The sequence below is a fragment of the Microvirga terrestris genome (assembly GCF_015694425.1).
GTDB lineage: Bacteria > Pseudomonadota > Alphaproteobacteria > Rhizobiales > Beijerinckiaceae > Microvirga > Microvirga terrestris.
In genome coordinates, this window is sequence record NZ_JADQDN010000005.1 from 226,127 (window position 1) to 281,786 (window position 55,660).

The window sequence follows — 55,660 nt, forward strand, 5'->3', positions numbered from 1 at the left end:
CGGCCCTCGATGTCTCCGTTCAGGCCGAGATTTTGAAGCTGCTGAAAGGCCTGCAAGAAGAGTTCGGCCTTGCCATTCTGTTCATCACCCACGACTTGAGGGTTGCCGCCCAGATCTGCGACCGCGTGGCTGTCATGCAAAAAGGTCGGATTGTGGAAATGGCCGAAACCGCGCAACTCTTCGCGCATCCGCGGGATGCCTATACCCGCCAGCTCCTGGCCGCCGTGCCGGGCATGCATACGATGATTTAGGGAGACGAAACCCGTGAACGATCAGGTCAGCGCGACGGTTGCGCCCAACATGGTGTTCCAGAATTTCATCGGCGGGCGCGACCGTCCTGCCTCCGACGGCATGACGCTTGATGTGTTCTCGCCTGTCGACGGCACGCTCTTTGCCCGCATCGCTTCCGGCACGTCCCAGGACATCGACGAGGCCGTGAAGGCGGCTCGTGCGGCGTTCGAAGGCGCCTGGGGCAAGCTGACGGCAACCGAGCGCGGACGCCTGCTGATCAAGCTCGCCGCCGCCGTTGAAGCGCATGCGGACGAGCTTGCCGCCCTGGAAAGCCGTGATAACGGCAAGCCCCTGCGCCAGTCCCGCGCCGATGCGATTGCGCTCGCCCGCTACTTCGAATTCTACGGCAGCGCCGCCGACAAGCTGCACGGGGACGTGATTCCCTATCTCAACACCCACTTCATCGGCGTCGAGCGCGTGCCGCACGGGGTGACCGGGCATATCGTGCCCTGGAACTATCCGATGCAGATCTTCGGGCGCTCGGTGGGCGCAGCACTGGCTGCCGGCAACGCCACCGTGGTGAAGCCCGCCGAGGATGCCTCGCTGACGATCCTGCGCGTATCGGCACTCGCCCGCGAAGTCGGCTTCCCCGATGGCGCGCTCAATGTGGTGACGGGCCTCGGCCGCACGGCGGGCGCGGCGCTCGCCGGCCATCCCGGCATCGACTTCCTGTCCTTCACCGGCAGCCCCGAGACCGGCACAGCCGTTCAGGTTGCGGCGGCGCAAAACCATGTTGGCGTGACCCTCGAACTCGGCGGCAAGTCGGCCCAGGTGGTGTTCGACGATGCTGATCTCGAGCGCGCGTTGCCGACCCTTGTGAATGCCATCATCCAGAACGGCGGCCAGACATGCTCGGCCGGCAGCCGCCTGCTGATCCAGCGCGGCATCTTCCAAGATGTGGTCGATGCGGTTTCCGAGCGATTCCGCGCCCTGCGCGCCGGTCACCCGGAACACGAACCCGATCTCGGTCCGATGATCAACCAGGCGCAGCAGCGCCGTGTCCTCGGCTACCTGGAGCGCGGCCGCAACGAGGGCCTCACTGTCGTCGGCGAGGGCGTGGTAGCACTCGACGCTCCTCCCGGCGGTTATTACGTGGCCCCCACCTTCCTCGCCCCCGTTCCGCACGAGAGCATCCTGACCCAGGAAGAGGTGTTCGGACCGGTCCTGGTGGCGACGCCCTTCGAGGACGAGGCGGAGGCGATCCGGCTCGCGAACGGGACGCAATACGGCCTTGCGGCAGGAATCTGGAGCCGGGACGGAATGCGCTCCACCCGCGTCGGTCGCGCCATGCGCGCCGGCCAGGTTTTCGTGAACTGCTACGGGGCCGGAGGCGGCATCGAGCTGCCCTTCGGCGGCTTCGGCCGCTCGGGCCATGGCCGCGAGAAGGGTTTCGAGGGGCTGATCGAGTTTACGACGACGAGAACACTCGTCATCGCGCACGGATAATTCAACACGTCTGAAATCAGGGGAAGAACCATGAATCGCCTTGAAGGCAAGGTGGCGCTCGTCACGGGCGCCGGGTCCGGCTTCGGTCTGGGAATCGCCGAAACATTCGCCCGCGAGGGCGCCAAGGTCGCCATTATCGACATCAATGAAGCTGCAGCCAAAGGCGCGGCGGAGAAGATCGGTTCTTCCGCCATCGGATTGGCCGCAGACGTATCGAAGGCTGCTGATGTGAACGCGGCGGTCGAGAAGACGATCTCCGCCTTCGGCAAGCTGGACATCGTGGTCAACAATGCGGGCATCAGCCATCGCAACCGGCCCATGCTTGAGGTCGAGGAAGACGAGTTCGACCGGGTCTTCGCGGTGAACGTGAAGTCGATCTATCTCTTCGCCAAAGCGGCCGTGCCGCTGATGCAGAAGCAGGGCGGTGGCGCGATCATCAATGTGGGCTCGACGGCGGGCCTGCGCCCGCGCCCTGGCCTTACCTGGTACAACAGCACCAAGGGCGCCGTGCACACCATGACCAAATCCATGGCCGTCGAGCTCGCCCCCAGCAGGATCCGCGTCTGCGCCCTGGCCCCCGTTGCCGGCGAGACGCCGCTGCTCGCCACCTTCATGGGCGAGGACACGCCCCAGAAGCGCGAGCAATTCGTGAACTCGATCCCGCTCGGCCGTTTCTCGACGCCGCAGGACATCGCCAACGCGGCGCTTTTCCTTGCGTCGGACGAGGCCAGCATGATCACCGGCGTTGTGCTCGAGGTCGATGGCGGGCGTTGTATCTGACGGCGAGCTCTCTTCGACACCCTCACTGTCATTCCGGGGTGGCCATGGCCACCCCGGAATGACATGGAACCTTCGGTCAGCCCTTCTGCCACTCGAACGGCAGCGGAGCCTCCCGGAAGGCAAACCTGTCGAGGTGCGAAGCCACCACGCCCCTCATGCGCTGAAGCGTCTCGTCGTCCTCTGCCTCGACCCTCACCATGAGGGCCCCGGAATCCGCCGTCATCGTAGCGACGGCGGCTGGAAAACGGACGATACCTTTGTTCTCGGAAAGCTGGACATCCAGCTTGTGGCTCCAGTGCTTGCAGAGCTGCTGGAGATATTTGGCGCCGTTCTCGGTCGGCACCAGGGCCGTCTCAAAAGCCATTTCAAAGCCTTTCTTGCCGCCAAAGCCGTTCGGATGAGCCGGCTCTGCGGGGCATTCGACAAAGCTGCTTAAGCCTGTGATGAGTGGAAGTTAAGTGAACAATCCGTCATGACGGTCTTCCATCCGGCGCCATCCTGCGTAAGCTGACGTCACCGCGACCTGTCGCAGACCATACCGGATGGAGTTCCAGCCTGATGACGAAGCGCCTCCTGACTGCCGCCCTTCTCCTCTCCGTCAGCGCCATCCCGGCCTTTGCGGCCAAGGCCTCCCTGGTGGTGGGCATGCCCATCGAGCCGCCGGGCCTCGATCCGACCGTCGCCGCACCCGTGGCCATTCGCGAGGTTACCTGGGTCAACCTTTATGAGGGCCTGGTGCGCATCGACCGAACCGGCAAGGTGCAGCCGCTGCTCGCCAAGAGCTGGGAGATCGCGCCCGACGGCCTGACCTACACCTTCCGCCTGCAGGAGGGTGTTAAGTTTCACGATGGATCGACATTCGATTCGGCGGATGTGAAATTCGCTTTCGACCGGGCCCGTGATCCAAAGTCGACGAATGCGCAGAAGCAGATCTTTGCGCCCATTGCCTCTATCGAGACGCCCGATCCCGCCACCGTGGTGATCAAGCTGAAGGAGCCCTCGGGCAACTTCCTCTACTATCTCGGATGGGGCGATGCGGTGATCGTGGCACCGGAGACGGCGGCGACCAATGCGGCCAATCCCGTCGGCACCGGACCGTTCAAGTTCAAGTCTTGGAGCCGCGGCGACCGGGTGGAACTGACGAAGAATCCCGATTACTGGCAGAAGGACAAGGTGAAGCTGGAGAGCGTTACCTTCCGCTTCATCAGCGATGCGCAGGCGCAGGTGGCAGCGCTCAAGGCCGGTGACGTGGATGCCTTCCCGAATCTCGGCGCGCCCGAACTCTTCGCCGAGTTCCAGAAGGACAAACGCTTCAAGGCTGTGGCCGGAAACACCGAGGGCGAGACCGTGGCCGGCATGAACAATGCCAAGAAGCCTTTCGACGACGTGCGCGTGCGCCGTGCACTCATGCATGCGGTTGACCGCAAGGCGCTGATCGAGGGCGCCTATTCTGGCTTCGGCCAGCCCATCGGCAGCTTCTTCTCGCCGAACAACCCGGCGTTTGTCGATACGACAAACGTCATTCCTTACGACGTGGAGAAGGCCAAGGCGCTGCTGAAGGAGGCGGGCTACGGCAACGGCCTGTCGATCACCATCAAGTCACCGCAGATGGCCTATGCTAGCCGCTCGGCGGAACTACTCTCGGCCATGATGGCGGAAGTCGGCGTGGATCTGAAGATCATCCCGACCGAGTTCCCGGCCAAGTGGATCGAGGAGGTGTTCAAGAACAAGGATTACGACGTCACCATCGTGTCCCACACGGAGCCGCTCGACATCGATATCTTCGCCCGCGACAGCTACTACTTCAATTACAAGAACGACAAGTTCAAAGCCTTGATCGCCGATGCCGCCAAGACTACGGACGAGAAAGCGCGCTTTGCGAAATATACGGAAGCGCAGAAGATCCTGGCCGAGGACGTGCCGGCCCTGTTCCTGTTCCAGTTGCCGAAGCTTGGCGTGTGGAACGCGAAGGTGCAGGGCCTGTGGGAGAACTCGCCGATCCCTTCGAACGATGTGACGGAAGTGTCCTGGACGGAGTGATGTGAAGAGCACCTGCCTCTTCCCTCCCCCTTGTGGGGAGGGTTAGGGTGGGGGTGTGAGCGCCATCCTTGCAGAACGTGACGCTGACACCCCCACCTCCAACTCCTCCCCACAAGGGGGAGGAGTGTTACTGGCACAAAATGAATTGCTCTCTCGTCAGATGCATGACCAGCATGAGGTCCATCTAGCTCATGCTGCGTCTCGTCATCACCCGCCTCCTGTCACTCGCCGTGACACTCCTGTTCGTATCGCTGGCGATCTTCCTGATCCTGGAGGTGCTGCCCGGCGATCCGGCGGCCATCATGCTGGGTACCGCCGCGCGGGAGGATACCCTTGCCGCGCTGCGGCAGGAACTCGGGCTCGATCAGCCGGCGCTGCTGCGCTACCTGCAATGGATCGGCGGCATCCTCCAGGGCGATCTTGGGCAGTCGATCACCTACAAGATGCCGGTCTCGACGCTTGTGGCCGAGCGCATGAACGTGACGCTGCCGTTGAGCCTGCTCGCCATCGTGATCTCGACAGCGCTTGCACTGCCGCTCGGGGTCGCAGCCGCCGCGCAGCGCGATGGGATGGTCGACCGCGCCGTGCTGGTGTTCAGCCAGCTCGGCGTCGCGGTGCCCAATTTCTGGATCGGCCTTCTGTTCATCCTGTTCTTCTCGACATGGCTCGGCTGGTTCCCGGCCGGAGGTTTTCCGGGATGGAGCGCGGGCATTGGCCCTGCCCTGCAGGCATTGCTCCTGCCCGCCGTTGCGCTCGCTCTGCCCCAGGCTGCCGTGCTCACGCGTGTCACGCGTTCGGCCACTTTGGAGGTGATCGGCGCCGACTTCGTGCGCACCGCCCGCGCGAAGGGCGTCGACAAGGGCGCAACCCTGCGCCGCCACGTGGTGCCGAACGCGCTCATTCCCGTGACGACCATCTTAGGCCTGCAGCTCTCGTTCTTCTTCGGCGGCGCGATCCTGGTGGAGAACGTGTTCAACCTGCCGGGCCTTGGACGCCTCGCCTATCAGGCGCTCAACCAACGCGACCTCGTGGTGATCAAGGACATTGTGCTGATCTTCTCCGGCCTCGTGATCGTCGTGAACTTCCTTGTCGACATCGGTTACGCCATCCTCGATCCGCGCCTGAGGAGCCGGGCATGACGAAGCGTTCGCGCATTCCGCTGAATTCCGCCCTCGTGGTCGGCGGTATTCTCACGGCATTGCTGATCGTCACCGCCCTCGTGTCGCTGCTCTGGACCCCGGAGGTGCCGACCCGCGTGCGCGTCGCTCTGCGCCTCAAAGGCCCCGGGGAGGTCGGCCTTCTCGGCACCGATCATTTTGGCCGCGACGTCGCCTCGCTGCTGATGGTCGGCGCGTGGAACTCGCTCGCCATCGCATGGCCCGCGGTTCTTCTGGGCGCTGCCATCGGCACCGCCATCGGCTGCGCGGCGGCGGCCTGGAAAGGATTGGCTGACGAGATCGCCATGCGCGTGTCGGACGTGGTCTTCGCCTTTCCGGCGGTGCTCTCCGCCATCATGATCGGCGCGCTCCTGGGCTCCGGGCCGCTGGCGGCCATCCTGGCGATTGCCGTGTTCAACATCCCCGTCTTCGCCCGCGTCACCCGCGGCGTCGCGCTCCAGGTCTGGACCCTCGATTACATCGCGGCGGCGCGCGCCATCGGCAAGCATCCGCTGCGCATCACCTGGGAAGACGTGATGCCCAACATCGCGGGTGCCTTGATCGTGCAGGTCACGATCCAGCTCGCGCTCGCGATCCTGACGGAAGCGGGCCTGAGCTATCTAGGCCTGGGCGTGCGCCCGCCAAACCCGAGTTGGGGGCGGATGCTGAGCGATGCGCAGACTTATCTCTCGCAGGCGCCGCATCTTGCCATCGCGCCGGGTATCGCGATTGCGCTCTCAGTGTTGGGATTGAATCTTCTGGGCGATGGCCTACGCGATGCGCTCGATCCGACGTTGAAGGGACGTGGCGCGACCGCATAAGGCGGCTTTTAGCAACCACTTTCCTCATCCTGAGGAGCAGACGAAGTCTGCGTCTCAAAGGAGCCTCCAGAGAGCACTGGAGGCTCCTTTGAGACGGATTGCTCAAGCAATATCCTCGTCAGGATGAGGTCTGAGCTCTAGTAAGCGCATTGAGCCGCCTTGCTCATGTCCTTCTGCACATCGGCAAGGATCTCGTATGAGCGCACGCGCTTGCCGTGATCGTAGATGGCTGAGGCCGCGATGATTTCGTCTGCTCCGGTCTCGGCGATGAAATCCTTCAAACCCTCACGCACGGTCTTTCCCGAGCCGACGAAAGAGCAGGAGAGCATGCTCATGGCCTGCGCCTTCTCATGGGGCGTCCAGTAGCTCTCGATGTCGTCGATGGGCGGCTGGAGCTTGCCGCGTGTGCCGCGGAACATGTTGGTGAAGGCCTGTTGCGCGGAGGTGAAGAGGTGGTGGGCCTCCTCGTCCGTGTCGGCAGCGATCACGTTGACGCCCACCATGGCATAGGGCCGGTCGAGCTGCGCCGAAGGCTGGAAGCGTTCGCGATAAACGTGGAGCGCCTGCATCAGGGCGCCCGGCGCGAAATGGGACGCGAAGGCATAGGGCAGCCCGAGCATGGCAGCCAACTGCGCGCCGAAGAGGCTGGAGCCCAGGATCCAGATCGGGACGTTCGAACCTGCCCCCGGCACGGCCTGGATCGCCTGATCGGGCTGCACGGGCCCGAGCAGCGCCTGCAGCTCCAGTACATCCTGCGGGAAGGTATCGGCCGCAGCGGGATCGCGACGCAGTGCCCGCAGGGTCCTCTGGTCCGTGCCCGGCGCGCGCCCGACACCTAGATCGATGCGGCCCGGATAGAGGGCGTCGAGGGTGCCGAACTGCTCGGCGATCACCAGGGGTGAATGGTTCGGCAGCATGATGCCGCCCGCCCCGACCCGGATCGTCTTGGTGCCCCCGGCAACGTGGCCGATCGCCACGCTCGTCGCGGCGCTGGCGATGCCCACCATGTTGTGGTGCTCGGCCAGCCAGAACCGGGTGTACCCCCACTTTTCGGCATGCTGCGCCAGATCGAGGGAGTTGCGCAGGGCATCCGACGGCGTGAAGCCCTCGGGAATATGCGCGAGATCGAGAATGGAGAAAGGAGGCATGGACAATCTTTCTGGTGCGGTTCAAGGCCGAACAAGGGTGATCATGAGATCATCATTCAGAGCCTCGGTTGCAACCCGTAAAGCCCCTCGCCCGGGGCACACCAGCCCTGCGCGCAAAAAACCCGGCGCTTGAAACGCCGGGTTTTTCGATGACCTGAGGCCTTAAGACTTAGCCGCGTGTGCGGGCGCGGATCATGTAGGTGTCGAAGGCGTATTCCGCCACCTGGAACCAGAGATATTCCTCGTTGCGGAAGGCGCGGAGCGAGTCGATCAGCTTCTTGAAGTCCGCATTCTGGGCCGAAATCTCCGCATAGACCTCATTGGTCGCCTTGTAGGCGGCGTCCAGAATTTCCTGCGAGAACGGGCGCAGCTGCGCGCCGGCGCCCACGAGGCTGCGGAGCGCCGCCGGGTTCTTGGCGTCGTACTTGGCCAGCATGTCCTGGTTCGCTGCCATGGCGGCAGATTCTACGATGGCCTTGTAGTGCTTCGGCAGAGACTCCCACTTCTCCTTGTTGAACAGGAAGTGGAGCGTCAGACCACCCTCCCAGAAGCCAGGGTAGTAGTAGTACGGCGCGACCTTCTGGAAGCCGAGCTTCTCGTCGTCATAGGGGCCGATCCACTCGGCGGCATCGATGGTGCCGCGCTCGAGCGACGGATAGATGTCGCCGCCGGCCACCTGCTGCGGGATCACCCCGAGCTTCGCCATCACCTGGCCGGCGATGCCGGCGATGCGCATCTTCAGGCCTTGCAAATCCTGAACCGTCTTGATCTCCTTGCGAAACCAGCCGCCCATCTGGGTGCCCGTGTTGCCGCCCGGTAGCGCATAGAGATTATGCTTGGCCATGAAGTCGTTCACGAGGCCAATGCCGCCGCCGTGATACTGCCAGGCGTTGAGCTGGCGGGCGTTCAGCGTAAATGGCACGGCGGCAGCCGCCGCGAAGGTCGGATCCTTGCCCACATAGTAATAAGCCGCCGTGTGGGCCATTTCGACCGTGCCGGAGCTGACGGCGTCAGCGGCCTGGAAGGTGCCGACGATCTCGCCTGCGGAGAACGGCTGGATCTGGAACTTGCCCTCGGTCGCCTCGGACACGTACTTCGCCAGGAAATCGGCACCGCCATAGATCGTATCCAGGGATTTCGGGAAGCCGGAGGTCAGACGCCAGCGGATTTCCGGATTGGATTGGGCGATGGCCGGCTTGGCGACGGCGCCAGCGGCGAGGCCTGCACCGGCCGTTGCGAGAAAGTGACGGCGTTTCATGATTGCCTACTCCTGTTCGAGGGCATGTCGCGCTGTGAGGGAGGCCCGGTACAAGGGATCGCTGCCCTTGAGTAAAGTTAGACGAAAGACTCAGATTGCAATGGTCATTTCCGGCAACTGGATCGCCCTGCTCCCTGTTCCTCGGATTATTCGAGCGTCAAATCGTTGAAATGACGAGGATGTGGCCCCACACGGTGAATAACGTTTCGGTGGTACCTTGCCGGTGTGCGCTATCGACCATGATTCCAGCGCAGATGCCCCTTGCCGGGCTTGCATGAGGACTGAGAGAAAACGTTGGATTTGAGCCATTTTATGACGCCGCAAGCCCTTTATTACACTGATATAAAGTATATAAACTTAATCAATATAAAGTTACATAATCCTCATTAGTAATGAATGTGAATCTTGTAGCATTCAACGTGGAAACTGCCAGTATTAAGGAAGCATACCTCTTACGAGTCAGCGAGTTACTTATCATCAGCCACAGATTCGCCATAGTCAGCACATGAATTTTGCCTGAGCAAGGGGAAGAGCCAGCGTGCTCTTATAGGCCGATGAACAAGACGCTTATTTTGCTTGGAGCCACCATCCTTACGCATGGGATGATGTTCAGCGGGGCTGAGGCCCGGCTGGTACGGTACGAGATCAACGGAAAACAGTATTCTTACAGTACCAACAACCTGGCCCAGACAGCAGAAGCCAGGAAGCGAATTGCGGCCGCGAGGGCGGCGGAGGCTGCAAAAGGAATGACTGAGGGCGAGAAGGCCAAAGAAGCGGATGGACAGCTTCAGCAGATCCTGTCCGGACCGACTGAGTATATGGCAGTTTCCCAACCCGTCCGCGACCGCATCGCCGAACCTGCGAAGAAGTCTCAGGACAGACAAGCACGCCAAGCGTCGGTCGCCAAGCTTGCTCCACGGCCCATCACGGTCGTCCGGGCACCGGCCAAACCGATCCTCGCCTCTGCAGTGGCATCATCTCTCGTCGTTGCAGAGCCAGTCAGCTCGCAACAGCAGACGAAGGTGAAGTCCGTCTCTTTCGACATGCAGACCGGGATCAAGACGATCATCATGATTGACGGGACGATCGAGGAGGAGCCGTTCGACAGCAGCGCTCTGGCATCCCTAATTCCTGATTCCGGAAAGACGAACAGCCTGACGGCCTTTGTGAACCAGTTGCGGAAGATGGCGCCCGAGGAATCGACGGGCTCGATCAGAACCAGCGTAGCCGAACCGGAAGACGATTCTCTGATCCGGCATCGGTAGATTTCCGAGCGGCCTCAGCCAACCGCATTTGTAACGCCTGCATCCAGAATCGTGAGCCGGGCCCGGCGACTATCGATTACGGCCATGGCGCCAAAAGGCAATGTGGCGATCGGATCGGTGTGACCGAAATCGAGTTCAGCCAGAACGGGCAGATGCTGGAGTCCACTCTCATCGAGGGCGCGCAGAACCGCCCTCTCCTGTTCCCGACGATAGGCCCCGTCCGTCTGCCCACCCGGTCGCCCGAGAACGATGCCGGACAGGCGGTGCAGGATGCCCTGCGCTGCGAAGTTGCGCAGCCAGCGGAGAACCTGCGCGGCCGGCGGGGCTTCTTCGGACGTTTCGTATAACAGGATGGCGCCGTCCCAGTACTCCAGCGGCGGCCACCAGTCCGAACCTTTCAGCATCTCCAGCACTTCGGCGCACCCGCCGATCAGGTGTCCCTGCACGGTGCCCGTTCCCTGCAGGGTTCGCGGACCGGTCGAAGGCGTCAGCTTCCTAAGCCGATTCTGGTTCTCTGGATCCTTCCAGGGCAGGTGCTCGACGGTCCAACCTTCCCGGTTCGGCCCGATCTCGCCGATGGGTGTCGTCTCGAAAACAGCCTTGTACAGAGCGTTCTCGGCATAGGCATGCATGCCACCGTTCTCGGCAAAGCCCGCCATGATCGTCGGACCGTAGAAGGAGCAGAGACCGGCCTTGAGGCAGCCGAAGTGCAGAACTGTCGGATCCGAGTAGCCGAGGAACACCTTCGGATTGCGTGCGATCACGTCAAGGTCAATGTGCGGGATCAGGCGGATGGCGTCGTCGCCGCCGATGCTGACGATGACGCCGCGGATGGAAGAATCCGCGAAGGCGGTATTTATGTCCTCAGCCCGTGCCTGAGGGTTCCGGTCGAGCCACTCCGCATCGCGCAAAGCGTGGGGCATCTCGACGGGGATGAGCCCGAAGGCCTCCGCCAGATAGCGTTTGCCGGCCTCGTAACGATGCGGAAAAACCGCCGGCCCGCCCCAGCTCGTCGACACGATGGCGACGCGATCGCCCGGCTGTAGTGCCTGCGGTTTGACGAGAGGTCTCTGCCACCAGCGATCCCCCATGATGTCTCCTGCGAACAAACGTTTCTTCTTCGCAGATCATGCGCCTAAAGAAAACGGCGCCGCTATCACGGCGCCGTCCTGTTGGTCGGATGAAGGCTTAAGCCTTAGAGGTCCATGCCGCCGGCAGGCATGGCCGGAGCCGCCTCCTTCTTCGGCTTCTCGGCAATCATCGCCTCGGTGGTGATGAGCAGGCCTGCCACGGAAGCAGCGTCTTCGAGCGCGACACGCACGACCTTTGCCGGGTCGATGATGCCGAACTTGTAGAGATCACCGTACTCGCCGGTCTGAGCGTTCCAGCCGGCCGCGTAGTCACCCGCCTCGGCCACCTTGCCGACGATCACCGAGCCGTCCTCGCCCGCATTGATGGCGATCTGACGGGCCGGAGCTTGGAGGGCGCGGCGCACGATCTCGACACCGGTCTTCTGGTCGTCGTTCGCAGGCTTCACCCCATCGAGCGCCTTGAGAGCGCGCAGCAGGGCAACGCCGCCGCCAGGCAGGATGCCCTCCTCGACGGCCGCCTTGGTGGCGTGCATGGCGTCGTCAACGCGGTCCTTCTTCTCCTTCACCTCGACCTCGGTCGCGCCGCCGACGCGGATCACCGCGACGCCGCCTGCGAGCTTGGCGAGACGCTCCTGCAGCTTCTCGCGATCGTAGTCCGAGGTGGTCTCCTCGATCTGCGCCTTGATCTGGCCGACCCGGGCTTCGATGTCTCGCTTGTCGCCGGCGCCGTCCACGATGGTGGTATTCTCCTTCTCGATCACCACCTTCTTGGCGCGGCCGAGCATGTTCAGCGTGACATTCTCAAGCTTGATGCCGAGATCCTCGGAGATCGTCTGCCCCTTGGTGAGAACAGCGATGTCCTCAAGCATGGCCTTGCGGCGATCGCCGAAGCCTGGAGCCTTGACGGCGGCGATCTTCAGGCCGCCACGCAGCTTGTTGACCACGAGAGTTGCGAGTGCCTCGCCTTCCACGTCCTCGGCGATGATCAGCAGCGGCTTGCCGGTCTGCACCACGGCTTCAAGCACGGGCAGCATGGCCTGGAGGCCCGACAGCTTCTTCTCGTGGATGAGGATGTAGGGATCCTCAAGCTCCACGCGCATCTTCTCGGCATTGGTGATGAAGTACGGCGAGAGGTAGCCGCGGTCGAACTGCATGCCCTCGACGACCTCAAGCTCGGTCTCAAGCGACTTCGCTTCCTCGACCGTGATGACGCCTTCGTTGCCGACCTTCTGCATGGCTTCCGCCAGCATGCGGCCGACATCCGCATCGCCATTGGCCGAGATGGTGCCGACCTGGGCGATCTCGTCGTTGGACGTGACCTTCTTGGCGTTGTTCCTGAGGTCCGCCACGACAGCTTCAACAGCAAGATCGATGCCGCGCTTGAGATCCATCGGGTTCATGCCGGCGGCAACCGCCTTGGCGCCCTCGCGGACGATGGCCTGGGCGAGAACAGTGGCCGTCGTAGTGCCGTCGCCGGCGCGGTCGTTCTGTTTCGACGCGACCTCGCGCACCATCTGGGCGCCCATGTTCTCGAACTTGTCGGCAAGCTCGATTTCTTTCGCGACGGTGACGCCGTCCTTGGTGATGCGCGGCGCGCCGAAGGACTTCTCGATTACCACGTTGCGGCCCTTGGGGCCGAGGGTGACCTTCACCGCATCGGCCAGAATGTCGACGCCGCGCAGCATCTTGTCGCGAGCGTCCAGGGCAAATTTGACTTCCTTAGCAGCCATTGTTCGTCACTCCTGTGAGACGTAACGATGTGTGACTCTGAATTGACGGATTGGCCTTAGGCGGCCTTCTTGTGAGCGGCGGACTGCTCCAGCACGCCCATGATGTCGCTCTCCTTCATGATCAGGAGATCCTCGCCATCGATCTTGACCTCGGTGCCGGACCACTTGCCGAACAGCACGGTGTCGCCGGCTTTCACGTCGAGTGGCACGAGCTGACCCTGCTCGTTGCGAGCGCCGGGACCGACGGCGATGACCTCGCCCTGCTGGGGCTTTTCCTTCGCGGTGTCGGGGATGATGATCCCACCCGCTGACTTCTGTTCGGCCTCGATGCGGCGGACCACGATCCGGTCATGCAAAGGACGGAACTTCATGAAGCTTCCTCCAATGATATCAGTCTGTTAACTGCCTCAAGCGGAGCCGTTCGGGCCTCCGCGGTCGATGATTTGGTTGAAGGAGTTTCATCGTTCAAGAGGGGCGTGAAAATTTTTTTGGCAGTTGTGGGAACCGAGTGCCAGGAGCGAGGATAAAGGCGCCTTGTCGGCTAAGCCTGACAGCATCGAACAGCCAGCGCCGTGGGGCCCGCAGCCTAAGCTGCGAGCCTGACGGTGGGTCGAGGGTGGCGCTCAGGGCAGCCCGGCTCGCTGTGTGTTGGAAGATGTCAGAGCCGAACTGCTCTTCGCGCACGGTTTGTTTCAGCGGACCTGGATCTGAGCCAGGATCGGCCACCCGCGATCACAGGGGTGCGAGCCCTGCGGCGGGACCGTGCCTGCTCCCACACTGCGACGCCTCGCGAGCGCGCCCCTCACAGGAACAGATCTAAGCAGACTTATAGCCCAGCTTAGGAGAATTGTCAAGAACAAAATAAGAACATACTCGCCGCGATCCCACTGTCATTCCCGGCCGGAGATGGCGCAGCCATCGCAGGGGAAGGGAATCCATAGTGCCGCGTTTGATCTGGATCCCTTTCCCGGCCTGCAGCCGCCGGGGATGACACCGCGCCATCGGAGACTGCGCGCTCGCCGTCAATAATGCGGCGGCGGGGGTTCGGGCGAGCGGGGACCGGCGCTGTCCGCGACCTCCTGGACGCGGTCGAGCACCTCGTTGAGCTGCCGCCTGAGGACGTCGATCTTCTTCCACTGGTCGATGACGGTCTGGTTCAGATCCTCGATGACCTGATCCTGATAGGCGATGCGGATCTCCAGGGCTTCGATCCGGGCGTTGACGGAATCAGGCTCGGTCATCGGTCGACTCCCCTGCCTCCACCAAGCCATGGCTTAGGGCCACCCGCTCATCGAACACGAAGCACTCGCCCTTCCAACGGCTCTCGACCTCCGGTATGTCCTCCAGGTATTTGAGGATGCCGCCCTTCAGGTGGAAGACTTCCTCGAAGCCCTGGTTGAGCATGTAAGCGCTCGCCTTCTCGCAGCGGATGCCGCCCGTGCAGAACATGGCGACCTTCCGGTGCTTGGCCGGATCGAGTTCATTCGCCACGAAGTCCTTGAATTCGCTGAAGCGCTTGATCCGGGGATCGACCGCGCCCTCGAAGGTGCCCATCTCGACCTCGAAATCGTTGCGGGTATCGAGAAGGACGATGCCGGGCTCCTCCAGCAGCCGGTTCCACTCGGCCGGCGACACGTAGGTGCCAACCCGGCGCAGCGGATCCGTCTGCGGATCGCCGAGCGTCACGATCTCCTTCTTCAGCCGCACCTTCATGCGCTTGAAGGGCATCTCGGAGGCCGAGGAGAACTTCAGTTCCAGATTGTCGAGGCGGCCCTGGAACAGCAATCCGCTCCGCAACTCGACGATCAGGGCATCGATGCCCTCTTCCGTTCCCGCCACAGTGCCGTTAATGCCTTCATGGGCGAGCAGGAGCGTGCCCTTGATCCTGAGATCGAGGCAGAGCTTATGGAGCGGCTCCTTGATCTCGCGGAAATCCGGCAGCGGTACGAACTGATAGAGAGCGGCAACCTTGTACGTCATAGGGGCTGTTTATCAGGATGAGCGAGGGGGGAAAACCCGCTCACTTGGTTCCCAATGTCGCTCTGGATCTCCTTCCCGGTCCTGCGGACCGCCGGGGATGACATTGAGGGTGTCATTCCCGGCCGGAGCGTAAGCGGAGGGGAAGGGAATCCAGAACCGCGTAAGGACAGCTTTTCAGGCAGCTAAACCTTCGGCCAGGGGCGCTTGTCCGGGCACATCTCCTCCCAGGCCTGAGAGAGCCGCAGCACGCCGACATCGTCAAAACGACGGCCGATGATCTGGAGGCCGATGGGGAGACCCGCTTTCGTGAAGCCGGCATTCACGGAGGACGCTGGCTGGTCCGACATGTTGAAGGCGACAGTGTAGCCAATATGCTCGAACGGCTCTTCAGGGTTGTGGATGGGCGACGCCAGTTCGGCCGGATAGGCTACGCAAGGAGCCACGGGGGAGATCACGAAATCGAAGCTTTGCGTGGCGGTCACCGCCGCGTGGCGCATGACCATCATCTGGTTCATGCCGCTATACACCTCGGCGCCGGTCAGATCCCTGCCTCCTTCGGCCCATTGGCGGATATAGGGCAGGATTTTGCCGCGCTCCTCTTCGCCCAAGGGAGCCATGTCCGTCCAGGCGCGCTGGCGCCAGAAATCGTCGAGACCGTCGAGCATCTCTCGGGTGATGAAGGCGGGGACGTCCTCGATGATGGCGCCGGCGTTAGTCAGAAGTCTCGCGGCCCGCTCGACCGTCGCGCGGATCTCCGGATCGAGCGGCATGCCGATGCCGGCCTGCATCATGACGCCGATTCTCAGGCCCTTGAGATCGATGTTCAGATCGAGCCAGGGGAGGTCCTGGTACGGCAGGCTCATGGGATCACGAACGTCTGGCCGCGTGAGGCTCGTCATCATGAGCGCGGCATCGCGGACCGTTCGGGTCATGGGCCCCGCCACTCGGCCGTAATACGTCGGGTCGATGGGGATGCGGCCGAAGCTCGGTTTGAGGCCGAACACCCCGCACCATGACGCCGGCAGGCGGATCGAGCCTCCGATATCGGTGCCGATGTGGAACGGCCCGTAGCCCGCCGCCGCTGCAGCTCCCGCGCCCGCCGAGCTGCCGCCAGGATTTTTCGAGAGGTCCCACGGATTGCGGGTGAGTGGGTGAAAACTGGAGAGGCCGGAGGAGAGCATGCCGTAATCCGGCATGGTGGTCTTGGCCAGGATGACCACACCATCCTCCCGCAGCCGTGCTGCCGCAGGCGCATCGTCGGCGGCAGGGACGAGCGGGCGTGCGGCCGTGCCGAGCGGCACAGGCGTTCCCTTGGTAGCGATGTTTTCCTTGATCGTTGCGGGAATTCCGTCGAGCGCCCTCGCCTCACCCCGCATCCAGCGCTGCTCCGAGTCTTTTGCGGCATTCAGGGCGGTCTTGGGGTCAAAGGCATAGAGAGCCTGAAGCCGCGGCTCGTATGCCTCGATGCGGGCAATCACGGCCTTCGTCACATCGACGGGCGATACCGTCTTGCGGCCATAGGCTTCGAGAAGCTGTAAGCCCGACCAGTCGGCGAGGTCCATTGACGAGTCCTGAGAAGAAAGATGTGCCGACGATTGCGTGCTCAATGCGAAGTTCTCCCGCTCGCGGATTTGATCGTCAGGCATGCTGAAGCGATCGTTGCGGCTGGTAAACCCGTTTTACCGCATCGCTGCGCATGAGCTCATGAACCCAGTGCAGAGGCTCACCTACCCAATCTCGCCCAAACGGCTTAATCATACTCGTTAGAGGCATCCGCATCGCCACAATGGCACAAAGCTAGACCGATGCTGTTTGTCTGCTGAGTCGGAAAGAACATCATGATCAGGATGAAATTTTGGGAGGTGATGGAATAACAAAGCTAACCTCGCCGGCTCATTACAGAAAGGCTTGGCTGCTCATCCACCAGTTGTGTTATTATAGTCTTGCAGATGCGCCAGATTTCCCCTTCTAGGAATTGGCTTAGGGCGGTGATCCGTTGCCATGAGGAATGGTTCCAATGCTGCCATTCACCGAAAAAACCGGCTCCTTGCCGCTTTGGAGCCAGAAGACTTTTCTTGGCTTGCGCCTCACCTCGAGATCGTGGAACTTCCCCGGGGCAAGGTTCTCTTCGAAACAGGTGAGGCGATCAGGCACACTTACTTCCCCCATGACGGAATCGTCTCTCTGGTGACGGTCCTTCAAAGTGGCGGATCCGTCGAAATGGCCGTCTTCGGCCGGGAAGGTGCCCTCGGATTTGTCAGCGCGCTCGTCACCCGCCAGTCTTTCGGCCGCTACATCACCCAAGTCCCGGGAACGGCGTCGCGCGTTTCCTTGGAACGGTTGAACGAGGGTGTGGCCGAGAGGCCGAAGCTGCGGCACGCCATGTTCCGCTTCACCGAGGCATTCCTGGCCCAGACGCTGCAGACCGTTGCCTGCAATGCCGTTCATAGCGTGGAGGCCCGATGCTGCCGCTCGATTCTGACCACGCGGGACCGTACTGATCGGGATGAAATTCCCCTGACCCACGAAGCACTGGCCGAGATGCTGGGCGTTCAGCGCTCCACGGTCAGCAGTGTCACGAGCGCGCTCCAGAAAGCCGGTCTCATCGTTCAGGGAAGAGGCACGATCCGAATCACTGACCGACAAGGGCTCGAGGAAACGGTGTGTGAATGCTATCGCACGATCTGTGAAAGCTTTCAGAGGCTTCTGCCGGGCGCGCTCAGATGCGACTGATGACGCCTGACGGGTCGGCGATGTGCGGGTGAGCACATAACTTTCCTAATGAAAACGATTTCTTCAGAGCTTGTGTCGGCTACCCAACAGACGAGGTAACTCTGACTTAGTACCTTGGGCTTCTATTAACGCAAAGTTAATACGAGGAAGACAATGGGCGATACTAAGTTTCATAAAGATGAATTTAGAAATGGGGCTCGTCATCCAAGAATCTACTCACCCGCATTTCAACCTCTGCTGCAATCTCTCCTAGCGACACTGGCCGATTTGGATTTCGCCTACGAACAGGAGCGCGAGAAACTGAGCAACACGTCACCCGACACCAACGTCAGGAGCCGTGCTCTCAAGACGCTCAAGAATAGGCATCGCGAGCGCCGCGAACCTTACATCCAGCAACTTGCCATCTTGCAAAAGCGCATCATGGAAATGAGGGCCTGATCCGAGCAAACCCATTCCAATCCGTTCGGTGCATCCTGACGCTGAGTGCCGGACTTGAATAACAAAGAATTTTCCTGGGGGCTAAAGCACTCGATGAACAGGTCACGCGGGTGCTGTCACAAGACCTGAGCACATCACACATGCTCACGCGGGATTGTAGCCAATGACAGAGGAAGAGATCGAGGTCGTCGCGGAGGAACTGGCAAAGATCGGGGGCGTGACCTGGTATCCGGGTCGGGAAAGGGGAACCCTGATGAGGGTTGTCTGTGATCGCTATCGCGACCGTGCCCGGATGGCCATCGAGGCTCTGGAGCGTTACCGCGCGACGCGGCAAGCAAGCCTCTCCCAAGACAACGAGAAGCCCGCGGCCCTCTCGACCATCAGCGCACCAGCCTCTCTCGCCAACGATGACATCAGGCCGGGCGCAACCGTGATCTACCGTCCCCCTGGAGACCGCAGGGCCTATCCCTGCCGCGTGGTCGAGATCAAAGGGAACCGCGCGTACCTCGCACCTATTCTCCGGGCCTGCACGGATTGGGTCTCCATCGAACACCTCATGCCGTCCAAGACGGAAGAGGCAGTCGCACAAGCGCACGACTGAGTGACAAAGGGCGGCTCTTTCCGGAGCCGCCCTCGTCTATGGATCAGGCACCTACTGCGTCAGCTTGCTGTAGGTTCCGCCCTTCCAAACATTGATGTCGTATTTCGGATTCTTGATGTCGCCCTTCTGATCGAAGGTCACAGGGCCGATCACCGTGTCGACGGTGGTCTCGCGCAGCGTCTTGGCCACGGCTTTCGGATCCGCCTTACCGGCCTTCTTGATGCCTTCCGCAATCGCCTGAACGGTCGCGTAGGAGAACAGGGTGAAGCCTTCCGGCTCGAAGCCGATCTGCTTGAACTGGGCCAGCGCTTCCTTGGCCGTCTCGCTGCCGCGGGCATCGGGCGGGAAGGTGAACAGGGTTCCCTCGGCGGCAGGCCCTGCTACGGATGCGAATTCCGGAGTCGCGAGACTGTCGCCCATCATGAGCTGGAACTTGTAGTTCTGGTCGGCGGCCTGACGCATGATGAGACCGGCTTCCGTGTGGTAGCCGCCGAAATACAGGAACTCGACGCCCTGGCTCTTGAGCTTGTTGACCACCGCCGTGTAGTCCTTCTCGCCGGCGTTGAGGCCCTCATACAGAACCTCCTTGACGCCGGCGCCATTCAGCGAGGCTCGCACCACATCGGCAAGCCCTTTGCCGTACGCGCTCTTGTCGTGAAGGATGGCGATCTTTTTCGATCCATAATTCTGCTTGATCCACGGCCCGATGAAACGGCCCTGCGCGTCATCACGCCCGTACAAGCGCATGATCGTCGTCCAGTTCTGCTCCGCCGCCTTGTCGGTCATGGCCGGATTGCTGGAGGCCGGGCTCATCATCAGCACGTTGGCCTCGGCATAGACCTCGGAGGCCGGGATCGAGGAGCCGGAACAGGCATGGCCGTCGACGAACTTGATGCCGTCGGACACGATGCGGTTGGCAATTGCCACAGCCTGCTTGGGATCGCAGGCATCGTCATGGACGACGATCTTGATCGTGTTGCCGTTGACGCTGCCGTTCTTGTTGATGGCCTGCGCGGCCAATTCGGCGCCGTTCTTGAGCTGCTCGCCGATGCTGGCCACCGGTCCCGTCATCGGGCCCGCCACCGCAATGGTGATCTCCGCCGCCTGCGCGTATCCAGCGCTGAGCAGCAAGGCCAGGGCAGACAGCTGATAGGTGTATCCTCTCTTCATGGTTTTGCCTCCATGTTTGAATGTCGTGCTTCTATGCATTGGCGTCTTGGAGCGATTGTGCTCCGAACCGTCGGATCTGGAAACGGGAGATGTCGCTTGCCGACACCTTGCCCAGGGCAAGATCGGCCAGCACCTCGCCGATCACGCTCGCAAATTTGAAGCCATGTCCGGAACATGGCGACGCCAAGACGATGCGCGGATCGACGGGCGAGAGATCGATCACGAAATCCTCGTCCGGCGTGCGGGTGTACATGCAGGCGCGCATCTGCCGGAGAGGGCCGTTCGCATCCGGCATCGCCAATTCAAGCATCCGCCGGATCTGCGCCTCGTCTGCAGGTCCGCCATCCTGCGCCAAATCGCTCGCTGTCGGCAGGATCGCCCCTTCCCGATGGGAGGCCGTCTTGACGCCGGTGCCGGCGAAATCCGGAAAGCCGTAGCAGGCGTCGTCCTCGGATTCGAGCAGGAAGACCGGGCAGCGATCCGGAGTGAAGAGCGAGGGCTCAAGCGGCGAGAACCAGCCGAGCACCTGACGGGTGATCTTGAGATACGGCTTCAGCGCGGGCGCAAAATCGCCGATCCACGCACCGGTGGCGACGATCACCGAGCCGGCCTCGATTACCTCCGTGTCCGTCCGCACCCGGATCCCTGCTCCGAAAGGCTCGATGGCCACCACACGCGTGTTCATGCAGGTTTGCGCGCCCAGACGCTCCGCCTGCTGCACGTAGGTTTGGATCGCCAGTTCAGGCCGCAGGAATCCGCCTTCAGGCTGGAACAAGCCGGTCCAGTGCGACGGAACCTTGAAGCCGGGGAAACGCCGGGTGATGTCGGCCGCGCTCAGCACGTCATGAGTCAGGCCGTGCTGCCTGGAGGCATCGAGCGAGCCGCTCACGATGGGAGATCCCGGATAGCCCGCCTCGAGTACGCCCGTCACCGTGAGGATCGCCTCGCCGGTGAGATCCTCCAGCTCGCGCCATTTCTCAAGAGCCCGCCGCACCAGGGGCACGTAGGAAGGATGCTCGAAATAGGACAGGCGGATGATTCTGCTCTCGCCGTGCGACGATCCCCTGTCATGGGCCGGCGCGAACTGCTCGATGCCAACGACCCGGTGACCCTGGCGGGCCAAGTTGAACAAGGCAGCGCTGCCCATGGCGCCAAGCCCGATCACCGCCACATCGAATGTTGTCATCGCATTCCCTTCACCGTCCGCCGCGCAGGGCTGCCGATGTTACGCACCCAGATATCGTGAGGTAACGTAAAGTCTTCTGCACGCCTGCCAACCCGTATTCACGCGCCCGCACGATCTGTTCCGCAGGAAAAAGCGGCCATAAGGGAACCCTTTCGGTGCGCTTGCGATTCCCCGTCCATCGAATGAGGAGAAACGACATGAGCCGCGGCTTTCCATCCATGACAGCACTTCTGGGTCTTCTGGCCGTTGCCGGTTTCCAGAATCGGGACAAAATCGCCGAAATGCTCCGCGGCGCCACAGGCAACCGGACCGGTCTACCCGGCGGAGCGGACCAGCAGGCGGGCGGCATGGGCGGTCTCGGTGGACTTCTGGGCGGTGAAGGCTTGGGCGGGCTCCTTGGCGGTATGGGCGGCAATGCGAGCCCTGGCGGTCTGGTGAGCGGCGGCCTAGGTGAACTGATCAACAGCTTCCGTCAGAACGGCCAGGGCGACGTGGTCGATTCCTGGGTGAGCACCGGCCCCAACAAGGAGGTTGCACCGGACCAGCTGGAGCGCGCCATCGATCCCGACGTGCTCGCGACGCTGACGCAACAAACCGGTCTCTCCCGCGAGGAGCTTCTGTCCCGCCTGTCGAGGGAGCTGCCGAAGGCGGTGGATCAGTACACCCCCAACGGGCGCGTTCCGAACGAGCAGGAAATCTAATTAGGTTGCCGCACCGGCTTTAGTGCTTTCACATCATGCGCTCCCAGGTCGAGTCTGGGAGCGCAGACTTTTGCCACCACCAAAAGCTGCGCAAGCGGCGGACACGTTGTCCTTCTTGAGAGTGGCCCTTTGGGCTTGCAAAACTCTATCCTTTTGTCCCGTCCACTACTCCCATCGTTTCCCCCTGGGACAGTTCCCAATCAGGTAAGCTTTCCCAACTTCGTCATAGAGCGAAGTGAGGGAGAGGCTGATGCATACGGATCGGTTTGTCGTCTTCAGGTTCCAAGGCGAGTGGCTGGTCACTTACGCGGACCGAAAGCAGACAGCGTTCGCAACACGGCAGGACGCGGAGCGCTCCGCATTCGATGCCGCAGACAATCTCGCGTCCAGCGGCCATGCCGTTTCGATCCTCATCATCCCGGACGAAGCGGAGGCAACAACCTCTCTTCCGGACAAGAGCGAACAAAGGGCGAGTCTGAACTGACCCGAAACATCCTGTCCCTATCCTGGCATCCAGCCTGGGGATAAACGGCGCTTCGGGTCATGCCCCCCGGCCCAAACCAGCCTGCCGCAAGCTTGGGCATTCAGTTGCCACAATTGAATGCCCATAAGCCAAGATTATCCCGTTTGTTCATTGGAGAGGATTGTGATTGTAGCCTATGATCTCGACGAGATGGTCGACCTCCTTGCGCTCAATCGCCCCTTCGAGGGCCCTGTCGGCGAGACCATGGCCCACAAGGTAGCGACCCTGCCCCTTCGGGATGCAGTTGCCCTGGTCGTCGAGGATTGGGCAGACGACAAGTTCCGGCAACTGAGTGCCGTCATCGTCAGATCCTCAGGACCTGCGATCCGGGGCTTCGAAGAGATCCGGGATCTTCATGCAATGGCGGAGGCCGGAACAGCCTCCTGATTGGCCCTTCCTCAACCCTTGCGGCGGGCGAATTTGGACCTTGACGAAACCACCCCGTTCGCGTCTATTGCGCCACCTGCGAAGCGGGATCCCGATCCTGCCTTTTCGCCTGGAGACGTGGCCGAGCGGCTGAAGGCACTCGTTTGCTAAATGAGCATACCCCAAAAGGGTATCGAGGGTTCGAATCCCTCCGTCTCCGCCATCCCCTCTGCCAGCTCTTAAATTTCCCTGCAAAGTACGGCTTCGGGCAAAGCCTGAATGCCTTGCCTCCAGTAACAGGCGCAACAGAGCGGGTTCAGCCCTTCACGCTCACGACGTTGGTTGCCACACCCGGGCAGGCCAGAACGAACTCCGAATGCAGGCGGGTGTGCTCGATTCCGCTCACGACCGTGCAGCCCTTCAGGTGCGGCATGGTGGCGATGTACTCGACCGCAGCTTCCTCATGCCTCACGCCCGTATGCGCCCGCACCGGCACGATCCCGCGGCGCTGCTCGCAGAGGGTCTGGGCGACCTCGGATACCCCGTAGGCAGCCACCAGGATCGTCGGCTCTCCCGGTCTCTGGAAGACCTGGTATCCGCCGCCGCATCGCGTCTCGACCTTGGCCGCAGGTGTTGCCACGTAGTAAGAGAGCGATCCGGGCGCCGTGCCACGGGCGCAGCCTGAGACGGATGCGGCCAGGGCCGCAGCAAGAACCAAGGGCAGGGTCCGGGTAAGCATCGGTTCCTCGGAGTGAGAGCAGATCAGCCCTCCTAGCAGCAATTGTCGAGCTTGTCTTGAGCCTCTGCTCCCCGAAACGAACGGCCTGTGCTAATCCGGCGCGGGATGCACAACCTGTGAGCGGAGAAGACTATGACGGACATTCGGCGCGTCGGCGTCGCTGCGCGGTACAGCGATCTCGTGATCCTCGGCGACACGGCCTATTTCTCGGGCTACATTCCCGAAACGACGCTCCATGGGTCCGTCGCGGAGCAGACCCGGGACATTCTCGGGCAGATCGAGCAGTCGCTGGCCGAGATCGGCAGCGACAAGTCAAAGCTCCTGCAGGCGACGATTTGGCTCGCCGACATGGCCTCCTATGACGAGATGAATGCCGTCTGGGATGCTTGGCTTGATTCCGGGCAGGCTCCGGCCCGGGTCTGTGTCGAATCCAGGCTGGCGGATCCCGACTACCGGCTTGAAATCCAGATCATTGCAGCGCTCTGAAGCCGCAAATCTTACGCCCGCTCGGCCCTGGAACTGGCCTTGGCCAGGGCATTCATGCGCTTGCGCTCGTAGTGCTTGGCCAGCCGCAGGTGGCGCCAAGTGGCGTAGTTCATCGCGATCAAGAAGCCGTAGGTGCCCCGCAGAATATGCAGCCGCCCGAAATAGGCTTTGAGGAAAGCGGCTGGGAATTCGAAATAGACCCGCCATGTGGGAATCGAGATGCCCCTCACCTCGAAGTCGACGGCCTGCTGATCGGTATAGCTGTTGAGCTTGGCCAGCTGATCCCCGAGGGATCGCACAGACCGGTGATGCACGAGGCCTTTGAGCTTGCCGGTCTTCGTGCCGGGATTCAGGTCGACCCGGTCGTGAACGAGCGAGGAGGAATATCGGCCGGCATCCCGGCGGTAGAGCCGGACGGGCGCAACGCGGTAGGCCAATGGATGCGGAGCCGCCTCCCCTGGGAAGGTCTCGACGATGCGGATTCCGTAGGCCTGGCAGGACGGTTCCCCATGGGCAAACAGGGCACGGATCTCGGCCAGCAGCTCCGGCGACACCACCTCGTCCGCATCGAGGTTCAGGAGCCATTCGTGCCGGCACTGATCCTCGGCGAAGCGCTTCTGAAGACCGTAGCCCGGCCATGGATTGAAGATGACGCGTGCGCCGAGCTCCTCAGCCACCGCCTGCGTTCCGTCGGTCGAGCCTGAATCGACCACGACCAGATCGTCCGTCAGGCCGCGGATGGCGCGGATGGTCGCGCCGATCCGGTCGGCTTCATTCTTGGCGATGATGAAGACGGAAACAGGAAGCATGGCGGGTGCCTAGCCGCCCTGCCGGTTTGTGGCAAGAGCCTTGAATCCCTGGGCGATAGGGGATCGGGCCGATTGTTCAGGCCTGTGCCATCAATCCCTCAGCTTGCAGGGCGCGCTTCACCATAGGGCGAGCGGAAACCCGTGTCATATAGGCGGTGACAGCCGGATGATCCGAGAGGTCGATCCGGTGAAAGCGGCTCCAGCTGAGCACGGTGAAACAATAGGCATCTGCAACGGTGAAATGCTGGCCGGCCAGGTAGGAACGTCCCTGCAGGCACTGATCGAGATAGGCGAAGCGGCGCTGGAGGTGGCCCACGGCCAGCTGCCGGGCTTTCGGGGGCATCGGGGCGGTCCAGAGCGGATCAAAACCCTTGTGAAGCTCCGCACCCGTGAAGTCGAGCCATTCCTTGACGCGGTAGCGTTCCAGGGATCCCAGTTTCGGCAGGAGCCGGGTACCGGGCACCTGATCGGCCAGATACTCGAGGATCACCGGCACTTCGGCCAGGACATCACCGCTGTGAAGGGCGAGTGCCGGAACGTAACCCTTCGGATTGATCCTGATATAGTCCCGGCCGGAAGCCGTGGTCTGGGTCTTCAGGTCGACCTTGTCGTACTCGATCTGCAGGCCGGCCTCACAAGCGATAATTCTTGGCGCGAGGGAGCAGGCCCCAGGGGTGTAGTACAGCTTCATCGTGACCCTTCTTACCGAGCCCCCACGGGAATTTAAAATTATAACGTAACACGATGGGTAATTCCTACGTCATACGATGGCGCTTTCAAGGCACCTTAGACTAATTGATACACTATTTCACAAGCTATTTGTCGGCTCTCCAAGAAGCTCCCCTTCGCGGGCCCGACCCGAAGCCTGCGGATGCTTCCGGACGCGAAGCTTCGCCAAGAGGGGAAAGTGGTCCGATGCAACGCGGGCCAAGGGCGTCCTCACGGGCCCGGCATCAAGCACTTCGATCGACTTGGTGACGAAGACGTGATCGAGGCGCAGCACCGGCGCGCGGGTATGAAAGGTCGGTTGCGGCTCGCCGAAGGAGTTGGAAAGCTGGGCATCCTGCAGCGTGTCGGCGATCAGCCGGTAGGAACGTGAAAGAGGCGGCGCGTTGAAATCGCCCAGCAGCACCGCCGGTTCGGCGCAATCGGGATGGCCGATCCAATCCCGTCCGACGAGAGCCGCAGCCTGGGTCCGCCTTTCCCCGGAGCGGAGGGAGAGATGGGCGTTGACCACCTGGATGGTCTGGCCGTCAATCTCCACAGCCACCCAGAGCGCGCTACGTTTCTCGAAGGACGGCCGCGTCGACTGGGTCGGGAGCCGTCCGGACTTCACGACCCGCGAGGAATGGCGCGTGAGCACCGCGATGCCGTACTGCTCCCCCAGGATGCGGATCGTCGGCTGGAAATGCATGTCCATGCCGAGAGCCGAGGCCACGGTCGCAGCCTGATCCACCTCCCCTGTCCGGACGCGTCCGACGCGGACTTCCTGCAGGGCCACGATGTCCGGCCGGCAGGATGCGATCACCTCCGCGATCCGTGTCGGGGAAATCTGCCTGTCCGTACCGAGCCAGCGATGGACATTATAGGTGAGGATCCGAAGGGCGTGCCCCGGGCTTTCGGTGTGCTTCAAAGTTTCGTACCGGCTCAATTATCGTTACAGGTAAAGCCATCGCCCCGCTCGGGACAAGCCAAGAGGCCCGATTGCGCGGCGTATGTGTCAAACGTGTCGGATCAATGACTCTGCTTCAAGCCCGGTTCCAAGGCTTCGCAGAGCTCACGAACCGAGGATTTGAAGGCACTTGACCTTCCCATGATTGGAAGGACTAAACCTGCTCCCCATATCAGGATCAGGAGATTCCTCATGGCCACCGGCAAGCTTGCCCCCACCGACGCAATCGACATTCCCATCGAGGGCATGACCTGTGCCTCCTGCGTGAACCGGGTCGAAAAGGCGATCCGGTCGGTCGAGGGCGTTACGGCCACCAACGTCAATCTGGCGACGGAGCGGGCCCATGTGGAGTTCGGGTCCGGGAGTGCTAACCCTGCTGCCGTTGCGGAGGCGATCCGGACGGCAGGTTATGAGCCCTCCGACAGCACGGTCGATCTGAAGATCGGCGGCATGACCTGCGCTTCCTGCGTCGGCCGGGTCGAGAAGGCGCTCAAGCGCGTGCCCGGCGTCCTTGAAGCCAATGTCAATCTCGCCACGGAGCGTGCTTCCATCCGCTATCTCGGCGGAGCGGACATGGTGGGCCGTCTGATCACGGCCGTCGAACAGACCGGCTACGAGGCCGCGGCGCTGCGGCAGGACAAGGACCAAAACGACCGGGAGCGTGCAGCCCGGGAGGCCGAGATCTCCGGTCTCTGGCGTTCCCTCACCCTGGCGGCTCTCCTGACCCTGCCGGTTTTCGTGCTCGAAATGGGCTCTCACTTCATCCCGGTCATCCATGACTGGGTGATGGAGACGTTCGGGCACCGCACAAGCTGGTACCTGCAATTCGCGCTCACCACCCTCGTGCTGTTCGGGCCAGGCCTGCGCTTCTTCCGCAAGGGCGTGCCGGCCCTGCTGCGCTGGGCGCCGGACATGAACTCCCTCGTGGTGCTCGGCACCAGTGCGGCCTATGCCTATTCGGTGGTGGCCACCTTCCTGCCCGGCCTCCTGCCGGCCAGCATGGCGAACGTCTATTACGAGGCGGCTGCCGTGATCGTGACCCTGATCCTGCTTGGGCGCTATCTCGAGGCGAAGGCGAAGGGGCGCACCTCCGAGGCGATCAAGCACCTGATGGGCCTGCAGGCGAAAACCGCCCGCGTGGTGCGTGAGGGCCAGACCCTGGAGATCCCGCTCGATCAGGTGCTCGCCGGGGACGTGGTGCAGGTTCGCCCAGGCGAAAAGATCCCGGTCGATGGCGAGGTCGTGGAAGGCTCCTCCTTCGTGGACGAGTCCATGATCACCGGCGAGCCCGTGCCAGTGCAGAAGGCTCAAGGCGCCGAGGTCGTCGGCGGCACCATCAACAAGACCGGCAGCTTCACGTTCCGAGCCACCCGTATCGGTGCCGACACGGTGCTGGCCCAGATCATCCGCATGGTCGAGCAGGCGCAAGGCTCCAAGCTGCCGATTCAGGCGGTCGTCGACCGGGTGACGGCATGGTTCGTGCCGGCCGTGATGGCCGCAGCCGCCCTCACCTTCTTGGTCTGGCTCATCCTCGGCCCGGAACCGGCGCTCACCTTCGCGCTGGTCAATGCGGTGGCCGTGCTGATCATCGCCTGCCCCTGCGCCATGGGACTGGCCACGCCCACCTCGATCATGGTCGGCACCGGCCGAGCGGCGGAGCTTGGCGTGCTGTTCCGCCAGGGCGAGGCTCTGCAGAGCCTGAAGGAGGTCGGCGTCGTCGCCCTCGACAAAACCGGAACCCTGACTCAAGGCCGCCCGGAGCTGACCGACTTCGTGACTGCGCCCGGCGTTTCGGAACTAGAGGTGCTAAGGCTGGTCGCTGCCGTAGAAGCACGCTCCGAACACCCGATCGCCCAAGCCATCGTCGCGGCTGCCGAGAAGCGTAGTCTTAGCCTGCCCGCAACCGATAGCTTCGAGGCCGTGCCCGGCTTCGGGGTCTCGGCCATGGTGGAGGGCCGGAAGGTCCATGTGGGTGCGGACCGCTTCATGACGAAGCTCGGTCTCCCCATCGCCGAATTCGCCGACACGGCCGCTCGCCTCGGTGCCGAGGGCAAGAGCCCGCTCTATGCGGCTATCGACGGAAGGCCTGCCGCCACCATCGCGGTTGCCGACCCGATCAAGCCGTCGACGCCTGAGGCTATTGAGGCACTCCATGCGCTCGGGCTGAAGGTTGCAATGATCACCGGCGATAACCGCAGGACTGCCGAGGCGATTGCCCGGCGGATCGGCATCGACGAGGTGGTGGCGGAGGTGCTGCCCGAGGGCAAGGTCGAGGTGGTGAAGCGGCTGCGCGCAGCCCATGGCAAGATCGCCTTCGTGGGCGACGGCATCAACGATGCGCCGGCGCTGGCCGAAGCCGATATCGGCATCGCCATTGGCACGGGCACGGACATCGCGATCGAGAGCGCCGACGTGGTGCTCATGTCAGGCGACGTGCGCGGCGTGGTGAACGCCATCGCTCTATCCAAGGCGACGATCCGCAACATCGGACAGAATCTTTTCTGGGCCTTCGCCTACAACGTGCTGCTGATCCCGGTCGCGGCGGGCGCGCTCTATCCGGTCTACGGCATCCTGCTCTCGCCGATCTTCGCGGCGGGCGCCATGGCGCTCTCCAGCGTCTTCGTTCTCGGCAATGCCTTGAGGCTGCGCGGCTTCAAGGCTCCCGTTCCCTCCTTGCAGGGCATCGCCCCTGCGGCTCAACCGGCTGAAGGTGTCGCATGAATATCGGACAGGCTGCTCAAGCCTCCGGCGTCTCCGCCAAGATGATCCGCTACTATGAATCCATCGGGCTGATCCCGAAAACCGTGCGGACGGAAGCGGGATACCGGGTCTATTCGGATCATGACGTGCACACCCTGCGCTTCATCCGGCGTTCGCGCGATCTCGGATTCTCCGTCGAGCAGATCGCCGATCTCGTATCGCTCTGGCAGGATCGCGAGCGTGCGAGCAAGGATGTGAAGGCCATCGCGCTGGAGCATGTAACCGTGCTCGAGCGCAAGATCCGCGAATTGCAGGAGATGGCCTCGACCCTGACGCATCTCGCCAGGAACTGCCATGGCGACACGCGACCGCATTGCCCGATCCTGGAGGAACTGGCCAACGACGAGGCCGAGCGGGCACATGCGAAGCCCGATGCCAAGTTCGGCGTACTGGGCAAGGTGTCCGCACGATAGGCGCGGCCGACAACTCGCCACGACCTTCTCAGGACGAGGTGAGACTTCTATAAGGGCAGCTGTTCAGGCCGCCATCTCCACCTCGCGGCCGCGTCCGAGATCGCGCATGAGCTGCTCATAGCGGGGCATCCTGCGGAGCTGGTGCCTATAGTGCCGGCGCAGATTGTCGACGAGCCGCCCGCCGCGCGACAGAAGATCGTCGGCAAACGCGATCATGAGGGAGTTCGGCCATGCCTGAGGACGGATCTCGGCCAGCCGCTCGAAGAGAACCTCCTCACTTTCCTCCGGATTCGCCTGGGCCATGAGCGTCAGCATGGCGGCCGTCGAGCGGGACACGCCCATGTGGCAGTGAACGAGCAGATGCCCTTCGGCCCCTTTGCCACGTTCCTGAGCGACCTCGTCGCCGAAGCGGAGCACCGCCTCCACATGCTCAGGTGCAGGCAGGATCATACCCTCGATGGGGTTGATGATGTCGTGAAAGCGCAGGATCGTCCGATGATGGGGATCATAGGCCTCGAATGCTTCGGGATCCGGGTGTTCCGGATCGAGGATCGACAGCACATGGGTCACGGACCGCTCGCGCTGGTCAGGAAGCTCGGAGATGCCGCAGATCGTGAGCATCTTTATGGAATGGGGCTGCATCAAAGCACTCGTTCAACGGCTGGACCGGGACAAAGACCTTACCGGATGTTGTCCGGAGGTTAACTCATGGCTCTCCAATAGGATCACTTCGTTCAAAAGACTGTGTCTTGCAAACCACAGGCGCCGTCTGCCACATTCCGGCCACCGAAGATTCACCTTCTCGTCACTCCTGGGACTATCTCTTTTGAGGAACACCGCCGCCCGCAAGGGCTGGCGGATGAAGCCAATAACCAGAAACTGCAGGTTACCCTACTGATGTTTGCTGCACTGGCCCCGAGCCGATCCTTATTGCACAGAGCTGTCCGCTCCTTCGCTCTGATTCTTCCCATGGCCCTGGCGGCTTGCGTGTCCACCCAGCCTCCACAGCAGGCTGTGCGCCGCATCGATCCCGCCTATGCGGCGATGTATGGGCCGCGCGCCGACGAGCTCCACCCCCTCCCGGCGACGGACATTTCCGAGGTCGACCCACGCTTCCTGCGCCGCGAGGTTGCCTATTACGGCCGCGAAGAACCCGGCACCATCGTGGTCGATACGCAATCCCGCTTTTTGTACCTGGTGCGCGAAGGCGGCCGCGCGATTCGCTACGGCATTGGCGTCGGCAAGGAAGGCCTTGCCTGGGGCGGCCGCGCCCGCGTCGGTCGCAAGGCTTCGTGGCCGAGCTGGACGCCAACCGCGGCGATGATACGGCGTGAGCCCGAGCGTAACCGTCCATGGGCCGGCGGCATGCCGGGAGGCCTGAACAACCCGCTCGGTGCACGCGCCCTTTATCTCTATGACGGCGGCCGCGATACCATGTATCGCATCCACGGCACGACCGAGCCTTGGTCCATAGGCCAGTCCGTGTCGAGCGGCTGCATCCGCATGTTCAATCAGGACATCATCGACCTCCACAGCCGCGTCCCCGTCGGCTCGCCCGTGGTTGTGCTGCAGGGACAACGTCTCTTCGACGTTGAGGACGAGCTGCGGGTCTCATCGGCCTACTGACTGCGCCTGTACCAACTGGGACAGAGCAAAGGGCTGGCCGCTGGCTAGCCCTTTTTCTTAGATGACGGGTCACAACCGGCGTGTAGGATCATTCCGTCTCTGCTGGAGGCATTGTCATGACAGTCGAACGTGCGATCCTTCTGACCGTCGGCGGGCTCATCATCGTCAGCGTCCTGCTCGCCGTTAGCGTCAACATCAACTGGCTTTGGCTCACCGGCGTCCTCGGCGCCCATCTGGTGCAGGCCTCGTTTACGGGCATGTGCCCTGTGGTGATGATGTTCAAACGTCTGGGTCTTCCAAGCAAACCCGGCTTCACCTGAGCACGAGCCCCTGGAGGCTTCTCCGGCCTGTCCTATGACTCTGTATGGGACAGAGGCACAGGAGCTTTCATGGACGAATGGTTTCCATCGGCGCTGAAGCTGATGACGCGCGCCATCGAGATCGGCGGGATCGCCATCATCGTCCTAGGGATTCTCGGCGCCAGCCTCGCTGTCCCCTGGCAGGTGCTGCGGGGCCGCTCGGGATCCGAAGCTTTCACCCTGTACCGCTCGAATCTGGGGCGCGCCATCCTGCTCGGCCTTGAGTTTCTCGTGGCGGCGGACATCATCAATACCGTGGCTATCGAACCGACGCTCCAGAGCCTCCTGATCCTCGGCGGCATCATCCTGATCCGCACCTTTCTGAGCTTCTCTCTCGAAGTCGAGATCGAGGGACGTTGGCCTTGGGACAGGCACAAGGGGGAGGATGAGCGCCCGTCAGGCCGCACGGCATGAATGACAGGCAAGCCTTCCGACCCCCACGACAGGGCGATGATCCGTCACAAGGCATTGCTGCTCTCTTCATGATGACGTTAGGGCAATCTCAAGAAACATTGCCCATAACGGCTTGTGCAATTCTTCAATAACTGCCGGAAGCGCCTGTGAGAGATACGCCGTCAGGATGCCAGGGATGCCGGAACGGCGAACCACTCCCCTTCGATTTCACGATGGCCTTCCACCCGATCGTCGATCTTGAGCGAGGGGGTATATGGGGTTATGAGGCGCTCGTGCGCGGCACCAAGGGCGAGCCCGCCGGTGCGATCCTGAGCCAGGTCGATGAGGAGCGGCAGTACAAGTTCGACCAGGCCTGCCGGGTCAAGGCCATCGAACTGGCAGGACGCCTTTTTCCGGCAATGGAAAACACAAGGCTGTCCATCAACTTCATGCCGAATGCCGTCTACGAGCCGGCCGCCTGCATCAGGACATCCCTCGAAACAGCACGCCGCGTCGGTTTCGACATGAAACGCATCATGTTCGAGTTCACCGAGAACGAGCGCATGGCGGACACGAAGCACGTCGCCAGGATCATCGCGGAATACAGACGTCTCGGCTTCATCACGGCCATCGACGATTTCGGCGCCGGTCACGCGGGCCTGAACCTCCTCGCCAACTTCCAGACCGACCTCATCAAGATCGACATGGAGCTGATCCGCGGGATCACGGATTCCGCGGCCCGTCAGGCTATTGTCGCGGGCATCCTGCTGATCGCACGCTCGCTCGACATCACGATCATCGCCGAAGGCATCGAGACGGAGGCGGAGCTTGCGACCCTGAAGAGCGCCGGCATCAACCTGTTTCAGGGGTTTCTGTTCGCTCGTCCTGCCATCGAAAGCCTGCCGCCGGTCTCATTTACCGCAGGATAGGAGGCATTTAGGACACGACCTGTTTCTCCCGCGCATGACTTGAGCGGCGGCCCAACCCTGGGCGACCACTCCTGTTGAGGCCAATCAATCGCTCACATGCACCAAAACATGCCGTTTCTTGCCGACCGTCAGCTTCAAGGCGCCCTTGGTGAGATCGCCTGCCGTGACAGGGGTATCCGCATCCTGCACGAGAGAGCCGTTGAGCCTCGCCCCGTTGTTGAGCACGAGACGACGGGCTTCGCTCTTGGAGGCGGACAGCCCTGCCTGGACGAGAAGCTGAGCGACGGTCACACCGGAATCGAGTTCTGCCCGTGACAGATCGATGCTCGGAAGCCCGGCGGCATGCTCCCCCGCCTCGAAGGTTCTGCGAGCCGTTTCCGCCGCGTCTCTCGCCGCCTCCTCGCCATGAGCAAGCCTGGTCGCTTCCATGGCGAGGATCTGCTTCGCCTCGTTGATCTCCTGACCCGCAAGCTGCCCGAGACGATGCACCTCGTCGAGCGGCAGCTCGGTGAAGAGACGCAGGAAGCGGGCGACATCATCGTCCTCGACGTTGCGCCAGAACTGCCAGAACTCGTAAGGGCTGAGTTTCTCCGCATTGAGCCACACGGCGCCACTCGCCGTCTTGCCCATCTTGGCCCCAGTGGAGGTGGTGAGCAGCGGCGTCGTCAGGCCGAAGAGCTGGCGCTGGTCGATGCGGCGAGCGAGCTCGATCCCGTTGACGATGTTGCCCCACTGGTCCGATCCGCCCATCTGCAGCACGCAAGCATGATGGCGCGACAGCTCCAGGAAGTCGAAGGCCTGCAGGACCATGTAGTTGAACTCGAGCAGCGTGAGCGGCTGCTCCCGCTCCAGCCGCTGGCGCACGCTGTCGAAACTCAGCATCCGGTTGATCGTGAAATGCGTGCCGAAATGGCGCAGGAACGGCAGGTAGCGCAACGGGTCGAGCCAATCGGCATTGTCCACCGTCACGGCGTCGGTCGGCCCATCGCCGAAGGTGAGGTACCGGGAGAAGACCTGCCTCAATCCCGCAGCGTTCCTGGCGATCAGCTCCCCGTCGAGCAGCGGCCGGCTCGCATCGCGAAAGCTCGGATCGCCGATCTGCGAGGTGCCGCCGCCGATGAGCACGACCGGCTTGTGGCCGCACTTCTGCAGCCAGCGCAGGGTCATGATCTGCACGAGGCTTCCAATATGCAGGCTGTCCGCCGTGGCGTCGAAGCCGATATAGGCCGCGACTGGCCCTAGTGAGAGCCGCTCGTCGAGAGCGGCCAGATCGGTGCATTGATGAATGAAGCCGCGCTCGGTGAGCGTCTTCAGGAATTCGGATTTCGGGGTGCTCATGTCTGTCTCCTGGGGTTTAGCGGAAGCCGCTGCCCGGAGACCTGATCACCAAATGAAGATGCCGCCGGAGAGCGGCGGCATCGAACGTCTGGTCGCAACCGAACGGAGCCGCCCTATGGGGACGGCGTAAAATAGTTCGTGAAAGTGGTACGGCCGGTGATCATGGGAGCATTCTTATGAGCGCGAGGCTGGATCGTCAACAGGGTTCAGAAATACGGGTTGTCATTCCCGGCCGGAGCGTCAGCGGTGGGGAAGGGAATCCACTCGCACGCTCAGCGCCAGGGATCCCCTTCCCTCGCTGACGCTCGCCGGAGATGACAAGGAGTTAGCCGGTTATCGGCTGCCTAGAAATAGGCTTTCAGATTTCCGCGTACCCGCTCCAGCACCGACACGTTCGGATCCGGCAGCGCGAAACTCTGACCCGTGATCCGCTCGAAGGCATCGATATAGACCCGTGAGGTTTCCAGAACCACGTCCTGAGGAATCTCCGGGACATCGTCCTTGTAGGGATCGCAGCGCGCCACCACCCAGTTCCGGACAAAATCCTTGTCGAAGCTCTCGGGCCGCTCGCCTGCCTCGAAACGCTGCTGGTAGCTTTCAAGGAACCAGTAGCGGCTCGAGTCCGGGGTGTGGATCTCGTCGGCGATCGTGATGGTGCCGTTCTCGTCGATGCCGAACTCGTATTTCGTGTCGACGAGGATGAGGCCGCGCTCGCGCGCCATCTCCCGGCCCTTCGCGAAGAGCGCGAAGGCATAGTCGGAGACCGTGCGCCACTGCGCCTCGGTCAGGAGCCCTTGGCCGACGATCTCGGCGGGCGTCAGCGGCTCGTCATGGCCGCCATGAAAGGCCTTGCTCGTCGGCGTGATGATGGTCTGCGGCAGCTTCTCGTTGTCGCGCATGCCATCCGGCAGGCGAATGCCATACATCTCGCGCTCGCCCTTCTTGTAGATGGAGAGGATCGAGGTGCCCGTCGTGCCGGCAAGAAAGTCCCGCACCACGATCTCGACCGGCAGGATGGTGAGCTTGCGCCCGATCAGCACGTTCGGATCCGGGTATTCGATGACGTGGTTGGGGCAGATATCCGCCGTCTTCTCGAACCAGAACCTCGCCGTCTGAGTCAGCACCTGGCCCTTGAGCGGAATGGCCGCGAGGTTTCGGTCGAAGGCGCTCAACCGGTCGGAGGCAATGATGATGCGGCGCCCGTCCGGCAGGTCGTAGTTGTCGCGCACCTTGCCGCGGTAATGGTTCGGCAGCTCCGGGATGGTGGCGTCCTCGAGGACGTAACCGGCATAGGCTCCAAGGGCTGCTTTATCGACCATGCTCACCTGCCAAGGATTTCTGGGCGCCGCACGGGAACGGCGGCAGGCGGAGTTCTAGCCAGAAATCGCGCCCATGCTAGACCCCGGATGGCAAAAACCTGTCCTTTCCACCAGAACGGGCCAGCTCCCGCCTCTACTGCGTCGCACGGGCATCCCTGCGATAGGTTGCATTGACGCCAGACAAGGTCACAGTAGTCTCGTAGCCCTGAGCGTCGACGATGGTCCACGCTTTGAGCGCATTGGCCCGGGTGTCAAAGCGGAGCGTGATCTTGGACGTGCCGCCGAGGGTCGCTGAGTCGTCGAAGCGGACGGTCACAACACCGTCGCGGCCCACCTGCACGTCACGCACCTTGGTGTCGCGCGACAGGTCGATATTGTCCTGCACCAGGAATTTTAGGGGTGTCTGGGCGACGGGATAGACATCATTGGTGCCGAGTTTCTTGTCGCGGATCGCCACGTTGCGCCCATCGGAAATCACCTCGAGGGTACTCGGCGGCGCATAGGCGAAATGGAACTGGCCTGGGCGGCGCATGGAGAGATTGCCCTCCGCCTGCTGACCGTTGGGGTTCTTCTGCACGAAATAGGCCGACAGCTGATCGATGCTGTTGAAATAGGCATTCACCCGGTCGAGGGCCTCCTCCGGGGATTTCGGACCGGGCGGTGAGGTCGGGGTCGGAGCCGATGCAGGCGCCGCCACGGCCGTGACGGCTGGAGCAGCCTGAACCGGGGTGGAGCGTGCAGGCTTCGGCGGCTCGGTCACCTTGACCGGAGGCGATGCCTCGACCGGTTTGGGCGGCTCTGCCGTCTGGGCCGGCGCTGGGGGGGCTGGCTTCTGAGGCGCGGGCGCGGGCGGTTGAGAAACTGGCTTTTCGGAGACGGCGGCAGGAGCCTGGGGCTTTGGCTGCGGTTTCGAGGCCGTCTGAGGAGCAGGCTGAGGCTTCGGCTGAGCGGCCTTCTGTGGCGCAGGGGCCAGCGGCTTCGGAGCGGCCGCGCTCGGCTGTGGCCGCGATTGAGCTTGCGGGCTCGGCTTTGCAGGCGCCGGTGCAGCCGACTCGACCTGAGGGGCGCTTGCGGGCGGGGCGGGTTTCTTGAAGACGCCGTCCAGGAACCGGGTCAGTGGATCGGAGGGCTGCTGAGCAGCGGCCGGGGACACGCACGCCAGGGCGAGAGCAAGACCGAGAATGTAACGCGGGGACGAATGGAGCATGACGCCACTGCTAACCTGAAAAAGCACGAAGGCCGGTGCGCAAAAGCACGGCTCATCAAGGATTTATGGCTTGGATAAGAGGCTGAATGAAGGCGGGAACCTTGACGGTGAAAGCGATACGCGTCCAGGGCGCGTCAAGCGGCATCCGCCATCTCGTCGTCATCCACGGCCTGACGGACGGGCGCAGGCCGCGGCTTTGGGGTGCGCGGACGGGAGGGTTGCCGCTTCTTGGCCTTGGCGGCTGGCTTCGACGGGCTGCCGATGCCTTTCCACCAGGCTTGCCAACTCCAGGCACCCGGTCCTGTAAGGATGTAGAAGAGAAGCCCGGCGAGAACTCCGAGATGGGAAAGGAACACAACCTGCTCGGTCTGACGCGTCAGGCCGCCGTAATCCCAGAAACGGTGCAGGGTTCCGGTCGTCACCACGAGGGCGGCGATCAGGACGGAAGCGCTCAGGCGTGGGGCTAGGCCTAAAACCAAGGCCAGAGGCCCGAAGACCTCTGCCATGACGACGATGGTTGCTACCACATCCCCGTAGGGCATGCCCTTCATGGTCAATGTCGCGGCAAAGCCCGAGATGTTGGCGGCGCGTCCGATGGCCGCCGGCAGGAAGCAGCCCGCCAGCAGAAGGCGGTTCAGCAGCAGAACTCCGTTGACCCCTGCACCCCTGTCCATGCCCCTGCCCTTTCGCGTCGGCCAGCCGGGAATCGGTTGGCGCCAGGACAGCATTTGACGGAAAGGTTCTTAACCTGTTCTTAGCGCCGCCAGAGGTTTCAGGGATCTCTACAGCTTGAGATTCCGTTCCCGCAGCATGCTTTCCCAGCGCATGGAGTGATCCACGATGCTGGCGAGGTCATCGTGCCGCGGCTCCCATCCCAGCCGGGAGCGGATTCGATCCGAATTCGCCACGATCGTCACCGGATCGCCGGCCCGGCGGGGCGCAAAGCGCGCCTCGACAGGCTTTCCAGAGACCTTGCGCACTGTCTCGATGACCTCGGAGACCGAATAGCCATGCCCGTAGCCGCAATTCACCACAAGGCTCTCCCCTCCCTGGTCGAGATGGTTCAGAGCAAGCATGTGGGCTGCGATCAGATCGGTCACGTGGATATAATCCCGGATGCAGGTTCCATCCGGCGTCGGATAGTCGGAGCCGAATACCTCCATGTGGGAGCGCATGCCGAGCGCGGTCTGGATTGCCACCTTGATGAGATGGGTGGCATTGGCCGTGGACTGGCCGTGGCGCATGGCGGGGTCGGACCCGGCGACATTGAAATAACGCAGGATCACGTAGCGCATGTCGTGGGCCGCTGCGACGTCACGCAGCATCACCTCGGTCAGCTGCTTGGAGCTGCCATAGGGAGACAGGGGGGCCAGCGGCGCATCCTCGCCGAGCGGCTGGTCGGAGGCATTGCCATAAACGGCAGCAGTCGAGGAGAAGACGAACTTCTTAACGTTGGCCGCCACGGCAGCGGCCATCAGGGAGCGACTCTTGACGGTGTTGTTGAGGTAATAGCCCAGCGGATCCGTCACGGATTCAGGCACGACCAGCTTTGCGGCGAAATGCGCGATTGCGTCGATCTTGTAGGATTGCAGGGTCCGCAGAACCAGCTCGTAATCGCCAATATCGCCCACAACGAGCGGCACGCCCTCCGGGACCGACCACCGGAAGCCGGTCGACAAATTATCGAACACGATGGGCTTGTGACCGGCATCGAGGAGGGCCAGAACCATGTGGCCGCCGATATAACCGGCACCGCCCGTGACAAGAACGTTCATGAGATCTCCTGGAGATGGTCGCTCAACATTGTGTCATGGTGGCTCTATTGCAGCTGGATTTCCAGATCAACCCGACCGCAATCGACGTTAGAATAGCCTGTCAGACATGGACGGATGCAGAATGGACGATCGCAGGGAATATTGGTGGGTTCGCCATGAGGCCAGGATCCAGCCGGCCGAGGTGGGTTTTGTGGGGGGCATTCCGGTGAGCTTTCGGTTCATTGGAATGACCGGCAGCGTTCCGGCAGCATCGGCTGAACTGATCGAGCGGCTGCCCTCTCCTCCCGTGCCGCTCATCAGCCCCCATGCCGAGCCATCGCAGCAACCGCAGGCCCAACCTCAGCGGCGCGGTTCGTGGCTGTGGTTTATCGGTGTCCTTCTCCTGATCCTCGTCGCGCAATGCTCAGGACAGCTTTTCGACATGCTCAAGTGAAGCAGGCGCCCCCAAACTTGGCTATATGTTCCAGACCTCTTCTGGGAAGGATTAGATCCATTTGAGGTAGAGCAGATACTTCAACAGCATTAGCCCTCGTCGAGATACCGGGCGCATTAACTCGGAATTGCATCTGCAATACAAAATTGCTCCATTTCGAATTTGAGAAATTGCCTATTTAATCTTGAGCAATCCGGCAGTTGCTGCAGAGGAAACAGCCTTATGCTCATGACTACACCAGAGGCGGGACCGTCTCCGCCTTGATGATCGGAATGGATCGCCTGCTCTAACGGCAGCGGTACTTCCTCAGACTGACACCAAAGCGGCTGTGAACGACGCCGCACCGATCGCCGAAACACGACACCTGGCAGTCATTGCAAGTGCTGGACGACGTTCCGGTGACGATGGCGCATGCCAGCAAGCTCCTCGACCCATTCAAGAAGGATACGAAATAATGGCATTCATTACTCTCGAAGGCCCCTCGAGCAATCCGAATGAAGAACAGGCCGCGGCAGAGAACGTTGCTCGGATCAAAGACGCCATTGCGAAAGCGAATGCCGAGTATCTGAAAAACCCGCAAGGGGGCCAAGTGGAGGTCCAACTCGGCGCAGGGACTTGGGTCGTCACGGGAGACAGGACCAATGCGTCGAATGGTGCTATCGAACTCCTGTCCGGGGTTAAGCTATCTGGATCGGGTGACCACAAGACGATTGTCAAACTCGAAAATAACTACGATGCCAAAATAAACGGCATTGTGCGGACCGATACTGTAAGCGTCGACAATGTCACGATCACGAATCTCGTCATCGACGGCAATCGCCAAAACAACCTAGGAGAACAAGCCGGGTTCATCTGCGGCATTAAGGAGGACAGCTCCGGCCGCAAACAGAGCAATATCACTCTCGATAACGTGGAGGTGATGAACTGCACGGGATATGGCATCAACCCGCACGAGATCACCTATAATTTCACAGTTACAAACTCTGTTGCTCACAATAACGGGAAAGACGGCTTCGTGGCGGACGGCGTCGTGGGAGGCGTTTACTCGGGTAATGAGTCCTACAACAACGGCCGCCATGGCTTTAACATCCAGAATGCCTCAAGCAACATCACTCTTGAGAACAACACTGCCTATGACAATGGCTGGGGTGCGACCGGTGGCGCGGGAATCGTCATTCAACGCGGCGACATCCAGCGCGGCAATGAAGCGGAGATTGCCCATGTCACGAATGTGCAGATCATCGGGGGTGAGTACTATGGCAACACTCGAGAAGGAATTCTGGTTAAACTTTCTGATAGTGTGACCATCAGCGGGGCCAATGTTTACGAAAACATGCGCTATGGCGTGCGCATCGAAGGCTCCGTCAACACAGTTCTCAAGGACAGCTTCCTGTCGAATAACTCGCAGGAAGTCATCGGTAAGTATGATGAAGTCCAGATTGACTTGCGACTGGACTTCCCAGACGGCAATCCTGACAACGATCCTTTGACCAATCCGGAGAAGAATTACTACTCGACCGGCACGAAGATCCTGAACAATGTCATCAACCCGGAGGATGCGCGTTATGCGATCCGCGAGGAACCTGAAAATACTAAGCCAGGACCAACAGGAACTGAAATCACCGGCAATGTGACCAGTGGAACGGCAACGGATAACGCAGATACGCTGACCGGTTCTGCTGGTGTCGATACGATGGCTGGCCTCAAAGGTGATGACACATACTATGTCAACAAAACAGACGATGTGGTCACCGAAAACCCTGACGAAGGCATCGATCATGTGTTCGCTTCGGCCAAGTACACCCTCGAAGCGAACGTCGAGAACCTGACCCTGACCGGGATCGCGGCGATCAACGGTTACGGAAACGAGCTCGACAACATCCTCATCGGCAATAGTGCTGGAAATACTCTTGAAGGCCTAGATGGTGCAGACGCTATTCTTGGCGCCGGCGGAAACGACACGCTCAAGGGTGGAACCGGCAACGACTCCCTTGATGGTGGTTCTGGTGCCGATTCCATGGTCGGCGGCACTGGCAACGACCTCTATATTGTCGACAACATCGGCGATTTCATCAACGAGGACGTCGGCGGTGGTTATGACCGCATTTTCAGCAGTATCACTTACACGATCGCGGATGAGGTCGAGGAGCTGACGCTGACTGGAACGACCGACATTGCTGCGTATGGAGATGCTGTCGCCAATATTCTGAACGGCAACGCCGGCAACAACACCCTCGACGGGCGCGGCGGAGCCGACACGATGAAGGGTGGGTTGGGTAATGACACCTATTATGTCGATCGCCGTGAAGATATCGTCTCGGAAGCAGATGGAGAAGGAAATGACACCATCATCAGTTCTGTCTCGATCCTCACTTCCAACCCCTTGACCGCCAATGTGGAGAATCTGTCGCTTACTGGAGCCGCGACCGAAGGCGCAGGAAATCAGCTCAGCAACCTCATCGTCGGCAACAGCGCGAACAATAAGCTGTATGGCTATGGCGGCAATGACACCTTAAGGGGCGGCGACGGTAACGACTTTTTGGATGCCGGCGCAGGCAACAACACTCTCGATGGCGGAGCAGGCAATGACACCCTGGATGGCAGCCTTGGTAGTGCCGACCTAGCTCTCTACAGCGGCAACCGCGCAAGCTACACGATTACCGGGGCTGGCGTGAACAGGACCATCGCCGGCGGCACCACTGGTACCGACACTCTGCTGAACATCGAGATCCTTCAGTTTGCGGACGGCAAGCTTGTTGGCGACACATGGGTACCGAACCCGGTGGCGCCTCCGCCGCCGCCGGTCAACACCGGCAACGATGTCGTCGTGCGCAACGGCACGTCCGGATCCAACACCCTCACCGGCCGCGACAACATCGACGACGTGATGAAGGGTCTGGGCGGCAACGACACCATCAAAGGCGGCGCTGGCAATGACAGCCTCAACGGCGGCACCGGCAACGATAAAGTCTACGGCGACGGCGGTGATGACCGTGTCAATGGTGACGACGGCAATGACCTGGTCTATGGCGGCACCGGTAATGACAGAGCCTATGGCGGCGCCGGCAACGACAAGGTCTATGGCAGCGCTGGCATAGACCGGGTCTACGGCGGCTCCGGACACGACACTGTCGATGGCGGCTCGAGCAATGACCGGGTCTACGGCGACAGCGGCAATGACCGGGTCTATGGCGGCACTGGCGACGACGTGGTCAATGGCGGGTCCGGCAACGATCGACTCTATGGCGGCGCCGGAAGCGATGCTTTCATGTTCAACACGCGGCTCGGAACCGCCTCGACGGACCGCAAGGTGAACTTCGACACGGTTGTCGACTTCAACGTCAAGTACGACAGCTTCCTGCTCGACAACAGTGTCTTCAAGAAGCTCGGCAGCGGCACGCTCTCCAACCCGACGGAATTGGATAAGGAGTTCTTCGTCACCGGCACCAAGGCGCGGGAGCGGGACGACTACCTGATCTATAACAAGAAGACAGGTGTTCTCTCCTACGATGCGGACGGGTCCGGCTCAAAACAGGCAGTGGAATTCGCCCAGGTGTCGAATAAGGTCGCCCTTACCTACAAGGACTTCTTCGTCATCTGACGACGCCTTATTTAAACTAAGCCCCGGCCAAAAGCCGGGGCTTTTCGTATTTCTGCGCTCGAGTTTTCGAAGCCAAATTCTTCAAGGATCCAACTGTACGGATCGCAGTTGAGTGATCGGAAGAGCAGGTGACAATTTACGTTGATCCCTATAATCACGAGAAAGTTTCACGTCATAAAACAACAAATAACGTATTTCACAAGTGAGAGATGCCTAATATGGCTGCCCATGGAGCCTTGGACCTGATCGGCCGGACCCCTCTCGTGGAGGTGACAAGCCTCGACACGGGTCCCTGCAAGCTCTTCCTCAAGCTAGAGAGCGCCAACCCCAGCGGCTCCATCAAGGACCGGCCGGCGCGGGCCATGATCGAAGCGGCCGAAGCCGATGGCCGTCTGAAGCCTGGGGGCACGATCATCGAGGCCACCGCAGGCAATACGGGCGTCGGTCTGGCGCTGGTCGGCGCCAGCAAGGGCTACCGCACCCTCCTCGTGGTGCCGGACAAGATGTCCCGCGAAAAGGTGCTGCACGCCAAGGCCCTCGGGGCCGAGGTCGTCATCACCCGCTCCGACGTGGGCAAGGGCCATCCGGATTATTACCAGGACCTCGCCCAGGCGATCACCGGCCGGACCCCGGGCGCCGTCTACATCAATCAGTTCGAGAACCCTGCCAACCCGGCTGCTCACGAGGCGAGCACCGGACCGGAGATTCTGGACGGAATGGATGGCGACGTGGATGCCGTGGTGGTCGGCGTCGGCTCGGGCGGCACGCTTACCGGCGTTGGGCGCTACCTCAAGAAAGCGTCGCCCAAGACCGCCATGGTGCTCGCCGATCCGGCAGGCTCGATCCTGGCGCCGCTGGTCGAGACCGGGCAGATGACGGAAGCCGGATCCTGGGCGGTCGAGGGCATCGGCGAGGATTTCGTGCCGCCGAACTGCGATCTCTCCCTGGTAAAGAAGGCCTATTCCATCACCGACAAGGACAGCTTCTCGGCAGCGCGCGAACTGCTGCGCAAGGAGGGCATCCTGGCGGGCTCCTCGTCCGGCACGCTCCTGGCTGCGGCGCTCCGCTACTGTCGCGAGCAGACCGAGCCGAAGCGCGTCGTCACCCTCGTCTGCGATACGGGCGCCAAGTACCTGTCGAAGGTGTTCAACGATGCCTTCATCGCCCAGGAAGGCTGGCTCGACCGCAAGGTGACCGGAACGGTCCGCGATGTGGTGATCAACCCGTTTGGTGAAGGCGCGACCATCTTCGTCTCGCCTAGCGAGACCCTTCGCTCCGCCTTCGCCCGCATGCGCTCCTCCGACGTTTCGCAATTGCCCGTGATTGACGACGGGCATGTCGTTGGCCTGATAGACGAAAGCGACATCCTCGACGCGCTGGTGGCCAACGAAGGCGCGCCGCAGAGCGTGTTCAACAAGCCGGTGCGCGACGTGATGGTGACGCGGCTGAAAACCATCGCCGCCGGTGCGCCCGTCCGGGAACTTCTGCCCCTTTTCGCTGCCGGTCTCGTGCCGGTGATCATGGATGGCGATGCCTTCGTGGGCCTCGCCACCCGCATCGACCTCATCAACTTCTTCCGGATCCAGCCCCAATGACCACCCGCAACCAGCTCGATTTCGCCACCCGCTGCATCCATGCGGGCCAATCTCCGGACCCCACCACCGGCGCCGTGATGATGCCGATCTACGCCACCTCCACCTTCGCGCAGGAGAGCCCTGGCGTTCATAAAGGCTTCGAGTACGCTCGCTCACAGAACCCGACCCGCATGGCTTTCGAGCGCTGCATCGCGGATCTCGAAGGCGGCTCTGCAGCCTTCGCGTTCTCCTCAGGGCTCGCCGCGAGCGCGACCGTGCTCGACATGCTGGAGCACGGCTCGCACATCGTCGCGTCCGACGATCTCTATGGCGGCACCCGGCGCCTCTTCGAGCGCGTGCGCCGGAAGTCGGCCGGACTCGAGATTACTTATGTGGACCTCGGCGATGCGGATGCGGTGAAGGCGGCCCTGCGCCCCAACACCAAGCTCGTCTGGGTCGAGACGCCGACAAACCCGCTCCTCAAGCTCGCGGATCTTGAGGCGATTGCAGCGGCGACGCGCGGGCACGGCGCATGGCTTGTGGCCGACAACACCTTCGCCAGCCCATGGGTTCAGCGTCCGCTCGAGTTCGGCTTCGACATCGTGGTGCATTCCACCACGAAATATCTCAATGGCCATTCGGACATGGTCGGCGGCGTGGTGATCGTCGGCCAGAAACAGGAAATCCGCGAGAAGATCGCGTTCCTGCAGAACGCCGTCGGCTCGGTCTCCGGCCCGTTCGACAGCTTCCTGGCCCTGCGCGGCCTGAAGACCCTGTCGCTGCGCATGGAGCGGCATTGCACCTCGGCGCTCAAGATCGCTCATTTCTTGGAAACTCATGCAGGCGTGGACGGCGTGATCTATCCGGGCCTCGCCTCGCATCCGCAGCACGAGCTCGCCAAGCGCCAGATGCGCGGCTTCGGCGGCATCATCACGGCCCGCATCAAGGGCGGGCTCGATGGTGCGACGCGCTTCCTGGAACGCTGCCAGCTTTTCACGCTGGCGGAGAGCCTTGGCGGTGTCGAAAGCCTCATCGAGCACCCGGCCATCATGACCCACGCCTCCGTGCCACCGGAAGTGCGCGCCGAACTCGGCATCGACGACGGTCTGGTGCGCCTGTCGGTCGGCATCGAGGATGCAGACGACCTGATCGAGGATCTGCGCTCCGCGCTCTCATAAAACCCAAGCCTGTTCTCTGCTCGTCATCATCGGCCTTCCGCCGGTGACGATGATTGCCTGAGGAACAGTGCTCTATGGCCTCCCCGGCTTACATCCGTGAAAGTCAGGGCGGGTTTCTCTTGTCAAACAGCCAGCACCTTGGGGCCCGCAGCGTGAGCTGCGAGCCTGTGCGGTATGATGGAAGGTGAATGGAAGAGCCGGAGTGCCTCTTCGCGCACGGCTTGTTTAGGCGTTCAGGCGAGACCAGCCCGGTGACCGCTCAAGGCGTTGCCCATCTGCTCGACAGGGGCCTTGAACCGATTCCGACCACCGGCCCACAGCCTGGGCCTCCTGTCGATGCGGCTTGCGAGGCCGCACCACAGGACCGTGTCTGCCCCCACACTGCGACGCCTCGCGAGCGCGCCCCTCGACAGGAGCAGATCTGCACAACGATATAGCCGAGGCTAGGAGAATTGTCAAGAACAAAATAGGAACATCAGGCCTGACATCGTCACGCAACCGGCGAGAACCGCCCGACGAGTTGATGCCGGTCGCCAGGATAGGTGATGCGCGCCTCGGTCACGAAGGCGCCCGCCTGCCAAGTGCGCCGTTCCAGCATGAGGCAGGCTGCGCCTTTCTGAATCTGCAGCTTTTTCGCCATGGCACCGTCCGCATTGACGGCGCGGACGATATGCTCGGCATCCGTCCACGGCACGCGCCGCAGCAGCCAAGTGCCCGGCGGGCTGTCCTTGAACGGCTCCTTGTCAGCCTCGGGCACGGTGGCAAGGTCGATCAGGCGCTGCTCGAGCGCCTGGGGTACGTCGTCCATGATGTGCAGGGTCGAGAGGCAGAGCATCTCCGTGCCCGCCGGCAAGCCGGTGCGCTGCGCGGCGGCGGCGTCGATGGACTCGATGGAGCGGCTCAGGATCTTGAAGCGATACTCGACCCCGGCGCGCGCTGCCTCAAGGGCAAAATCCTGGATCTGCAGCACCGCCTGCTGGCTGCTCGGCTCCGCCACGACGGTGCCCGCGCGGCGCCGTCGCGTAATGAGGCCGTTGGCGGCGAGCGTCGAGAGCACCTTGTTCACGGTCATGCGGGAGCAGCCGTATTCGGCCATCAGCTCGTGCTCGAAGGGAATGCGGTGCCCCGGAGGCCACTCGCCGGACATGATCTTGGCCTCGATGTCGTCGCGGATTCGCTGGTGCAGATGTTTCATGCTGCCTTCAGTCTTTTCTCAGGCGAGGATGCGGGTCATGGCCTTCGTGTAGCGACCACGGATCGTGTCGCGGTTCAGATGTCGGCCGCTCCTTACCACAGGCTCGCCCGCCACGAACACCGTATCGATGGCGGCCCTACCAGTGACAAACACATAGGAGTCGAGCCAGCGGTCGCCCGACACGGCGGTGAGATCGGGATGATCGGCATCGAGCACGACCAAGTCGGCGCGATGCCCCTCGGCAATCGCACCGATCCGCCGGCCGAGCGCCTGGGCTCCGCCTGCCAGCGCTTTCTCGTAGAGGCTGCGCCCCGTCGACTGCGCCTCACGCCCGGCCAGCACATTGCGGGCGCGGTGCTTGAGGCGCTGGCTGTACTCGAACTGCTTGAGTTCTCCCGACGCGGAGATCTCGATGTTGGAATCCGACCCGACACCGAAATTCCCACCGGCCGCGAGATAATCGATGCCCTTGAAGATGCCGTCTCCGAGATTGGCCTCGGTGATCGGGCACAGGCCCGCCACGGCGCGGCTCGCAGCAATGCACCTGACCTCCTCCGGATCGAGATGGGTTGCGTGGATCAGGCACCAGCGCTCACCCACCGGGGCATGATCGAGCAGCCACGCCACCGGGCGCTGCCCCGACCAGGCAAGGCAATCCTCCACCTCCTTCACCTGCTCGGCGATGTGGATATGGACCGGCCCCTCGCCTGCCATCGCAACGACATCTCTAAGGCTCTCCGGCGTGACGGCGCGCAGGCTGTGCGGTGCGATGCCGACGACCGCATCGTCGAGGCCAGCGACTGCGTTGCGCGCACCTTCGAGAAGCCGGGCATAGCTCTCCACATCGTTGATGAAGCGCCGCTGCCCTTCGGTCGGCGCAACGCCGCCGAAGCCGCCTTGCGCGTAGAAGACAGGCAGCAGCGTCAGGCCCATGCCCGTCTCCCCCGCGGCAGCTGAAATGCGCCCGGACAACTCCGCGATGTCGGCATAAGGGCGGCCGTCCGCATCGTGATGCAGATAGTGGAACTCGGCGAGCGCAGTGAAGCCGCCCTCCAGCATCTCCATCATGGCGAAGGCCGCGATGGCCTCCACATCGTCCGGCGTAAGCTTACCGAGGAAGCGGTACATCACCTGCCGCCACGTCCAGAAGCTGTCGCCCTCCGGACCACGGGTTTCCGCAAGCCCCGCCATGCCGCGCTGAAAGGTGTGGCTGTGCAGGTTCGGCAATCCGGGAAGCGTGATCCCGGCGACACGTTCGCGATCCTTGGCCGAAGCATCCGGATGCACGGCGGCAATCGTCCCGCCCTCGACGTCGAGGCCGACATTCCGGGCCCAGCCATGGGCAAGGAGGGCATGATCGAGAATGAGCCTGCGCATGGCTGTCACCTTTTCTGCAAAGCGGCAGCCGCCAAAAAGCCATGCCGCCGCCCGACCATCAGAGCCGATCGAATACGTCTAGACAATATCGATTGTTTGCTTTTATGTATAGACATAATTGCAAACGAACCGGAGCAGGAACATGCGCTTCGATCGGGTCTGGCATAACGCCCGCCTTGCTACGCTCAAGGGCGACGGTCTCGGGATTATCGAGAACGGCGCCGTTGCTTCCACGGACGGCCGCATCTCTTTCGCCGGGCCGGCGGAAGACCTCCCCGCTGGCTGGAACGCCACTGAGCGGATCGACTGCGAGGGCCGCTGGATTACGCCCGGCCTCGTCGACTGCCATACCCATCTCGTCTATGGCGGCGACCGCGCACACGAGTTCGAGCTGCGCCTGAAGGGTGCGAGCTATGAGGAGATTGCCCGGGCCGGCGGCGGCATCGTGTCCACGGTGAAAGCCACGCGCGCGGCAAGCGAGGACGAGCTTGTGGCGAGCGCCCTGCCCCGGCTCGATCACCTCATTGCCGAGGGCTGCACCACCATTGAGATCAAGTCAGGCTACGGGCTCGACCTTGAGACGGAAGCCCGCTCTTTGCGCGCCGCGCGGCGCCTAGGCAACGAACGCCCCGTCTCCGTCACCACCACGTTCCTCGGCGCCCATGCCCTGCCGCCGGAGGCGAACGGCGACAAGGATGCCTTCATCGAGAAGATCTGCCGCGAGATGCTGCCGGCTCTGGCCCGCGATGGACTGGCCGACGCAGTGGACGCATTCTGCGAAGGCATCGCGTTTTCTCCCGAGCAGACCGCGCGGGTGTTCGATGCCGCCAAAGCACTAAGCCTCAAGATCAAGCTTCATGCCGACCAGCTCTCCAACCTGCACGGCGCAAAGCTCGCAGCCGATTATGGAGCTCTCTCGGCCGATCATCTCGAATATACGGACGAGGAAGGCGCCGCCGCGATGGCGAAGGCCGGCACGGTGGCGGTGCTGCTGCCGGGGGCCTTCTACATGCTGCGCGAGACGAAGCTGCCGCCGATTGCCGCCTTCCGCGAGGCCGGCACCCGCATGGCGCTCGCGACCGATTGCAACCCCGGCACCTCGCCGCTCACCTCGCTGCTGCTCACCATGAACATGGGCGCGACGCTTTTCCGCATGACCGTCGAAGAATGCATTGCGGGCGTGACGCGCGAGGCCGCGCGTGCGCTGGGTAGGCTCGATGAGATCGGTACGCTCGAGCCCGGCAAAATCTGCGATCTCGCCATCTGGACCATCGAACGGCCGGCGGAGCTCGTCTACCGCATCGGCTTCAACCCGCTTCACGCCCGTGTCTGGAGGGGACAGTGACAAAACCCATCATGCTTCACCCCGGCTCCGTCACTCTGGCCGACTGGCGCCGCGTCTATCGCGGTGCCGACATTGCGCTCGACCAGGATTGCCGCAGGGCCGTCGAGGCGAGCGCAAAAACCATCGAGACAATCGTCGCGAAGGGTGAGCCGGTCTATGGCATCAACACGGGCTTCGGAAAGCTCGCGAGCGTGCGCATCGGCACCGCCGATCTTGCGACGCTCCAGCGCAACATCGTGCTGTCTCATGCGGCCGGCGTCGGCGAGCCGCTTCCTGTTTCTGTTGTGCGTCTGGTAATGGCCCTGAAACTCGCGAGCCTCGCTCAAGGCGCGTCGGGCCTGCGCTGGTCCACCATCGAGCATCTGACCGCCTGTCTGCAGGCAAACCTGATCCCGGTCATTCCCGGCCAGGGTTCGGTCGGCGCCTCGGGCGATCTCGCCCCGCTGGCTCATATGACAGCCGCCCTCATGGGCGTCGGCGAGTTCTTCGTCGATGGCGTGCGGGTGAAGGCGGAGGCCGCTCTCGCGCGTGCCGGTCTCACGCCGTTGACGCTCGGCCCCAAGGAAGGCTTGGCGCTTCTCAACGGCACGCAGGTCTCGACCGCGCTGGCACTCGCAGGATTGTTTGAGGCCGAGCGGGTCTTCCGCGCGGCTCTCGTCACCGGAGCGCTCGCGACCGATGCCGCCAAGGGATCGGACGGGCCGTTCGACGAACGCATCCAGAAGCTGCGGCGGCATCGCGGACAGATCGAGGTGGCGGCCTCTTTGCGTGCCCTGATGCGGGGCAGCGCCATCCGCGCCTCGCACCTCACCAACGACGACCGGGTGCAGGACCCGTACTGCCTGCGCTGCCAGCCGCAGGTGATGGGCGCCGTGCTCGATCTGCTGCGTCAGGGGGGCGAGACGCTCGGCACCGAGGCGAACGGCGTCTCCGACAATCCGCTCGTATTCTCGGAGACTGGCGAGGTCATCTCCGGCGGCAACTTCCATGCCGAGCCGGTGGCTTTCGCCGCCGACATGATCGCCATGGCGCTCTGCGAGATCGGCTCGCTCGCCGAGCGGCGCATCGCGATGCTGGTCGACCCTGCCCTCTCAGGTCTGCCGGCGTTTCTTACGCCGAAGCCCGGTCTCAATTCCGGCTTCATGATTCCGCAGGTGACGGCCGCCGCCCTCGTGTCCGAAAACAAGCAGCGCGCCTATCCGGCGAGCGTCGACTCGATTCCGACCTCCGCCAACCAGGAAGACCATGTCTCCATGGCAACCCATGGCGCGCGCAGGCTGCTGCCGATGGCGGCGAACACCGCGAACGTCATCGGCATCGAATACCTAGCCGCCGTCCAGGGCTGCGACTTCCACGCGCCGATGCAATCGAGCGAGCGCCTGGAGCGCGCCCGTGCCCTGCTGCGTGCACAAATTCCGCATCTTGAAGACGACCGGCACATGGCGCCTGAAATGGAAGTGGCCACGGCTCTCGTCGCATCCGGCGGGCTTGCCGATGCGGTCGGCGGAGATGTGCTGCCGCTCGTCACGGATGAGGCGTAATGATGAACACGGAGCTTCCGGACTGGCTCACCGTCATCCGTGGCGACGCGCCCCTCGTCGTGAGCCTGCCGCATACCGGCACAGATATCCCGGCCGAGTACGAGCGCGGCCTTGTCTCGCCCTGGCTCGCGCGCAAGGATGCGGATTGGTGGATAGAGCAGCTCTATGATTTCGCCGCCGGACTCGGCGCCACGGTGGTCCGCACGACCATCTCCCGCACGGTGATCGACGTGAACCGGGATCCCTCCGGCGTGTCGCTCTATCCGGGACAGGCGACGACGGAGCTGTGCCCCACCACTACCTTCGACGGCGAGCCGCTCTACGAACCTGGCGCGGAGCCCACGACGACGGAGGAAGTCGCCGAGCGTCGCGTCCGCTTCTTCGATCCCTATCATGCAACGCTCCGCACCGAGATCGAGCGCCTGCGCGCCCGGCACCCCAGCGTGGTGGTCTATGACTGCCACTCGATCCGCTCGGTCATACCCCGCCTCTTCGACGGCACCCTGCCCCACTTCAACATCGGCACCAACGGCGGCGCCACGTGCGCGCCGGCCTTGAGTGATGCCATCGAGGAGATCTGCGTGGGCAGCAGTTTCAGCCATATGGTCAACGGCCGTTTCAAGGGCGGCTACATCACGCGTAGCCTTGGGAACCCGGAGGCCGGCGTCCATGCCGTCCAGATGGAGCTCGCCTGTCGCGGCTACATGCGCGAGCCGCTCGGACCTGTTGCGGAAGGCGAATGGCCGACCGCTTACGACGAGGCCTATGCCGCGCCCATGCGTTCCGCGCTCACCCTCATTCTCCAGACCTGTTTTGCCTTCGCTCAATCCAAAGCCTGACCCGAGGATCATCCCATGACCCGTATCGACAACGCCCGCGTGATCCGCGCTCCCCACGGCACCGACCTGTCCGCCAAGAGCTGGCTGACGGAAGCGCCCCTGCGCATGCTGATGAACAACCTCGATCCGATGGTCGCCGAGAAGCCCGGTGAGCTCGTGGTCTATGGCGGCATCGGCCGCGCTGCCCGCGACTGGGACAGTTTTGATCGCATCGTGGCGGCCCTCAAGAATCTCAATGATGACGAGACGCTGCTCGTGCAGTCGGGCAAGCCCGTGGGCGTATTTCGCACCCATGCGGACGCGCCGCGCGTGCTGATCGCCAATTCCAACCTCGTGCCGCACTGGGCCACCTGGGATAAGTTCCATGAGCTCGACCGCAAGGGACTCATGATGTACGGCCAGATGACGGCCGGCTCCTGGATCTATATCGGCACGCAAGGCATCGTGCAGGGCACCTACGAGACCTTCGTGGAAGTGGGCCGCCAGCACTATAACGGCGACCTCTCCGGCCGCTGGATCCTCACCGGGGGCCTCGGCGGCATGGGCGGCGCGCAGCCGCTTGCCGCAACGATGGCCGGCGCCTCCTGCCTTGCGGTGGAGTGCCAGCCGAGCCGCATCGAGATGCGCCTGCGCACCGGATATGTCGACCAGCGCGCTGACACCTTGGATGAGGCTCTTGCGATCATCGAGCAATCCTGCCGCGACAAGAAGCCGGTCTCCGTCGGCCTCCTCGGCAACGCCGCCGAGATCTTCCCGGAAATCTACCGCCGCGGAATCCGTCCCGATGCGGTCACCGACCAGACCTCGGCGCACGATCCCATCAACGGCTACCTGCCGAAGGGCTGGACGCTTGCCCAGTGGGAGGCCAAGCGCGAGACCGACCCGAAGGCCGTGGAGCATGCCGCCAAGCAATCCATGGCCGAGCACGTGCGTGCCATGCTCGACTTCCACAAGGCCGGCGTGCCCACTCTCGATTACGGCAACAACATCCGCCAGATGGCGAAAGAGGAAGGCGTCGACAACGCCTTCGACTTCCCAGGCTTCGTGCCGGCCTATATTCGCCCCCTCTTCTGTCGGGGTATCGGGCCGTTCCGCTGGTGCGCTCTCTCGGGCGATCCGGAGGACATCTACAAGACCGACGCCAAGGTGAAGGAGCTGCTGCCCGACAACAAGCACCTGCACAACTGGCTCGACATGGCGAAGGAACGCATCAAGTTTCAGGGCCTGCCCGCCCGCATCTGCTGGGTGGGCTTGGGCGATCGTCATCGCCTGGGACTGGCCTTCAACGAGATGGTGGCCAAGGGCGAGCTGAAGGCCCCCATCGTGATCGGCCGCGATCATCTCGATTCCGGCTCGGTCGCAAGCCCGAACCGAGAGACGGAGGCCATGAAGGACGGCTCGGATGCGGTCTCCGACTGGCCGCTGCTGAACGCGCTGCTCAACTGCGCATCGGGCGCCACCTGGGTATCGCTGCATCATGGCGGCGGCGTCGGCATGGGGTTCTCGCAGCATTCCGGCATGGTGATCGTCTGCGACGGCACGCCGGAAGCAGCCAAGCGCGTCGAGCGCGTGCTCTGGAACGATCCGGCGACCGGCGTCATGCGCCATGCGGATGCGGGCTACGACATCGCAATCGACTGCGCCCGCGAGCACGGCCTCAACCTGCCGAGCCTCGGCTGATGATCGCCCGCGTCATCCGCAACGAGGATCTCGTCCGTGTTCCCTGGAAGAACGGCGGCGGCACGACCGCGGAGGTCGCGGCCTTTCCGGAGGGCTCCGGCTTCGACACATTCGGATGGCGCATCAGCATGGCGGATGTCGCCTCCGACGGGCCTTTCTCGATGTTTCCAGGCATCGACCGCACACTGATCGTGGTTGAGGGCAGTGGAATCGAACTCGACGTGGAGGGCATCGCCTATCCGCTCGACAAGGCTTCTCCCAAGCTGTCCTTTTCCGGCGACGACATCACCACCGGACGGCTCCTCTCGGGGCCGATCCGCGATCTGAACGTCATGACCCGGCGCGGCCAGTTCCGGCATCGGACCCGGTTCGTGGAATCCGGCGTGGGGCTGCTGTCTGAGGAGACCTGCGCGGCCTTTCTCGTGCCCCTCGATGGCCCCTTCGACGTGACGCTCGGCTCGACGATCCATTCGCTGCAAGTGCTCGACACGCTGAGGCTGGGGGCGATGCAGGACCTCATCCTGCTCTCCGGCACGGGACGGGCGATCCTCGTCGAGATCGCGCCCGAGGCTTCAGCATAGAAGGTCAATTTTCGGCGGCGGATGCCCAAAACAGGAGCAGGATGAAATGTCTATACATTTGACATTGACGCTCCGGCATGGTGCCATTCGCCCGCTCACAGAAGAACGCCGCCCGCGAGACAAAACTTCCAGGGAACGTCCGGCGGAACGAGGCAGGGAACTAAAATAACGGAGGCTGTAATGAAGGCGGTATTGGGTGGTTTGGCCGTGTTGGCGCTGGCGGCAGGATCCGTCTCGGCGCAGGAGACGAAGGTGGCTGTCGGCATCTCGGGCTGGACCGGCTTCGCGCCCCTGACGCTCGCGAAGGAGGCCGGCATCTTCAAGAAGAACGGCCTCGACGTCACGATCAAGAAGGTCCCGCAGGCGAGCCGCCACCTCGCCATCCAGTCCGGTGACATCCAATGTGCCGCCACCACGGTGGAGACCTGGATCGTGTGGAACGCCAACGGCGTTCCCACCAAGCAGATCTTCCAGCTCGACAAGAGCTTCGGCGCCGACGGCATGGTGGTGAAGAACGATATCGCCTCGATCAAGGACATCAAGGGCAAGCAGGTGGCCGCCTCCGCGCCCGGCACATCCCCCTACTTCGCCCTCGCCTGGATGCTGAAGAAGAACGGCCTCTCGGTGAAGGACGTGACTGTGGTCAACATGGAGCCGGGCCCGGCAGCGCAGGCCTTCATCGCCGGCCAGAACGATGCCGCCATGACCTACGAGCCCTATCTCTCCTCCGTGCGCGCAGCGCCGCAGGCCGGCAAGATCATCGCCACCACCCTCGATTATCCGATGGTGATGGACACCTTCGGCTGCACGCCGAAGTTTCTCGCTGACAATCCGAAGGCCGCGAAGGCCCTGGCCGACAGCTACTTCGAGGCGCTCGACATGATCGCCAAGGATCAGGCCAAGGCCTACGAGATCATGGGCGCGGACGTGAAGCAGACCGGCGAAGCCTTCGGCAAGTCGGCCCAGTTCCTGCGCTGGCAGGATCGCGAGGCCAACAAGAAGTTCTTCGCGGGCGAGTTCAAGACCTTCTCGGCCGAGGCCGCCGACCTGCTGCTCGAAACCGGCATCATCAAGCAGAAGCCGGACATGGAAGCGCTCGCCGATACGAGCTTCATCCAATAACGCACTCCTCCGGCGGCGGCTCGCTTTCATGCGGACCGCCGCCTGATCCATTCTTCACACGCGCATCCAGCATGCACGCCTGGAGCGCAGAGCAGATCCTTCATGCCTCGTCCTCTCGAACCGGTCAGCCAGGGCACCCGCGTCACGCTCGGCATCTCCTTCTTCGTCCTCTTCGTGGCGGCCTGGGCCTTCGCGACGCTCGGCGGTTTCGTCTCGCGCACGTTCTTAGCCGATCCAATCACCATGCTTCAGGACGGCTGGCTGCTGCTCACGCGTTTCGGTTTCCTGGGTGATATCGGCATCACGGTTTGGCGGGTCGTCGGCGGGTTCATTCTCGCGGCGATCATCGCCGTGCCGCTCGGCATCATGATGGGCGCCTACAAATCCTTCGAGGCGTTCGTTGAGCCCTTCGTGTCCTTCGCCCGCTATCTGCCGGCCTCCGCCTTCGTGCCGCTGCTCATTCTCTGGGCCGGCATCGGCGAGATGCAGAAGCTACTCGTCATCTTCATCGGCTCGGTCTTCCAGATCATCCTCATGGTAGCGGTGGCGGTGGGCAACACTCGGCGCGATCTCGTCGAGGCGGCCTATACGCTAGGCTCCAGCGACAAGGGCGTGGTGAGGCGCGTGCTCATCCCGGCCAATGC

Annotated in this window: 54 protein-coding genes and 1 tRNA gene (2 of these 55 cut by a window edge); 32 read left to right on the top strand and 23 right to left on the bottom strand. The window is 62.5% G+C overall.

All coding sequences use genetic code 11. The features are described 5' to 3' along the window. The 3 genes in view from I2H36_RS12250 to I2H36_RS12260 are tightly spaced (at most 49 nt apart) and all read left to right on the top strand, a layout consistent with a single transcriptional unit that may run on beyond the window. Positions 1-251, top strand: the 3' portion of a protein-coding gene (locus I2H36_RS12250; RefSeq protein ID WP_196264182.1) for an ABC transporter ATP-binding protein. The gene continues 1,363 nt to the left of window position 1, outside the view; 251 of the gene's 1,614 nt are visible here — the last part of the coding sequence; its start codon lies off the left edge, out of view; it ends in the stop codon at positions 249-251. A 49-nt stretch (positions 252-300) separates the two neighbouring features. Beyond that, on the top strand, positions 301-1,737 hold the full coding sequence (locus I2H36_RS12255; RefSeq protein ID WP_196264301.1) for an aldehyde dehydrogenase family protein: 1,437 nt from the start codon (positions 301-303) through the stop codon (positions 1,735-1,737). Between the two features lie 30 nt (positions 1,738-1,767). After that, positions 1,768-2,517, top strand: coding sequence for an SDR family oxidoreductase (locus I2H36_RS12260; RefSeq protein WP_196264183.1), 750 nt, complete (start codon positions 1,768-1,770; stop codon positions 2,515-2,517). A gap of 76 nt (positions 2,518-2,593) precedes the next feature. Here I2H36_RS12260 and I2H36_RS12265 read toward each other — a convergent pair whose 3' ends face one another. After that, entirely contained in the window at positions 2,594-2,881 is a 288-nt protein-coding gene (locus tag I2H36_RS12265; protein ID WP_196264184.1) for a DUF2218 domain-containing protein, read from the bottom strand. 194 nt (positions 2,882-3,075) lie between these two features. Between I2H36_RS12265 and I2H36_RS12270 the strand changes: the two genes are divergently transcribed. The 3 genes from I2H36_RS12270 (at position 3,076) to I2H36_RS12280 (ending at position 6,535) form a co-directional block, all read left to right on the top strand. Further along, a complete protein-coding gene (locus I2H36_RS12270) occupies positions 3,076-4,557 on the top strand; it encodes an ABC transporter substrate-binding protein (protein ID WP_196264185.1) in 1,482 nt (493 codons plus the stop codon). A gap of 191 nt (positions 4,558-4,748) precedes the next feature. Further along, the gene (locus I2H36_RS12275; protein ID WP_196264186.1) at positions 4,749-5,696 is read left to right on the top strand and encodes an ABC transporter permease; all 948 of its coding nucleotides are present in this window, start codon (positions 4,749-4,751) and stop codon (positions 5,694-5,696) included. Next, complete coding sequence (locus I2H36_RS12280; protein WP_196264187.1) at positions 5,693-6,535, top strand: ABC transporter permease; 843 nt, start codon at positions 5,693-5,695, stop codon at positions 6,533-6,535. The genes I2H36_RS12275 and I2H36_RS12280 overlap by 4 nt, the downstream gene beginning before the upstream one ends. Positions 6,536-6,672: 137 nt before the next feature. Here the strand turns inward: I2H36_RS12280 and I2H36_RS12285 are convergent, their stop codons facing one another. Both I2H36_RS12285 and I2H36_RS12290 read right to left on the bottom strand, forming a co-directional pair. Then, on the bottom strand, positions 6,673-7,683 hold the full coding sequence (locus I2H36_RS12285) for an LLM class flavin-dependent oxidoreductase (RefSeq protein WP_196264188.1): 1,011 nt from the start codon (positions 7,681-7,683) through the stop codon (positions 6,673-6,675). 169 nt (positions 7,684-7,852) lie between these two features. Then, positions 7,853-8,941, bottom strand: a complete 1,089-nt coding sequence (locus tag I2H36_RS12290) for a TRAP transporter substrate-binding protein (RefSeq protein WP_196264189.1) — start codon at positions 8,939-8,941, stop codon at positions 7,853-7,855. A 554-nt stretch (positions 8,942-9,495) separates the two neighbouring features. On the opposite strand from I2H36_RS12290, the gene I2H36_RS12295 reads away from it, so the two are divergent. Further along, the gene (locus I2H36_RS12295; RefSeq protein ID WP_196264190.1) at positions 9,496-10,206 is read left to right on the top strand and encodes a hypothetical protein; all 711 of its coding nucleotides are present in this window, start codon (positions 9,496-9,498) and stop codon (positions 10,204-10,206) included. A gap of 14 nt (positions 10,207-10,220) precedes the next feature. On the opposite strand, the gene I2H36_RS12300 is transcribed toward I2H36_RS12295, so the two are convergent. From I2H36_RS12300 to I2H36_RS12325, 6 genes are all read right to left on the bottom strand, one after another. Then, a complete protein-coding gene (locus I2H36_RS12300; protein WP_196264191.1) occupies positions 10,221-11,297 on the bottom strand; it encodes a S66 family peptidase in 1,077 nt (358 codons plus the stop codon). 104 nt (positions 11,298-11,401) lie between these two features. Next, a complete protein-coding gene (gene groL / locus I2H36_RS12305) occupies positions 11,402-13,027 on the bottom strand; it encodes a chaperonin GroEL (protein ID WP_196264192.1) in 1,626 nt (541 codons plus the stop codon). A 56-nt stretch (positions 13,028-13,083) separates the two neighbouring features. Next, on the bottom strand, positions 13,084-13,398 hold the full coding sequence (gene groES, locus I2H36_RS12310) for a co-chaperone GroES (protein WP_196264193.1): 315 nt from the start codon (positions 13,396-13,398) through the stop codon (positions 13,084-13,086). A gap of 651 nt (positions 13,399-14,049) precedes the next feature. Further along, positions 14,050-14,268 (bottom strand): SlyX family protein, encoded by a 219-nt coding sequence (locus I2H36_RS12315; protein WP_196264194.1) that lies wholly within the window; start codon positions 14,266-14,268, stop codon positions 14,050-14,052. Then, positions 14,255-15,007: an oxygen-dependent tRNA uridine(34) hydroxylase TrhO gene (trhO, locus tag I2H36_RS12320; RefSeq protein ID WP_196264195.1), complete on the bottom strand. Its 753-nt coding sequence runs from the start codon at positions 15,005-15,007 to the stop codon at positions 14,255-14,257. The genes I2H36_RS12315 and trhO overlap by 14 nt, the downstream gene beginning before the upstream one ends. 182 nt (positions 15,008-15,189) lie before the next feature. After that, positions 15,190-16,569, bottom strand: coding sequence for an amidase (locus I2H36_RS12325; protein ID WP_246718771.1), 1,380 nt, complete (start codon positions 16,567-16,569; stop codon positions 15,190-15,192). A gap of 538 nt (positions 16,570-17,107) precedes the next feature. Between I2H36_RS12325 and I2H36_RS12330 the strand changes: the two genes are divergently transcribed. The 3 genes from I2H36_RS12330 (at position 17,108) to I2H36_RS12340 (ending at position 18,779) form a co-directional block, all read left to right on the top strand. After that, entirely contained in the window at positions 17,108-17,740 is a 633-nt protein-coding gene (locus I2H36_RS12330; RefSeq protein WP_343234441.1) for a Crp/Fnr family transcriptional regulator, read from the top strand. A gap of 153 nt (positions 17,741-17,893) precedes the next feature. After that, entirely contained in the window at positions 17,894-18,178 is a 285-nt protein-coding gene (locus I2H36_RS12335; protein ID WP_196264198.1) for a hypothetical protein, read from the top strand. A gap of 163 nt (positions 18,179-18,341) precedes the next feature. Beyond that, complete coding sequence (locus tag I2H36_RS12340; protein WP_196264199.1) at positions 18,342-18,779, top strand: hypothetical protein; 438 nt, start codon at positions 18,342-18,344, stop codon at positions 18,777-18,779. 51 nt (positions 18,780-18,830) lie between these two features. Here I2H36_RS12340 and I2H36_RS12345 read toward each other — a convergent pair whose 3' ends face one another. Continuing rightward, positions 18,831-19,949 carry a branched-chain amino acid ABC transporter substrate-binding protein gene (locus I2H36_RS12345; RefSeq protein WP_196264200.1) on the bottom strand — a complete coding sequence of 373 codons (1,119 nt, stop codon included), beginning with the start codon at positions 19,947-19,949 and terminating at the stop codon, positions 18,831-18,833. A gap of 31 nt (positions 19,950-19,980) precedes the next feature. Next, positions 19,981-21,135: an N-methyl-L-tryptophan oxidase gene (gene solA, locus I2H36_RS12350; protein ID WP_196264201.1), complete on the bottom strand. Its 1,155-nt coding sequence runs from the start codon at positions 21,133-21,135 to the stop codon at positions 19,981-19,983. Positions 21,136-21,332: 197 nt separating this feature from the next. Between solA and I2H36_RS12355 the strand changes: the two genes are divergently transcribed. The 4 genes from I2H36_RS12355 to I2H36_RS12370 all read left to right on the top strand — a co-directional run bounded on the left by I2H36_RS12355 (position 21,333) and on the right by I2H36_RS12370 (position 22,948). Next, positions 21,333-21,836 (top strand): YidB family protein, encoded by a 504-nt coding sequence (locus tag I2H36_RS12355; protein WP_196264202.1) that lies wholly within the window; start codon positions 21,333-21,335, stop codon positions 21,834-21,836. 250 nt (positions 21,837-22,086) lie between these two features. After that, positions 22,087-22,320: a hypothetical protein gene (locus I2H36_RS12360; RefSeq protein WP_196264203.1), complete on the top strand. Its 234-nt coding sequence runs from the start codon at positions 22,087-22,089 to the stop codon at positions 22,318-22,320. Positions 22,321-22,482: 162 nt separating this feature from the next. Then, positions 22,483-22,746: a hypothetical protein gene (locus I2H36_RS12365; protein WP_343234442.1), complete on the top strand. Its 264-nt coding sequence runs from the start codon at positions 22,483-22,485 to the stop codon at positions 22,744-22,746. A gap of 111 nt (positions 22,747-22,857) precedes the next feature. Next, positions 22,858-22,948 (top strand) — tRNA-Ser (locus tag I2H36_RS12370). A 93-nt stretch (positions 22,949-23,041) separates the two neighbouring features. Here I2H36_RS12370 and I2H36_RS12375 read toward each other — a convergent pair. Beyond that, positions 23,042-23,464: a hypothetical protein gene (locus I2H36_RS12375; protein WP_196264205.1), complete on the bottom strand. Its 423-nt coding sequence runs from the start codon at positions 23,462-23,464 to the stop codon at positions 23,042-23,044. A gap of 132 nt (positions 23,465-23,596) precedes the next feature. Between I2H36_RS12375 and I2H36_RS12380 the strand changes: the two genes are divergently transcribed. Continuing rightward, positions 23,597-23,950: a RidA family protein gene (locus I2H36_RS12380; RefSeq protein ID WP_196264206.1), complete on the top strand. Its 354-nt coding sequence runs from the start codon at positions 23,597-23,599 to the stop codon at positions 23,948-23,950. Between the two features lie 11 nt (positions 23,951-23,961). Here the strand turns inward: I2H36_RS12380 and I2H36_RS12385 are convergent, their stop codons facing one another. From I2H36_RS12385 to I2H36_RS12395, 3 genes are all read right to left on the bottom strand, one after another. Then, entirely contained in the window at positions 23,962-24,759 is a 798-nt protein-coding gene (locus tag I2H36_RS12385; protein WP_196264207.1) for a glycosyltransferase family 2 protein, read from the bottom strand. Positions 24,760-24,835: 76 nt separating this feature from the next. Further along, positions 24,836-25,450 carry a glutathione transferase GstA gene (gstA, locus tag I2H36_RS12390; protein ID WP_196264208.1) on the bottom strand — a complete coding sequence of 205 codons (615 nt, stop codon included), beginning with the start codon at positions 25,448-25,450 and terminating at the stop codon, positions 24,836-24,838. 117 nt (positions 25,451-25,567) lie between these two features. Next, positions 25,568-26,392 carry an endonuclease/exonuclease/phosphatase family protein gene (locus I2H36_RS12395; RefSeq protein ID WP_196264209.1) on the bottom strand — a complete coding sequence of 275 codons (825 nt, stop codon included), beginning with the start codon at positions 26,390-26,392 and terminating at the stop codon, positions 25,568-25,570. Between the two features lie 231 nt (positions 26,393-26,623). Between I2H36_RS12395 and I2H36_RS12400 the strand changes: the two genes are divergently transcribed. Both I2H36_RS12400 and cueR read left to right on the top strand, forming a co-directional pair. Continuing rightward, positions 26,624-29,152: a heavy metal translocating P-type ATPase gene (locus tag I2H36_RS12400; protein WP_196264210.1), complete on the top strand. Its 2,529-nt coding sequence runs from the start codon at positions 26,624-26,626 to the stop codon at positions 29,150-29,152. Continuing rightward, the gene (gene cueR, locus I2H36_RS12405; RefSeq protein ID WP_196264211.1) at positions 29,149-29,604 is read left to right on the top strand and encodes a Cu(I)-responsive transcriptional regulator; all 456 of its coding nucleotides are present in this window, start codon (positions 29,149-29,151) and stop codon (positions 29,602-29,604) included. Before I2H36_RS12400 ends, cueR begins: the two co-directional genes overlap by 4 nt. Before the next feature lie 63 nt (positions 29,605-29,667). Here cueR and I2H36_RS12410 read toward each other — a convergent pair whose 3' ends face one another. Further along, complete coding sequence (locus I2H36_RS12410; protein WP_196264212.1) at positions 29,668-30,246, bottom strand: tyrosine phosphatase family protein; 579 nt, start codon at positions 30,244-30,246, stop codon at positions 29,668-29,670. A 327-nt stretch (positions 30,247-30,573) separates the two neighbouring features. Here I2H36_RS12410 and I2H36_RS12415 point away from each other — a divergent pair, with 327 nt between their 5' ends. The 4 genes from I2H36_RS12415 (at position 30,574) to I2H36_RS12430 (ending at position 32,911) form a co-directional block, all read left to right on the top strand. Beyond that, positions 30,574-31,230, top strand: a complete 657-nt coding sequence (locus tag I2H36_RS12415; RefSeq protein WP_246718772.1) for a L,D-transpeptidase — start codon at positions 30,574-30,576, stop codon at positions 31,228-31,230. A 116-nt stretch (positions 31,231-31,346) separates the two neighbouring features. Then, complete coding sequence (locus I2H36_RS12420; protein WP_196264214.1) at positions 31,347-31,550, top strand: YgaP family membrane protein; 204 nt, start codon at positions 31,347-31,349, stop codon at positions 31,548-31,550. 69 nt (positions 31,551-31,619) lie between these two features. Next, positions 31,620-32,003 (top strand): DUF1622 domain-containing protein, encoded by a 384-nt coding sequence (locus I2H36_RS12425; protein WP_196264215.1) that lies wholly within the window; start codon positions 31,620-31,622, stop codon positions 32,001-32,003. Positions 32,004-32,215: 212 nt separating this feature from the next. Beyond that, positions 32,216-32,911 (top strand): EAL domain-containing protein, encoded by a 696-nt coding sequence (locus I2H36_RS12430; RefSeq protein ID WP_196264216.1) that lies wholly within the window; start codon positions 32,216-32,218, stop codon positions 32,909-32,911. An 84-nt stretch (positions 32,912-32,995) separates the two neighbouring features. Here the strand turns inward: I2H36_RS12430 and tyrS are convergent, their stop codons facing one another. The 5 genes from tyrS to galE all read right to left on the bottom strand — a co-directional run bounded on the left by tyrS (position 32,996) and on the right by galE (position 38,550). Then, positions 32,996-34,249: a tyrosine--tRNA ligase gene (tyrS, locus tag I2H36_RS12435; RefSeq protein ID WP_196264217.1), complete on the bottom strand. Its 1,254-nt coding sequence runs from the start codon at positions 34,247-34,249 to the stop codon at positions 32,996-32,998. 344 nt (positions 34,250-34,593) lie between these two features. Further along, complete coding sequence (locus I2H36_RS12440) at positions 34,594-35,568, bottom strand: phosphoribosylaminoimidazolesuccinocarboxamide synthase (RefSeq protein WP_196264218.1); 975 nt, start codon at positions 35,566-35,568, stop codon at positions 34,594-34,596. 133 nt (positions 35,569-35,701) lie between these two features. Beyond that, the gene (locus I2H36_RS20335) at positions 35,702-36,775 is read right to left on the bottom strand and encodes a LolA family protein (RefSeq protein ID WP_196264219.1); all 1,074 of its coding nucleotides are present in this window, start codon (positions 36,773-36,775) and stop codon (positions 35,702-35,704) included. 134 nt (positions 36,776-36,909) lie between these two features. Continuing rightward, complete coding sequence (locus I2H36_RS12450) at positions 36,910-37,449, bottom strand: DoxX family protein (RefSeq protein WP_196264220.1); 540 nt, start codon at positions 37,447-37,449, stop codon at positions 36,910-36,912. Positions 37,450-37,557: 108 nt separating this feature from the next. Further along, a complete protein-coding gene (gene galE / locus I2H36_RS12455) occupies positions 37,558-38,550 on the bottom strand; it encodes a UDP-glucose 4-epimerase GalE (RefSeq protein ID WP_196264221.1) in 993 nt (330 codons plus the stop codon). 121 nt (positions 38,551-38,671) lie between these two features. On the opposite strand from galE, the gene I2H36_RS12460 reads away from it, so the two are divergent. The 4 genes from I2H36_RS12460 to I2H36_RS12475 all read left to right on the top strand — a co-directional run bounded on the left by I2H36_RS12460 (position 38,672) and on the right by I2H36_RS12475 (position 45,336). Beyond that, positions 38,672-38,983 carry a hypothetical protein gene (locus I2H36_RS12460; RefSeq protein ID WP_196264222.1) on the top strand — a complete coding sequence of 104 codons (312 nt, stop codon included), beginning with the start codon at positions 38,672-38,674 and terminating at the stop codon, positions 38,981-38,983. A 454-nt stretch (positions 38,984-39,437) separates the two neighbouring features. Then, positions 39,438-42,584, top strand: a complete 3,147-nt coding sequence (locus I2H36_RS12465) for a right-handed parallel beta-helix repeat-containing protein (protein WP_196264223.1) — start codon at positions 39,438-39,440, stop codon at positions 42,582-42,584. Positions 42,585-42,802: 218 nt separating this feature from the next. Then, positions 42,803-44,179 (top strand): pyridoxal-phosphate dependent enzyme, encoded by a 1,377-nt coding sequence (locus tag I2H36_RS12470; RefSeq protein WP_196264224.1) that lies wholly within the window; start codon positions 42,803-42,805, stop codon positions 44,177-44,179. Next, the gene (locus tag I2H36_RS12475; RefSeq protein WP_196264225.1) at positions 44,176-45,336 is read left to right on the top strand and encodes a cystathionine gamma-synthase; all 1,161 of its coding nucleotides are present in this window, start codon (positions 44,176-44,178) and stop codon (positions 45,334-45,336) included. Before I2H36_RS12470 ends, I2H36_RS12475 begins: the two co-directional genes overlap by 4 nt. 490 nt (positions 45,337-45,826) lie before the next feature. Here I2H36_RS12475 and hutC read toward each other — a convergent pair whose 3' ends face one another. Continuing rightward, positions 45,827-46,531, bottom strand: a complete 705-nt coding sequence (gene hutC / locus I2H36_RS12480; protein ID WP_196264226.1) for a histidine utilization transcriptional repressor HutC — start codon at positions 46,529-46,531, stop codon at positions 45,827-45,829. Between the two features lie 18 nt (positions 46,532-46,549). Beyond that, complete coding sequence (locus I2H36_RS12485; RefSeq protein WP_196264227.1) at positions 46,550-47,908, bottom strand: formimidoylglutamate deiminase; 1,359 nt, start codon at positions 47,906-47,908, stop codon at positions 46,550-46,552. A gap of 142 nt (positions 47,909-48,050) precedes the next feature. Between I2H36_RS12485 and hutI the strand changes: the two genes are divergently transcribed. The 7 genes from hutI to I2H36_RS12520 all read left to right on the top strand — a co-directional run. Then, complete coding sequence (gene hutI / locus I2H36_RS12490) at positions 48,051-49,253, top strand: imidazolonepropionase (protein ID WP_196264228.1); 1,203 nt, start codon at positions 48,051-48,053, stop codon at positions 49,251-49,253. Positions 49,254-49,264: 11 nt separating this feature from the next. After that, on the top strand, positions 49,265-50,794 hold the full coding sequence (gene hutH / locus I2H36_RS12495) for a histidine ammonia-lyase (RefSeq protein ID WP_196264302.1): 1,530 nt from the start codon (positions 49,265-49,267) through the stop codon (positions 50,792-50,794). Beyond that, positions 50,794-51,633: an N-formylglutamate deformylase gene (hutG, locus tag I2H36_RS12500; RefSeq protein WP_425523304.1), complete on the top strand. Its 840-nt coding sequence runs from the start codon at positions 50,794-50,796 to the stop codon at positions 51,631-51,633. Before hutH ends, hutG begins: the two co-directional genes overlap by 1 nt. 15 nt (positions 51,634-51,648) lie before the next feature. Beyond that, positions 51,649-53,313, top strand: a complete 1,665-nt coding sequence (hutU, locus tag I2H36_RS12505) for a urocanate hydratase (RefSeq protein WP_196264229.1) — start codon at positions 51,649-51,651, stop codon at positions 53,311-53,313. Then, entirely contained in the window at positions 53,313-53,894 is a 582-nt protein-coding gene (locus I2H36_RS12510; protein WP_196264230.1) for a HutD/Ves family protein, read from the top strand. Before hutU ends, I2H36_RS12510 begins: the two co-directional genes overlap by 1 nt. Positions 53,895-54,074: 180 nt before the next feature. After that, the gene (locus I2H36_RS12515) at positions 54,075-55,016 is read left to right on the top strand and encodes an ABC transporter substrate-binding protein (RefSeq protein ID WP_196264231.1); all 942 of its coding nucleotides are present in this window, start codon (positions 54,075-54,077) and stop codon (positions 55,014-55,016) included. A gap of 102 nt (positions 55,017-55,118) precedes the next feature. Further along, positions 55,119-55,660, top strand: the 5' portion of a protein-coding gene (locus I2H36_RS12520; RefSeq protein WP_196264232.1) for an ABC transporter permease. It continues 235 nt past the right edge of the window; only the first 542 of its 777 coding nucleotides appear in the window; the start codon lies at positions 55,119-55,121; its stop codon lies beyond the right edge, outside the window.

What these genes read in the sequence shown, in the direction of transcription:
- hutU (WP_196264229.1), top strand. Translation starts at nt 51,649, where the DNA reads ATGACCCGTATCGACAACGCCCGCGTGATCCGCGCTCCCCACGGCACC.
- I2H36_RS12270 (WP_196264185.1), top strand. Translation starts at nt 3,076, where the DNA reads ATGACGAAGCGCCTCCTGACTGCCGCCCTTCTCCTCTCCGTCAGCGCC.
- I2H36_RS12340 (WP_196264199.1), top strand. Translation starts at nt 18,342, where the DNA reads ATGACAGAGGAAGAGATCGAGGTCGTCGCGGAGGAACTGGCAAAGATC.
- I2H36_RS12485 (WP_196264227.1), bottom strand. Translation starts at nt 47,908, where the DNA reads ATGCGCAGGCTCATTCTCGATCATGCCCTCCTTGCCCATGGCTGGGCC.
- I2H36_RS12260 (WP_196264183.1), top strand. Translation starts at nt 1,768, where the DNA reads ATGAATCGCCTTGAAGGCAAGGTGGCGCTCGTCACGGGCGCCGGGTCC.
- I2H36_RS12280 (WP_196264187.1), top strand. Translation starts at nt 5,693, where the DNA reads ATGACGAAGCGTTCGCGCATTCCGCTGAATTCCGCCCTCGTGGTCGGC.
- I2H36_RS12355 (WP_196264202.1), top strand. Translation starts at nt 21,333, where the DNA reads ATGAGCCGCGGCTTTCCATCCATGACAGCACTTCTGGGTCTTCTGGCC.
- I2H36_RS12315 (WP_196264194.1), bottom strand. Translation starts at nt 14,268, where the DNA reads ATGACCGAGCCTGATTCCGTCAACGCCCGGATCGAAGCCCTGGAGATC.
- I2H36_RS12380 (WP_196264206.1), top strand. Translation starts at nt 23,597, where the DNA reads ATGACGGACATTCGGCGCGTCGGCGTCGCTGCGCGGTACAGCGATCTC.
- hutI (WP_196264228.1), top strand. Translation starts at nt 48,051, where the DNA reads ATGCGCTTCGATCGGGTCTGGCATAACGCCCGCCTTGCTACGCTCAAG.
- I2H36_RS12475 (WP_196264225.1), top strand. Translation starts at nt 44,176, where the DNA reads ATGACCACCCGCAACCAGCTCGATTTCGCCACCCGCTGCATCCATGCG.
- I2H36_RS12515 (WP_196264231.1), top strand. Translation starts at nt 54,075, where the DNA reads ATGAAGGCGGTATTGGGTGGTTTGGCCGTGTTGGCGCTGGCGGCAGGA.
- I2H36_RS12510 (WP_196264230.1), top strand. Translation starts at nt 53,313, where the DNA reads ATGATCGCCCGCGTCATCCGCAACGAGGATCTCGTCCGTGTTCCCTGG.
- groL (WP_196264192.1), bottom strand. Translation starts at nt 13,027, where the DNA reads ATGGCTGCTAAGGAAGTCAAATTTGCCCTGGACGCTCGCGACAAGATG.
- I2H36_RS12265 (WP_196264184.1), bottom strand. Translation starts at nt 2,881, where the DNA reads ATGGCTTTTGAGACGGCCCTGGTGCCGACCGAGAACGGCGCCAAATAT.
- I2H36_RS12400 (WP_196264210.1), top strand. Translation starts at nt 26,624, where the DNA reads ATGGCCACCGGCAAGCTTGCCCCCACCGACGCAATCGACATTCCCATC.
- I2H36_RS20335 (WP_196264219.1), bottom strand. Translation starts at nt 36,775, where the DNA reads ATGCTCCATTCGTCCCCGCGTTACATTCTCGGTCTTGCTCTCGCCCTG.
- I2H36_RS12425 (WP_196264215.1), top strand. Translation starts at nt 31,620, where the DNA reads ATGGACGAATGGTTTCCATCGGCGCTGAAGCTGATGACGCGCGCCATC.
- I2H36_RS12285 (WP_196264188.1), bottom strand. Translation starts at nt 7,683, where the DNA reads ATGCCTCCTTTCTCCATTCTCGATCTCGCGCATATTCCCGAGGGCTTC.
- cueR (WP_196264211.1), top strand. Translation starts at nt 29,149, where the DNA reads ATGAATATCGGACAGGCTGCTCAAGCCTCCGGCGTCTCCGCCAAGATG.
- I2H36_RS12375 (WP_196264205.1), bottom strand. Translation starts at nt 23,464, where the DNA reads ATGCTTACCCGGACCCTGCCCTTGGTTCTTGCTGCGGCCCTGGCCGCA.
- I2H36_RS12275 (WP_196264186.1), top strand. Translation starts at nt 4,749, where the DNA reads ATGCTGCGTCTCGTCATCACCCGCCTCCTGTCACTCGCCGTGACACTC.
- I2H36_RS12385 (WP_196264207.1), bottom strand. Translation starts at nt 24,759, where the DNA reads ATGCTTCCTGTTTCCGTCTTCATCATCGCCAAGAATGAAGCCGACCGG.
- I2H36_RS12465 (WP_196264223.1), top strand. Translation starts at nt 39,438, where the DNA reads ATGGCATTCATTACTCTCGAAGGCCCCTCGAGCAATCCGAATGAAGAA.
- hutC (WP_196264226.1), bottom strand. Translation starts at nt 46,531, where the DNA reads ATGAAACATCTGCACCAGCGAATCCGCGACGACATCGAGGCCAAGATC.
- I2H36_RS12295 (WP_196264190.1), top strand. Translation starts at nt 9,496, where the DNA reads ATGAACAAGACGCTTATTTTGCTTGGAGCCACCATCCTTACGCATGGG.
- I2H36_RS12325 (WP_246718771.1), bottom strand. Translation starts at nt 16,569, where the DNA reads ATGGACCTCGCCGACTGGTCGGGCTTACAGCTTCTCGAAGCCTATGGC.
- I2H36_RS12360 (WP_196264203.1), top strand. Translation starts at nt 22,087, where the DNA reads ATGCATACGGATCGGTTTGTCGTCTTCAGGTTCCAAGGCGAGTGGCTG.
- I2H36_RS12415 (WP_246718772.1), top strand. Translation starts at nt 30,574, where the DNA reads ATGGCCCTGGCGGCTTGCGTGTCCACCCAGCCTCCACAGCAGGCTGTG.
- groES (WP_196264193.1), bottom strand. Translation starts at nt 13,398, where the DNA reads ATGAAGTTCCGTCCTTTGCATGACCGGATCGTGGTCCGCCGCATCGAG.
- I2H36_RS12410 (WP_196264212.1), bottom strand. Translation starts at nt 30,246, where the DNA reads ATGCAGCCCCATTCCATAAAGATGCTCACGATCTGCGGCATCTCCGAG.
- galE (WP_196264221.1), bottom strand. Translation starts at nt 38,550, where the DNA reads ATGAACGTTCTTGTCACGGGCGGTGCCGGTTATATCGGCGGCCACATG.
- hutG (WP_425523304.1), top strand. Translation starts at nt 50,794, where the DNA reads ATGATGAACACGGAGCTTCCGGACTGGCTCACCGTCATCCGTGGCGAC.
- I2H36_RS12430 (WP_196264216.1), top strand. Translation starts at nt 32,216, where the DNA reads ATGGCCTTCCACCCGATCGTCGATCTTGAGCGAGGGGGTATATGGGGT.
- gstA (WP_196264208.1), bottom strand. Translation starts at nt 25,450, where the DNA reads ATGAAGCTGTACTACACCCCTGGGGCCTGCTCCCTCGCGCCAAGAATT.
- trhO (WP_196264195.1), bottom strand. Translation starts at nt 15,007, where the DNA reads ATGACGTACAAGGTTGCCGCTCTCTATCAGTTCGTACCGCTGCCGGAT.
- I2H36_RS12290 (WP_196264189.1), bottom strand. Translation starts at nt 8,941, where the DNA reads ATGAAACGCCGTCACTTTCTCGCAACGGCCGGTGCAGGCCTCGCCGCT.
- I2H36_RS12440 (WP_196264218.1), bottom strand. Translation starts at nt 35,568, where the DNA reads ATGGTCGATAAAGCAGCCCTTGGAGCCTATGCCGGTTACGTCCTCGAG.
- hutH (WP_196264302.1), top strand. Translation starts at nt 49,265, where the DNA reads ATGCTTCACCCCGGCTCCGTCACTCTGGCCGACTGGCGCCGCGTCTAT.
- I2H36_RS12460 (WP_196264222.1), top strand. Translation starts at nt 38,672, where the DNA reads ATGGACGATCGCAGGGAATATTGGTGGGTTCGCCATGAGGCCAGGATC.
- I2H36_RS12420 (WP_196264214.1), top strand. Translation starts at nt 31,347, where the DNA reads ATGACAGTCGAACGTGCGATCCTTCTGACCGTCGGCGGGCTCATCATC.
- I2H36_RS12345 (WP_196264200.1), bottom strand. Translation starts at nt 19,949, where the DNA reads ATGAAGAGAGGATACACCTATCAGCTGTCTGCCCTGGCCTTGCTGCTC.
- I2H36_RS12255 (WP_196264301.1), top strand. Translation starts at nt 301, where the DNA reads ATGGTGTTCCAGAATTTCATCGGCGGGCGCGACCGTCCTGCCTCCGAC.
- I2H36_RS12335 (WP_196264198.1), top strand. Translation starts at nt 17,894, where the DNA reads ATGGGCGATACTAAGTTTCATAAAGATGAATTTAGAAATGGGGCTCGT.
- tyrS (WP_196264217.1), bottom strand. Translation starts at nt 34,249, where the DNA reads ATGAGCACCCCGAAATCCGAATTCCTGAAGACGCTCACCGAGCGCGGC.
- solA (WP_196264201.1), bottom strand. Translation starts at nt 21,135, where the DNA reads ATGACAACATTCGATGTGGCGGTGATCGGGCTTGGCGCCATGGGCAGC.
- I2H36_RS12470 (WP_196264224.1), top strand. Translation starts at nt 42,803, where the DNA reads ATGGCTGCCCATGGAGCCTTGGACCTGATCGGCCGGACCCCTCTCGTG.
- I2H36_RS12450 (WP_196264220.1), bottom strand. Translation starts at nt 37,449, where the DNA reads ATGGACAGGGGTGCAGGGGTCAACGGAGTTCTGCTGCTGAACCGCCTT.
- I2H36_RS12300 (WP_196264191.1), bottom strand. Translation starts at nt 11,297, where the DNA reads ATGGGGGATCGCTGGTGGCAGAGACCTCTCGTCAAACCGCAGGCACTA.